General features: G+C 62.3%; 57 protein-coding genes (2 of these 57 cut by a window edge). 47 read left to right on the top strand and 10 right to left on the bottom strand.

Features of this window, described 5'->3' with window-relative positions; translation table 11 throughout:
• The 11 genes from GQ59_RS03910 to GQ59_RS03860 form a co-directional block, all read left to right on the top strand.
• Nucleotides 1-280 carry the final stretch of an ABC transporter ATP-binding protein gene (locus tag GQ59_RS03910; protein ID WP_037077603.1) on the top strand. Its footprint begins 422 nt before the window's first position, so 280 of the gene's 702 nt are visible here — the last part of the coding sequence; the start codon falls outside the window, past its left edge; its stop codon occupies nucleotides 278-280.
• Between the two features lie 4 nt (nucleotides 281-284).
• Nucleotides 285-1172: a branched-chain amino acid ABC transporter permease gene (locus GQ59_RS03905; protein WP_037077600.1), complete on the top strand. Its 888-nt coding sequence runs from the start codon at nucleotides 285-287 to the stop codon at nucleotides 1170-1172.
• 1 nt (nucleotide 1173) lies between these two features.
• Entirely contained in the window at nucleotides 1174-2172 is a 999-nt protein-coding gene (locus GQ59_RS03900; RefSeq protein WP_037077599.1) for a branched-chain amino acid ABC transporter permease, read from the top strand.
• Nucleotides 2173-2242: 70 nt separating this feature from the next.
• Nucleotides 2243-3838, top strand: coding sequence for a GMC family oxidoreductase (locus tag GQ59_RS03895; RefSeq protein ID WP_037077598.1), 1596 nt, complete (start codon nucleotides 2243-2245; stop codon nucleotides 3836-3838).
• A 13-nt stretch (nucleotides 3839-3851) separates the two neighbouring features.
• A complete protein-coding gene (locus GQ59_RS03890) occupies nucleotides 3852-4931 on the top strand; it encodes an enoyl-CoA hydratase/isomerase family protein (protein ID WP_037077593.1) in 1080 nt (359 codons plus the stop codon).
• A 23-nt stretch (nucleotides 4932-4954) separates the two neighbouring features.
• Nucleotides 4955-5848 carry a 3-hydroxyisobutyrate dehydrogenase gene (mmsB, locus tag GQ59_RS03885; RefSeq protein WP_037077589.1) on the top strand — a complete coding sequence of 298 codons (894 nt, stop codon included), beginning with the start codon at nucleotides 4955-4957 and terminating at the stop codon, nucleotides 5846-5848.
• A 98-nt stretch (nucleotides 5849-5946) separates the two neighbouring features.
• Nucleotides 5947-6150 (top strand): DUF1059 domain-containing protein, encoded by a 204-nt coding sequence (locus GQ59_RS03880; protein WP_037077586.1) that lies wholly within the window; start codon nucleotides 5947-5949, stop codon nucleotides 6148-6150.
• A gap of 209 nt (nucleotides 6151-6359) precedes the next feature.
• Nucleotides 6360-7358: a thiosulfate ABC transporter substrate-binding protein CysP gene (gene cysP, locus GQ59_RS03875; protein ID WP_037077582.1), complete on the top strand. Its 999-nt coding sequence runs from the start codon at nucleotides 6360-6362 to the stop codon at nucleotides 7356-7358.
• Between the two features lie 80 nt (nucleotides 7359-7438).
• Nucleotides 7439-8260: a sulfate ABC transporter permease subunit CysT gene (cysT, locus tag GQ59_RS03870; RefSeq protein ID WP_037077579.1), complete on the top strand. Its 822-nt coding sequence runs from the start codon at nucleotides 7439-7441 to the stop codon at nucleotides 8258-8260.
• Nucleotides 8261-8262: 2 nt separating this feature from the next.
• Nucleotides 8263-9150, top strand: a complete 888-nt coding sequence (gene cysW, locus GQ59_RS03865; RefSeq protein WP_037077575.1) for a sulfate ABC transporter permease subunit CysW — start codon at nucleotides 8263-8265, stop codon at nucleotides 9148-9150.
• Nucleotides 9147-10166 carry a sulfate/molybdate ABC transporter ATP-binding protein gene (locus GQ59_RS03860; protein ID WP_037077573.1) on the top strand — a complete coding sequence of 340 codons (1020 nt, stop codon included), beginning with the start codon at nucleotides 9147-9149 and terminating at the stop codon, nucleotides 10164-10166. The genes cysW and GQ59_RS03860 overlap by 4 nt, the downstream gene beginning before the upstream one ends.
• On the opposite strand, the gene GQ59_RS03855 is transcribed toward GQ59_RS03860, so the two are convergent.
• The 3 genes from GQ59_RS03855 to GQ59_RS03845 form a co-directional block, all read right to left on the bottom strand.
• A complete protein-coding gene (locus GQ59_RS03855; RefSeq protein WP_037077571.1) occupies nucleotides 10163-11269 on the bottom strand; it encodes a DNA alkylation repair protein in 1107 nt (368 codons plus the stop codon). The two genes, GQ59_RS03860 and GQ59_RS03855, sit on opposite strands and share 4 nt — an antisense overlap.
• Before the next feature lie 128 nt (nucleotides 11270-11397).
• Nucleotides 11398-12834, bottom strand: coding sequence for an NAD-dependent succinate-semialdehyde dehydrogenase (locus tag GQ59_RS03850; protein WP_037078174.1), 1437 nt, complete (start codon nucleotides 12832-12834; stop codon nucleotides 11398-11400).
• Between the two features lie 157 nt (nucleotides 12835-12991).
• Entirely contained in the window at nucleotides 12992-13573 is a 582-nt protein-coding gene (locus GQ59_RS03845; protein WP_051903760.1) for a cupin domain-containing protein, read from the bottom strand.
• A 219-nt stretch (nucleotides 13574-13792) separates the two neighbouring features.
• Here GQ59_RS03845 and GQ59_RS03840 point away from each other — a divergent pair, with 219 nt between their 5' ends.
• The gene (locus GQ59_RS03840) at nucleotides 13793-14266 is read left to right on the top strand and encodes a VOC family protein (RefSeq protein ID WP_037077567.1); all 474 of its coding nucleotides are present in this window, start codon (nucleotides 13793-13795) and stop codon (nucleotides 14264-14266) included.
• Between the two features lie 11 nt (nucleotides 14267-14277).
• Entirely contained in the window at nucleotides 14278-14772 is a 495-nt protein-coding gene (locus GQ59_RS03835) for an SRPBCC family protein (RefSeq protein WP_037077564.1), read from the top strand.
• Nucleotides 14773-14866: 94 nt separating this feature from the next.
• Here the strand turns inward: GQ59_RS03835 and GQ59_RS03830 are convergent, their stop codons facing one another.
• The gene (locus GQ59_RS03830; protein ID WP_037077561.1) at nucleotides 14867-16042 is read right to left on the bottom strand and encodes an acyl-CoA dehydrogenase; all 1176 of its coding nucleotides are present in this window, start codon (nucleotides 16040-16042) and stop codon (nucleotides 14867-14869) included.
• A gap of 114 nt (nucleotides 16043-16156) precedes the next feature.
• Here GQ59_RS03830 and GQ59_RS03825 point away from each other — a divergent pair, with 114 nt between their 5' ends.
• Nucleotides 16157-17074 carry a LysR family transcriptional regulator gene (locus GQ59_RS03825; protein ID WP_037077558.1) on the top strand — a complete coding sequence of 306 codons (918 nt, stop codon included), beginning with the start codon at nucleotides 16157-16159 and terminating at the stop codon, nucleotides 17072-17074.
• A gap of 97 nt (nucleotides 17075-17171) precedes the next feature.
• Here GQ59_RS03825 and GQ59_RS03820 read toward each other — a convergent pair whose 3' ends face one another.
• Nucleotides 17172-18599, bottom strand: a complete 1428-nt coding sequence (locus GQ59_RS03820) for an amidase (RefSeq protein WP_037077555.1) — start codon at nucleotides 18597-18599, stop codon at nucleotides 17172-17174.
• A 151-nt stretch (nucleotides 18600-18750) separates the two neighbouring features.
• Here GQ59_RS03820 and GQ59_RS03815 point away from each other — a divergent pair, with 151 nt between their 5' ends.
• The 22 genes from GQ59_RS03815 to GQ59_RS03705 all read left to right on the top strand — a co-directional run bounded on the left by GQ59_RS03815 (nucleotide 18751) and on the right by GQ59_RS03705 (nucleotide 41090).
• The gene (locus GQ59_RS03815) at nucleotides 18751-19848 is read left to right on the top strand and encodes a LacI family DNA-binding transcriptional regulator (protein WP_037077551.1); all 1098 of its coding nucleotides are present in this window, start codon (nucleotides 18751-18753) and stop codon (nucleotides 19846-19848) included.
• A complete protein-coding gene (locus GQ59_RS03810; protein ID WP_037077548.1) occupies nucleotides 19845-20879 on the top strand; it encodes an ABC transporter substrate-binding protein in 1035 nt (344 codons plus the stop codon). Before GQ59_RS03815 ends, GQ59_RS03810 begins: the two co-directional genes overlap by 4 nt.
• A 99-nt stretch (nucleotides 20880-20978) precedes the next feature.
• Entirely contained in the window at nucleotides 20979-21821 is an 843-nt protein-coding gene (locus GQ59_RS03805; RefSeq protein ID WP_037077540.1) for an ABC transporter permease, read from the top strand.
• Nucleotides 21818-22600: an ABC transporter permease gene (locus tag GQ59_RS03800; RefSeq protein WP_037077537.1), complete on the top strand. Its 783-nt coding sequence runs from the start codon at nucleotides 21818-21820 to the stop codon at nucleotides 22598-22600. Before GQ59_RS03805 ends, GQ59_RS03800 begins: the two co-directional genes overlap by 4 nt.
• Nucleotides 22593-23618, top strand: a complete 1026-nt coding sequence (locus tag GQ59_RS03795; RefSeq protein WP_037077536.1) for an ABC transporter ATP-binding protein — start codon at nucleotides 22593-22595, stop codon at nucleotides 23616-23618. Before GQ59_RS03800 ends, GQ59_RS03795 begins: the two co-directional genes overlap by 8 nt.
• 11 nt (nucleotides 23619-23629) lie before the next feature.
• Nucleotides 23630-24553: a nucleoside hydrolase gene (locus GQ59_RS03790; RefSeq protein ID WP_037077534.1), complete on the top strand. Its 924-nt coding sequence runs from the start codon at nucleotides 23630-23632 to the stop codon at nucleotides 24551-24553.
• A complete protein-coding gene (locus GQ59_RS03785) occupies nucleotides 24550-26337 on the top strand; it encodes an adenine deaminase (protein WP_051903759.1) in 1788 nt (595 codons plus the stop codon). The genes GQ59_RS03790 and GQ59_RS03785 overlap by 4 nt, the downstream gene beginning before the upstream one ends.
• A gap of 9 nt (nucleotides 26338-26346) precedes the next feature.
• Nucleotides 26347-27024, top strand: coding sequence for a phosphoribosyltransferase (locus GQ59_RS03780; protein WP_037077531.1), 678 nt, complete (start codon nucleotides 26347-26349; stop codon nucleotides 27022-27024).
• Between the two features lie 92 nt (nucleotides 27025-27116).
• A complete protein-coding gene (locus GQ59_RS03775; protein WP_037077528.1) occupies nucleotides 27117-28166 on the top strand; it encodes a dipeptidase in 1050 nt (349 codons plus the stop codon).
• Nucleotides 28167-28213: 47 nt separating this feature from the next.
• Nucleotides 28214-29821: an ABC transporter substrate-binding protein gene (locus GQ59_RS03770; protein WP_037077526.1), complete on the top strand. Its 1608-nt coding sequence runs from the start codon at nucleotides 28214-28216 to the stop codon at nucleotides 29819-29821.
• Between the two features lie 39 nt (nucleotides 29822-29860).
• Nucleotides 29861-30907, top strand: a complete 1047-nt coding sequence (locus GQ59_RS03765) for an ABC transporter permease (RefSeq protein ID WP_432762566.1) — start codon at nucleotides 29861-29863, stop codon at nucleotides 30905-30907.
• A complete protein-coding gene (locus GQ59_RS03760) occupies nucleotides 30904-31836 on the top strand; it encodes an ABC transporter permease (protein WP_037077521.1) in 933 nt (310 codons plus the stop codon). Before GQ59_RS03765 ends, GQ59_RS03760 begins: the two co-directional genes overlap by 4 nt.
• Complete coding sequence (locus tag GQ59_RS03755) at nucleotides 31833-32678, top strand: ABC transporter ATP-binding protein (RefSeq protein ID WP_037077518.1); 846 nt, start codon at nucleotides 31833-31835, stop codon at nucleotides 32676-32678. Before GQ59_RS03760 ends, GQ59_RS03755 begins: the two co-directional genes overlap by 4 nt.
• Nucleotides 32675-33424 carry an ABC transporter ATP-binding protein gene (locus GQ59_RS03750; RefSeq protein ID WP_037077514.1) on the top strand — a complete coding sequence of 250 codons (750 nt, stop codon included), beginning with the start codon at nucleotides 32675-32677 and terminating at the stop codon, nucleotides 33422-33424. The genes GQ59_RS03755 and GQ59_RS03750 overlap by 4 nt, the downstream gene beginning before the upstream one ends.
• Nucleotides 33425-33505: 81 nt before the next feature.
• Entirely contained in the window at nucleotides 33506-34435 is a 930-nt protein-coding gene (locus GQ59_RS03745) for a LysR family transcriptional regulator (protein WP_037077512.1), read from the top strand.
• Nucleotides 34436-34580: 145 nt separating this feature from the next.
• Nucleotides 34581-36110: an ABC transporter substrate-binding protein gene (locus tag GQ59_RS03740; protein ID WP_037077507.1), complete on the top strand. Its 1530-nt coding sequence runs from the start codon at nucleotides 34581-34583 to the stop codon at nucleotides 36108-36110.
• Between the two features lie 201 nt (nucleotides 36111-36311).
• Entirely contained in the window at nucleotides 36312-37262 is a 951-nt protein-coding gene (locus GQ59_RS03730) for an ABC transporter permease (RefSeq protein ID WP_037077502.1), read from the top strand.
• A 10-nt stretch (nucleotides 37263-37272) separates the two neighbouring features.
• A complete protein-coding gene (locus GQ59_RS03725; RefSeq protein ID WP_037077499.1) occupies nucleotides 37273-38091 on the top strand; it encodes an ABC transporter permease in 819 nt (272 codons plus the stop codon).
• 23 nt (nucleotides 38092-38114) lie between these two features.
• Complete coding sequence (locus GQ59_RS03720; RefSeq protein ID WP_037077497.1) at nucleotides 38115-39509, top strand: amidase; 1395 nt, start codon at nucleotides 38115-38117, stop codon at nucleotides 39507-39509.
• A gap of 219 nt (nucleotides 39510-39728) precedes the next feature.
• Nucleotides 39729-40088, top strand: coding sequence for an ElaB/YgaM/YqjD family protein (locus GQ59_RS03715; protein WP_037077494.1), 360 nt, complete (start codon nucleotides 39729-39731; stop codon nucleotides 40086-40088).
• The gene (locus GQ59_RS03710; protein WP_051903758.1) at nucleotides 40088-40543 is read left to right on the top strand and encodes a hypothetical protein; all 456 of its coding nucleotides are present in this window, start codon (nucleotides 40088-40090) and stop codon (nucleotides 40541-40543) included. Before GQ59_RS03715 ends, GQ59_RS03710 begins: the two co-directional genes overlap by 1 nt.
• 244 nt (nucleotides 40544-40787) lie before the next feature.
• Nucleotides 40788-41090: a response regulator gene (locus tag GQ59_RS03705; protein ID WP_152564201.1), complete on the top strand. Its 303-nt coding sequence runs from the start codon at nucleotides 40788-40790 to the stop codon at nucleotides 41088-41090.
• Between the two features lie 26 nt (nucleotides 41091-41116).
• On the opposite strand, the gene GQ59_RS03700 is transcribed toward GQ59_RS03705, so the two are convergent.
• Both GQ59_RS03700 and GQ59_RS03695 read right to left on the bottom strand, forming a co-directional pair.
• The gene (locus GQ59_RS03700) at nucleotides 41117-41683 is read right to left on the bottom strand and encodes an RNA polymerase sigma factor (RefSeq protein ID WP_037077490.1); all 567 of its coding nucleotides are present in this window, start codon (nucleotides 41681-41683) and stop codon (nucleotides 41117-41119) included.
• Entirely contained in the window at nucleotides 41680-41862 is a 183-nt protein-coding gene (locus tag GQ59_RS03695; RefSeq protein WP_037078171.1) for a NepR family anti-sigma factor, read from the bottom strand. The genes GQ59_RS03700 and GQ59_RS03695 overlap by 4 nt, the downstream gene beginning before the upstream one ends.
• A gap of 168 nt (nucleotides 41863-42030) precedes the next feature.
• Here GQ59_RS03695 and GQ59_RS03690 point away from each other — a divergent pair, with 168 nt between their 5' ends.
• From GQ59_RS03690 to GQ59_RS03680, 3 genes are all read left to right on the top strand, one after another.
• Entirely contained in the window at nucleotides 42031-42825 is a 795-nt protein-coding gene (locus tag GQ59_RS03690; RefSeq protein ID WP_037077488.1) for a response regulator, read from the top strand.
• Nucleotides 42826-42906: 81 nt separating this feature from the next.
• Nucleotides 42907-43071, top strand: a complete 165-nt coding sequence (locus GQ59_RS30915; protein WP_037077486.1) for a DUF1328 domain-containing protein — start codon at nucleotides 42907-42909, stop codon at nucleotides 43069-43071.
• Nucleotides 43072-43234: 163 nt separating this feature from the next.
• Nucleotides 43235-44176: a sensor histidine kinase gene (locus GQ59_RS03680; RefSeq protein WP_244447893.1), complete on the top strand. Its 942-nt coding sequence runs from the start codon at nucleotides 43235-43237 to the stop codon at nucleotides 44174-44176.
• Between the two features lie 371 nt (nucleotides 44177-44547).
• On the opposite strand, the gene GQ59_RS03675 is transcribed toward GQ59_RS03680, so the two are convergent.
• From GQ59_RS03675 to GQ59_RS03665, 3 genes are all read right to left on the bottom strand, one after another.
• On the bottom strand, nucleotides 44548-45474 hold the full coding sequence (locus GQ59_RS03675; RefSeq protein ID WP_037077485.1) for an ABC transporter permease: 927 nt from the start codon (nucleotides 45472-45474) through the stop codon (nucleotides 44548-44550).
• Nucleotides 45467-46477 (bottom strand): ABC transporter permease, encoded by a 1011-nt coding sequence (locus GQ59_RS03670; protein ID WP_037077483.1) that lies wholly within the window; start codon nucleotides 46475-46477, stop codon nucleotides 45467-45469. Before GQ59_RS03670 ends, GQ59_RS03675 begins: the two co-directional genes overlap by 8 nt.
• Nucleotides 46478-46554: 77 nt before the next feature.
• Nucleotides 46555-48264: a peptide ABC transporter substrate-binding protein gene (locus tag GQ59_RS03665; RefSeq protein ID WP_037077478.1), complete on the bottom strand. Its 1710-nt coding sequence runs from the start codon at nucleotides 48262-48264 to the stop codon at nucleotides 46555-46557.
• A gap of 326 nt (nucleotides 48265-48590) precedes the next feature.
• Here GQ59_RS03665 and GQ59_RS03660 point away from each other — a divergent pair, with 326 nt between their 5' ends.
• The 8 genes from GQ59_RS03660 to GQ59_RS03630 form a co-directional block, all read left to right on the top strand.
• On the top strand, nucleotides 48591-49754 hold the full coding sequence (locus GQ59_RS03660; RefSeq protein WP_037077476.1) for a M20 aminoacylase family protein: 1164 nt from the start codon (nucleotides 48591-48593) through the stop codon (nucleotides 49752-49754).
• 14 nt (nucleotides 49755-49768) lie between these two features.
• Nucleotides 49769-51616 (top strand): ABC transporter ATP-binding protein, encoded by a 1848-nt coding sequence (locus tag GQ59_RS03655; protein ID WP_037077473.1) that lies wholly within the window; start codon nucleotides 49769-49771, stop codon nucleotides 51614-51616.
• 97 nt (nucleotides 51617-51713) lie between these two features.
• Entirely contained in the window at nucleotides 51714-51932 is a 219-nt protein-coding gene (locus tag GQ59_RS03650; protein WP_037077470.1) for a hypothetical protein, read from the top strand.
• A gap of 13 nt (nucleotides 51933-51945) precedes the next feature.
• Entirely contained in the window at nucleotides 51946-52317 is a 372-nt protein-coding gene (locus GQ59_RS30910; RefSeq protein ID WP_201772408.1) for a Fic/DOC family protein, read from the top strand.
• Nucleotides 52284-52514 carry a Fic family protein gene (locus GQ59_RS33280; RefSeq protein WP_051903756.1) on the top strand — a complete coding sequence of 77 codons (231 nt, stop codon included), beginning with the start codon at nucleotides 52284-52286 and terminating at the stop codon, nucleotides 52512-52514. Before GQ59_RS30910 ends, GQ59_RS33280 begins: the two co-directional genes overlap by 34 nt.
• Nucleotides 52515-52640: 126 nt before the next feature.
• Nucleotides 52641-53594: a sugar-binding transcriptional regulator gene (locus tag GQ59_RS03640; protein WP_037077466.1), complete on the top strand. Its 954-nt coding sequence runs from the start codon at nucleotides 52641-52643 to the stop codon at nucleotides 53592-53594.
• A 146-nt stretch (nucleotides 53595-53740) separates the two neighbouring features.
• Entirely contained in the window at nucleotides 53741-55066 is a 1326-nt protein-coding gene (locus GQ59_RS03635; RefSeq protein ID WP_037077463.1) for an ABC transporter substrate-binding protein, read from the top strand.
• Nucleotides 55067-55277: 211 nt separating this feature from the next.
• Nucleotides 55278-55586: the 5' portion of a carbohydrate ABC transporter permease gene (locus GQ59_RS03630; protein ID WP_037077461.1), read on the top strand. It continues 564 nt past the right edge of the window; the window shows 309 of its 873 coding nt (coding positions 1-309); it begins with the start codon at nucleotides 55278-55280; its stop codon lies beyond the right edge, outside the window.

The following is a 55586-nucleotide window of genomic DNA, read 5'->3' as shown; positions in this document are numbered from 1 at the left end:
GCTGGCGATCGCCCGCATCCTGCGTACCGGCGTCAAGCTGCTGATCCTCGATGAGCCGACCGAAGGCCTGGCGCCGGTCATCGTGCAGCGGATCGGCGAGGTGCTGAAGACGCTGAAGGAGCGTGGCATGACGGTGCTCCTGGTGGAGCAGAATTTCCGCTTCGCGAGCCGGGTGGCCGACCGGTTCTACCTGATGGACCATGGGCGGATGGTCGCGAATTTCCCGGTCGGCGAGCTGCCGGGCAAGATGGACATGCTGCATAAAGTGCTGGGAGTGTGACGCTGTGACGATGATCTTCGGCATACCGCTGCAGGCCTTTCTCGGGCAGCTCCTGATCGGCCTGATCAACGGGTCCTTCTACGCACTCCTGAGCCTCGGCCTGGCGGTCATATTCGGCCTTCTGCGTGTCATCAACTTCGCCCATGGCGCGCAATACATGCTCGGCGCTTTTGCGGCGATGCTGATGCTGGAATATTTCGGCATCAACTACTGGGTCGCGCTGATCCTCGGGCCGATCGTCGTCGGCCTGTTCGGAGCCATCATCGAACGAACGATGCTGTCGCGGCTCTACGATCTCGATCCGCTCTACGGCCTGCTCTTCACGTTCGGCCTGGCGCTGACCATCGAGGGCACGTTCCGCTATCTCTACGGCGCGGCCGGCCAACCCTATGCGGTGCCGGCGCAGCTTGCCGGCGGTACCAATCTCGGTTTCATGTTCCTGCCGATCTATCGCGGCTGGGTGGTCGTCGTGTCTCTGGTCGCCTGCATCGGTACATGGCTGCTGATCGAGAAGACCAAGCTCGGCGCCTATCTTCGTGCCGCGACCGAAAATCCGGTGCTCGTGCAGGCTTTCGGCGTCAACGTGCCGGTGCTTCTGACGCTGACCTACGGGCTCGGTGCGGCGCTCGCCGCCTTTGCCGGCGTGCTGGCCGCGCCGATCTACCAGGTCTCGCCGCTGATGGGCACGAACATCATCATCGTCGTTTTCGCGGTGGTCGTGGTCGGCGGCATGGGCTCGATCATGGGCGCCATCATCACCGGCTACATGCTCGGTATTGCAGAGGGCCTCACCAAGGTGTTCTATCCGGAAGCGTCCAATATCGTGATCTTCGTGATCATGGCAATCGTGCTTCTACTCCGGCCAGCCGGCCTTTTCGGACGGGATGCGTGAGATGAGCGAGATGACCCAAACCGCCACCAAGCCGCATATCGAGCGCTCGGCCACCGCTTCCAGGACCTACACGATCTTCGTGATCATCGGCCTGGCGGCTCTGATCCTTGCGCCGATGTTCTTCTACCCGATCTTCCTGATGAAGCTCTTGTGCTTCGCGCTGTTTGCATGCGCCTTCAACCTTCTACTCGGCTATACCGGGCTGCTGTCCTTCGGCCACGCGACCTTCTTCGGCGGCGCGGCCTATTTTACCGCCCATGTGGTCAAGGAATGGGGCTTTCCGCCGGAACTCGGTATCCTGACCGGCGTCGTGGGCGCAGCATTGCTCGGCCTGATCATGGGGTTCTTCGCGATCCGCCGGCAGGGCATCTATTTTGCGATGATCACGCTCGCTCTGTCGCAGATGTTCTTCTTCTTCTGTCTGCAGGCGGAGTTCACCCAAGGCGAGGACGGCATCCAGTCGGTGCCGCGCGGCCATCTGTTCGGTTTCATCGATCTCAACAGCTCGACCAACATGTATTACTTCGTGCTGGGCGTATTCCTGATCGGCATGGTGATCATATGGCGGTTCATCAACTCGCCCTTCGGCATGATCCTCCGGTCGATCCGCGAGAACGAGCCCCGCGCGATCTCGCTCGGCTACTCCGTCGCCCGCTACAAGCTCGGGGCCTTCGTGATGTCGGCGGCGCTGGCAGGCCTTGCGGGCGGGTTGAAATCGCTGGTCTTCCAGTTCGCGACGCTGACGGATGTCGCCTGGCAGATGTCCGGCGAAGTGATCCTGATGACGCTTCTCGGCGGTATCGGCACGCTGATTGGGCCGATCTTCGGCGCCGGTCTGGTCGTCACGCTGCAAAACTATCTGGCAACCTCGCAATTCCCGGTGACGATCGTCACCGGCGTGATCTTCATGGTCTGCGTCCTCGTTTTCCGGCGCGGCATTATCGGGGAATTCTACGCCTCCCGGCTCGGCCGGAAGCTCGGGTTCGAGCATAGACGATAAGATAGAGGGAGGGCGCAGGGATGCGGCTTGCGGGCATGGCTCGCAGGGCGCTTCTTCCTGGAGCATAAGCATGGAAAATTACGACTACATTGTCATCGGGGCGGGCAGCGCGGGCTGCGTATTGGCCAATCGGCTCTCGAAGGACCCGGGCAACCGCGTACTGATCCTCGAAGCGGGCGGCAATGACAACTATCATTGGGTGCATATTCCCGTCGGTTATCTCTACTGCATCAACAATCCACGCACGGACTGGTGTTTTACGACCGAGAAGGAAGACGGGCTGAACGGCCGCTCGCTCTCCTATCCGCGCGGAAAGATCCTCGGCGGCTGCTCGTCGATCAACGGCATGATCTACATGCGCGGCCAGGCTTACGACTACGACATGTGGCGACAGATGGGGTGCACCGGCTGGGGCTGGGACGATGTCCTGCCTATCTTCAAGAAGAGCCAGGATTTCTACAAGGGCGCCGACGACATGCACGGCGCCGGCGGTGAATGGCGCATCGAAAAGCAGCGTCTCCGCTGGGCGGTGCTCGACAGTTTCCAGAAGGCGGCCGAAGAGGCGGGCATCCCGATCGTCGACGACTTCAATCGCGGCAGCAACGAGGGTTCGAGTTATTTCGACGTCAACCAGCGCTCCGGGATCCGCTGGAATACGTCCAAGGCCTTCCTGCGCCCGGCGATGAAGCAGCCGAACCTGACTGTACTCACCAAGGCGCACGTGCGCCGCCTGATCGTCGAAAACGGCGAGGTGAAGGGTGTCGAGTTCCAGCACGATGGGGTGGCGAAGAAGGCCTATGCGAGACGTGAAACCGTGCTCAGCGCCGGCGCGATCGGCACGCCGCATGTCCTCGAGCTCTCCGGCATCGGCCGCGGCGATGTCCTGCAAAACGCGGGTGTCGAAGTGGTCAAGGAGGTCAAGGCTGTCGGCGAGAACCTGCAGGACCACCTGCAACTCCGCCTCGTCTACAAGGTGACCGGCGTTCCGACCCTCAACGAAAAGGCGTCGAGCCTGATCGGCAAGGCCTCGATCGGGTTGGAATACGCCTTCCGGCGCTCGGGGCCGATGTCGATGGCGCCGAGCCAACTCGGCATCTTTACCAAATCCGGCCCCGACAAGGAGACGCCGGATCTCGAATACCATGTCCAGCCGGTGTCGCTCGACAAGTTCGGCGAACCGGTTCACTCGTTCCCGGCAATGACTGCGAGCGTTTGCAATCTTCGTCCCGAGAGCCGCGGGTCCGTTCATCTGAAAAGCCCGGATTTCGCCGCGGCCCCGGGCATCCATCCGAACTACCTGTCGACCGCCGCCGACCGCGACGTTGCCGTCAGGTCGATCCGGATCACCCGCGAGATCGTCAAGAAGCCGGCATTTGCGCGCTATCATCCGGAGGAATACAAGCCCGGCCCCTCCTACGAGACCGATGCGGATCTCGAAAAGGCGGCCGGCGATATCGGCACGACGATCTTCCATCCGGTCGGCACCGCGCGTATGGGATCCGATCCGGATAGCGTCGTCGATCCTCGCCTGAAAATGCGTGCAGTCGGAAGGCTGCGTATCGCCGATGCCTCGATCATGCCTAATATAGTCTCCGGCAACACCAATTCGCCGACGATCATGATCGCCGAAAAGGCGGCCGAGATGATCCTGGCGGACAATCGGTAGACCGGAGAAACGCATGTCCGACACATCTTCCCAGAGCGACGAAGTCCTCATCGACCGTATCGGTTCGGCAGCCGTCATCCGGCTCAACCGGCCGAGGGCGCTGAACAGCCTGAACTTCGCCATGATGCGGGCGATGAAGGCCGCGCTGGAGGAATTTGCTGGTGATCCGGAAGCGTCCTGCGTCGTCGTCAAGGGCGAGGGGGAGCGCGGCCTCTGCGCCGGAGGAGACATCCGGGTCATCTACGAAAGCGGCAAGTCGGACGATCCTGACGTCACGCGGTTCTGGCGGGAGGAGTTTCCCGTCAACTACATGATCTCTCGTTACGAGAAGCCGTATGTGGTGCTGATGGACGGCATCGTCATGGGCGGCGGCGTCGGGATCGCTTCGCACGGGAAACACCGGATCGTCACGGAACGCACCCGTCTTGCCATGCCCGAGACCGGTATCGGCTACGTGCCGGATGTCGGCGCCACGTGGCTGCTTCCCCACGCGCCCGGCGAGACCGGCACCTGGATGGGGCTGACAGGCGAAGTGATCGGCGCAGCGGACGCCATCTATACCAACCTTGCCGACGTGAACGTGCCCTCGGAACGGCTCGGCCCGCTTGTCGAGGCGCTGGGAGAACTGAAGGACGGCGCATCCGACGAGCAGGTGAGGGCAGTGATCGATCGTTTCGCCGTCACGCCGGGCGAAAGCCAGCTTGAGACCCATCGCGACCTGATCGACCGGGTTTTTCGCTTCGATACGGTCGAGGAGGTTGTCGAGGCCCTGAATAGAGAGGATGATGAATTCTCCATCAGGACGCGCGACGTCATCGCCAAGCGCTCGCCGACCAGCCTCAAACTCGCGCTACGACTCATCAGGCGCGGCCGCGAAAGTTCGAGCCTCGTCGAATGCCTGGAGCGGGAATTCACCGCCGGCGTCGAAATCCTGCGCAACCACGATTTCTACGAGGGCGTGCGCGCTGCGATCATCGACAAGGACCGCAATCCGAAGTGGTCTCCGGCGACGCTGGAGGAGGTCGAGCAGGCCGATCTGGACCGCTATTTTACAGCGCGCCATCCGGTGCTGTTTCCGGATCACAGGCTTTAGGACAAGAAAGACGGGAGGAAGGCATGACCAAGATCGCTTTCGTGGGCCTCGGCAATATGGGCGGGCCGATGGCTGCCAATCTCGTGAAAGCCGGTCATGAGGTGCGCGGCTTCGACCTGTCGGAAGCGTCGGTGAAGGCGGCCGTCGAGACGGGCGTGAAGGCTGCCAGCGCGCTGGCGGAGGCGGTGCGCGATGCGGAATGCGTCATCACCATGCTGCCGAAGGGGCAGCACGTCACGGCCGTGTGGACCGATCTCACCACGCTCATCCCCGAGGGCACTCTCGTCATCGACTGCTCGACCATCGACGTGGAAAGCGCCCGCAAGGCACATGAACTGGCGGATGTCATGAATTGCATCTCGCTCGATGCACCCGTCTCCGGCGGCACCGGCGGGGCGGCGGCCGGCACGCTCACCTTCATGGTCGGCGGTTCGGAAAAGGCGTTCGCCCTGGGCAAGCCGATCCTCGAGGCGATGGGCAAGAAGATCGTCCATTGCGGCGACGCCGGCGCCGGCCAGGCGGCAAAAATCTGCAACAACATGATATTGGGCATATCGATGATCGGCGTCTGCGAGGCCTTTGGCCTGGCGGAAAAGCTCGGCCTTTCGCATCAGGCGCTGTTCGACGTCGCTTCCACCTCGTCAGGCCAGTGCTGGTCGCTCACCACCTATTGCCCGGTGCCGGGTCCTGTGCCCGCCTCGCCGGCCAACAGCGACTACAGGCCAGGTTTTGCCGCAGCGCTGATGTTGAAGGACCTGACGCTGTCGCAGGAGGCCGCAAGACAGTCTGGCGCAGCCACGCCGCTCGGCGCCCACGCGGCCGAGCTTTATGCCCAGTTCGAGCGCGCGGGGCATGGCGCAGACGACTTTTCCGCCATCATCCGGATGCTGCGCGAGAAGGCCGGCAGGACGAGCTAGGCCGATTGATCAGGCCGACGGTGTTTGTTTCCTCTGCGCAAAGGGAGTAAATTCTCATCCTCTGGCCAGTCGGTTCAGGGCTTGTGATGGAGGCAGACATGGGACGCCAATACATCGATTGCCGCGAATTTCCGAGCGAGATGAAATGCACCGTTGCGATCGCGGCGGACAATGTGGATGAACTCGTCAACGCAGCCGTGCAGCATGCCATTTCCGTGCATGGTCACCAGGACACTCCTGAATTCCGCACGGAGATCAGGAAGGCCATCCACGAGATGGATGTCCCGCGCGCCGTCGCCTGACGATGCCACGACAGGGCTTTGCCGACGCTCCCGGTGCTGCCTCATTCCATGAAGCGGCACCGGTCTGGATGACGCGCGAAAAGCTCCGCCGTTTATGGCGGATAATGGACAAAAATTCTAACGTCGTAACAAAGGAAAGTCCGCGGTTCCTCGCCGTTTGCTGGGCGTACCGGTAGTTTCACCGGCACAATCCAACACCGGAGACTTGCATGAACCGCCTCCTGATCCTCGGCACCGCACTTGTTGCTCCCTTGGCCGCGCTTTTTGTTAGCCCCGCGCTGGCCCAGTCTCCGACGAAGCTGCTCAACGCCTCCTACGACGTTTCGCGCGAGCTGTTCGTCGCCGAGAACGAGGCCTTCATCAAGAGCCATCCTGGCGTCGCCATCGACCAGTCGCATGCAGGCACCTCGAAGCAGGCCCGTTCGATCGTCGAAGGTCTTGAAGCCGACGTCGTGACCTTCAACCAGTCGACGGACATCGATTTCCTCGCCAAACAAGGCTTCGTGACCAAGGACTGGACCAAGGCATTCCCGAATAATGCCTCGCCCTTCTACTCCTTCCCGTCGTTCCTGGTGCGTGCCGGCAATCCCAAGAACATCAAGGATTGGAGCGACCTTGCTCGCGCTGACGTGCACGCCGTTTTCCCGAACCCTAAGACCTCGGGCAACGCCCGCTACACCTATCTCGCCGCCTACGCCTGGGCCAAGGAAGCGTATAAGGGCGACGCGGAGAAGATCGAAGCCTATATCACCAAGATCTTCGACAACGTTCCGGTCTTCGATACCGGCGGCCGCGCCTCTACCACGACCTTCGTCGAGCGCGAAACCGGCGACGTGCTGATCACTTTCGAGGCCGAGACCCGCGGTATCGTCAAGCAGTACGGCGCCGACAAGGTCCAGAGCGTCATCCCGTCGGTCAGCCTGCTCGCCGAATTCCCGGTTGCAGTGGTCGACAAGGTTGCCAAGAAGCACGGCACGGAAGCGCTCGCAAAGTCCTATCTCGACTTCCTCTACACGGAGGAAGGCCAGCGGATTGCTGCCCAGTTCGGCCATCGTGTCGAGAACGAAAAGGTCGCAGGGGAATTCAAGGATCAGTTCCCGGCAATCCGCCTCGTCAAGGTCGATGACGTCTTCGGCGGCTGGGACAAGATCCAGAAGGAACACTTCGCCTCCGGTGGCACCCTCGACAAGCTGTACGGCAGCCGCTAAGCGCAGACTGGACTTCAACCAAGCCTCGCCCGGCGAACGAAAGTTCGCCGGGCTTTGCCGTGCAAAGAGGATACGATCGCTTGAGACGCAATGTCCTGCCCGGGTTACGCCTGTCGCTGGGGGTGACGCTGTTCTATGTCGGGCTGATCGTGGTCCTGCCGCTGGCAGCTCTGGTCTTCAAGGCCGCGAGCCTCGGTCCCGAAGATTACTGGCGGATCGTCTCCTCGTCCCGGGCGCTCGCGAGTTATCGCGTCACCGTGCTTTCGGCGCTCGGCGCCACCATCTTCAACCTGTTCTTCGGCCTGGCGCTCGCCTGGGTGCTGACGCGCTATCGGTTCCCGGGATGGCGGATCGTCGATGCCATGGTCGATCTGCCCTTCGCGCTGCCGACGGCGGTGGCCGGCATTGCCCTGACGGCGCTTTTCACCACCAATGGCTGGTTCGGTTCCATCCTCGCCGACTTCGGCATCAAGGTCGCCTATACGCCGCTCGGCATCATGATCGCGATGTGCTTCACCTCGCTGCCGTTCATCGTGCGCACCGTGCAGCCGGTGCTGGAGGATCTGGATCCGGCGCTGGAAGAGGCTGCGCAGTCGCTTGGCGGCTCGGACTGGGAGATTTTCCGCAAGGTCATCCTGCCGCTTCTGACCCCGGCGCTGCTTGCCGGCGTGTCGCTCTCCTTTGCCCGCTCGCTCGGTGAGTTCGGAGCGATCATCTTCATCGCCGGCAACCAGCCGATGTCGACGGAGATCACCGCACTTCTCGTCTTCATCCGGCTGGAGGAATACGACTACCAGGCCGCCGCCGCCATCGCCTCGGTGCTGCTGATCGCGGCTTTCGTCATGCTCGCGCTCACCAACTGGATGCAGTCGCGCGCGCTTCGCTACACGGTGAGGGGGTGACCATGGGCGCGACCCGTACAGGCAGAAAGCCGCCGCGCGTCGGCGACCAGCCGCTCTTCCGCCGGATGCTGATCGGCATCGTCCTGGTGATCGTCGCCCTGCTGATCGTCGCGCCGCTGGTGGTTATCGGCGTCGAGGCATTTTCGAAGGGGTGGGCTGTCTATCGCGACACGATCAGTCATCCGGATACGCTGCATGCGATCGGGCTCACGGTGTTTGCGGCAATCGTCGCCGTGCCGGTCAACACGGCTTTCGGTATCGCAGCCGCCTGGTCGATCACCAAATTCGATTTCTGGGGCCGGCGTTTCCTGCTGGTCGTCATCGAGATCCCGTTTTCGGTCTCGCCAATCGTCGCGGGCGTCGCCTATCTCTTCGTCTACGGCCTGCAGGGCGTCTTCGGTCCGATGCTGGACGAATACGGGATCAAGATCCTATTTGCGATCCCCGGCATCATCCTCGCCTCGATGTTCGTCACCGCCCCTTTCGTCGCCCGCGAGCTGATCCCGCTGATGCAGGCGCAGGGCCGCGATCTTGAGGAAGCAGCCACCTCGCTCGGCGCGTCCGGCTGGCGCACCTTCTTCTCTGTGACGTTGCCGAACATCAAATGGGCGCTGCTCTACGGCGTCGTGCTCTGCAATGCCCGCGTCATGGGCGAGTTCGGGGCGGTCTCGGTCGTCTCGGGCAATATCCGTGGTCAGACCAATACGCTGCCGCTGCATATCGAGCTGCTCTACCACGACTACCAGGCGGCAGGCGCCTTTGCCGCGGCCTCCATCCTGGCGCTCATCGCCGTCTTCACCATCATCGCCAAGGTGGCACTCGAGCGCCAGGGAGCCGGTCGCGTCCGTCGCCCGGCTCTGGTCGCCAGTCCCGCGGAGAAAACCCAATGAAAATCCGCCTCGAAAACGTCGTCAAAACCTTCGAGACCTTTCGCGCCGTGCGGGACGTCTCGCTCGAGATCGAAAGCGGCGAGCTCGTCGCGCTGCTCGGTCCGTCCGGTTCCGGCAAGACAACCATCCTGCGCATGGTCGCCGGCCTCGAATATGCCGATGGCGGCCACATCTATTTCGGCGACCAGGACGCCACCGACATTCCGGTGCGCGATCGTGGCGTCGGTTTCGTCTTCCAACATTACGCGCTGTTTCCGCATATGACGGTGGCGGAAAACATCGCCTTCGGCATGAAGGTCTCGAAGGTGAAGCGCGAAAAGGCGGCGATCGAGGCGCGCGTCGTGGAGCTGCTGAGATTGGTGCGCCTCGAAGGTCTCGGCGACCGGTTCCCGGCGCAGATTTCCGGCGGCCAGCGGCAGCGCGTGGCGCTGGCCCGGGCGCTGTCGGTCGATCCCAAGGTGCTGCTGCTTGACGAGCCATTTGGCGCGCTCGATGCCAATGTGCGCCATGACCTGCGCCGCTGGCTGCGCGAGATCCACCGCGAGCTTGGCATCACCACGATCTTCGTCACCCACGACCAGGAGGAGGCGCTGGATCTCGCGGACCGCGTCGTCATCCTGAAAGACGGCCATATCGTCCAGCAGGGCACGGCGGAAGACGTCTGCCGCAATCCGCAATCGGCCTTCGTGATGAAGTTCTTGGGCGACGCCAACGTGCTTGCCGCGGAAGTACGCGACGGCAAGGCTTATGCGAGCGGTGCTGCGATCGACGTTTCCGGCATGGCGGACGGCAAGGCGGAACTTTATGCGCGTCCGGCCGATCTCGACTGGTCCGCGCAGGGGCCGGGCATCCCGGCCAGCATCACCCGCGTTCTCGACCGTCCGGACGGCCGGCGGGTGCTGGCGACCACGGAGACCGGCGAACAGCTGGAATTCGACGTCGAGCCGGAGCGGCCGGTCAAGGCGGGCGAGGGTGGTTTTGTGACGCTGCGGCGGGCAAAAGTGTTCGCGCTCTAAGTCGTCAGCTCAAACGCGCTATCCGCCAGCACCTCGCCGTTGACCATCAGCTCGACGGGATGCCGGCCGGCATAGTGGATACGGGTGGTAAAGTCGCGGATGGCACGGCTGATCGTGAGTTCGCAGCTCTCGCCGGCACCAAGCGTGATCTCCTTCCACTTGAAGACCTTCTTCGACGTGCCGCCCGCCTTCTTCACGTAGTGGACCGCATAGTCGATGACGAGCTTCTGCGGCGCAGACGCGGTCGATACGAGCCTGGCCGATATCTTCACCGCGCCCCCGAGTTTCAACGACGAGGGTGTCACCGCGAAATTCTCGATCTTCACCTCTGCCATGTGACCGGCGCCGAAGACGTGGAGCGCCCGGGCGTCGCCCCTCTTGATCAGCGTGCGCAGCGCCTGTTTGATGATCCAGGCCGTGCGCGGGTCATCCTTCGGCCAGTCGGCGATCCTGTCGAACACCCAGGCGGGGTGGTCCTTGGTAATGTCGTTCAGATGGTTGGCCACCGACTTGCGCACGTAAAGGCTCGGGTCGCTTCTCAGGTTTTCGAGGATCGGCGCGACGGACGAGGGGTCGGCAATCAGGTCTTTCAGCTGGAACGACCAGGGCAGGCGCGGCCGGCAGCCTTCGCTCGACAGCCGGCGCACATGCTCGTTGTCGTCCCGCGACCAGCGTTCCATCACCTTCAGCGTCCGGGCGAGGTCCTTCAGCAGGAAATGCCGGACGGCGAATTCAGACGAGCCGAAACGGGTGAAGAAGGCGAGCGCATCCATCGACAGGTCGAAATGGTCCTGGCCGTGGAGCGCCACATATTCCGGCAGGACCATGGAGGCGAAACCGTGGTTGATGCGCGGCGCTAAGGCCCGGAGGATTTCGAGATTGGTCGCAAAACCGCCGGGCAGAACGTCGTGAAAGACGACCGCGATCTGCCGCAACCGCTGCATGATGCTGAGATCGTCGAGGCCGATGGAGGCGAGCATCAGGAAACGGGAGCCGTCGAAATCAGGATGCACGGCGATCGTCTCGCGGGCGAAATGCTCGAGGCGGTCGCGGTTGAAGATTTCCTTCAGGAGCGGTGCTGATTCGGTCTCAGTCTCGGCCATGGGCTTGTCCGGGTGTTCACTGTTTGTTTTGGTATTCGACTCGAATGAAACCGGCAAGGGCAAAAGAAAACGCCGGCCGATGCGTCAGCACCGACCGGCGTCGAGAACTCGGTTCGAAAACCCTCAGATCAGCTCATCTGGCTGACGAAACGGGTTTCGAGATAGGCTTCGGTGGCTTCCGAGCCGCCTTCCGTGCCGTAGCCAGAATCCTTGATGCCGCCGAACGGCACTTCCGGCAGGGCGAGGCCGTTGTGGTTGATGGTCAGCATGCCGGCTTCCACCTGGCGGCTGAGCGCATGGGCGGTCTTGACCGAGCCGGTGAAGGCGTAGGAGGCGAGGCCGAAGGGCAGGCGGTTGGCTTCCGCGATGGCATCGTCATAGTGCGAGAAGCGGTTGATGATGGCGACCGGGCCGAAAGGCTCGTCGTTCATGATCTTGGCCGAGGTGGGTACTTCGGAAAGCACCGTCGGCTCGAAGAAGTGGCCCTTGTTGCCGATGCGGTGGCCGCCGGTTTTCAACTCTCCGCCATGGGTGATGGCGTCCTGAATGAGCGCTTCCATGGCGGGGATGCGGCGCTCGTTGGCGAGCGGGCCCATGCCGACGCCGTCTTCCAGGCCGTTGCCGACCTTGATCGCCTGGGCCGCCTTGACGAAGCCGGCGGTGAACCTGTCGGCGATGCCGTCCTGAACGAGGAAGCGGGTCGGCGCGACGCAGACCTGGCCGGCGTTGCGGAATTTCGACATGGCGGTGACTTCGATCGCCTTTTCGAGATCTGCATCGTCGAAGATCATCACCGGTGCATGGCCGCCGAGTTCCATCGTGGCGCGCTTCATGTGCTTGCCGGCAAGGGCTGCCAGATGCTTGCCGATCGGGGTGGAGCCGGTAAACGAGATCTTGCGGATGACCGGATGCGGGATCAGGTATTCGGAAATCTCGGCCGGAATGCCGTAGACGAGGTTGATCACGCCTGCCGGCACGCCGGCATCGATGAAGGCGCGGATCAGTTCGGCAGGCGAAGCGGGAGTTTCCTCAGGCGCCTTGACGATGATCGAGCAACCGGTGGCAACGGCTGCGGAGAGCTTGCGGACCACTTGGTTGAGCGGGAAATTCCAGGGCGTAAACGCGGCGACCGGGCCGACCGGCACCTTGATCGCGAGTTGCGAAACGCCGGTGAAGCGGGCAGGGATGACCTGGCCATAGGTGCGGCGGGCTTCCTCGGCGAACCAGTCGATCGTATCGGCGGCGCCCATGACTTCCATCTTCGACTGGGCGAGCGGCTTGCCCTGTTCGCGGGTCATGTAATAGGCGATCTGGTCGACGCGCTGGCGCAGCAGGTCGGCGGCCTTGCGCATCACTTTCGAGCGGTCGAAGGGGGAGGTGTCGCGCCAGATCCTGAAGCCCTTTTCGGCGGCTTCCAGCGCCAGGTCCAGGTCCGCCTTGCGGGCATGGGCAATTTTCCCGATCACTTCTTCCGTCGCGGGATCGGAAACATCGATGGTTTCGCCGCCGATGGCATCGCGCCATTCGCCGTTGATGAAAAGCTTGACGTCGGGATAGCTGTGCATGGTGTCCACTTTCATTTCAAGGCTGGATACGCCGTTTTCAAGGCGTTGGGAGAGGGTGCGGGAATATCGGGTTCTGACCTAAAATAATTGACAGCAACAATCAACATTCATTGGCAATGTCCAAAAGGTGCTGAATGAAATCCGGGCTCTGCCCACCTTAAAGATAGGGTGGCGTGCAGGCACTTACCACCTCGCAGCGCTCGGTTCCGACATTGCGATATCGGTGCGGCTGGCGGCTGTCGAAGAGGAAGGCGTCGCCCTTTTTGAGAATGCGCGTCTGGCCGCCGACGGTCAGTTCCAATTCGCCGGCGACGACCACGCCACCTTCTTCCGCCTCATGCTGCAGCATGGTCTCGCCGGTATCGGCCCCGGGCTCGTAGAACTCGTGGAAAATCTGCACCGAGTGGGATTTGGCGTCGCCGACCTGCAGCAGCGTCAAAGCGCCGGTCGAAAGCGGCGTCAGTTCATCGGCACGGTAGAACACCTGGTCGACCGGCGGCAGCGTCAGCGCGAAAAAGTCGGTCAGCGGGTAGTTGATTGCTTCGAGAATCTTCTTCAACGAGGCGACCGAGGGGCTCACCTTGTTCTTCTCGATCAATGAGACGAGGGAATGGGTGACACCCGCCTTGACCGCCAGCGCCCGCTGCGAGAGGCCGTGCTGCTTGCGCACCAGACAAAGACGCTCGCCGACATTGAAACCGCCACCGGCCCCTTCCGCCGCATTCTCCATGGCGTGCATTCTTCAAAATGACCTTTGTTTCATTTCCTCGCCGCCGATCACGGCAGCGTTTCACTGATACACCGAAGGCGGGAATTTCTCCAATGACGAAAAACGGCGCGGCTGGTGAGGGAGATTTGAGTTTTTTCGGCTGGATGTAGGATTACCGAAAGCACGTGCGTCTTTAAGGTACGGTCGCGATCGGCGGCCGTGCAACCAGGATCGAAAGGGAGAAATGCAATGGCGAAGAACACGATCTGCCTATGGTTCGACAAGGACGCCGAGGAGGCTGCCCGCTTCTATGCCGAGATTTTTCCGGATAGCGAGGTCGGCGCCGTAATGCGCGCGCCCGGCGACTATCCGGATGGCAAGCAGGGAGACGTGCTGGTGGTGGAATTCACTGTTGCCGGAGTGGCATGCATCGGCCTGAACGGCGGCCCGATCTTCAAGCACAACGAAGCTTTTTCCTTCCAGATCTCGACCGAAGACCAGGAAGAGACCGATCGCTACTGGAACGCCATCGTCGGTAACGGCGGTCAGGAAAGCGAATGCGGCTGGTGCAAGGACAGATGGGGCGTCTCCTGGCAGATCACGCCACGCGTGCTCACGGAGGCCCTTGCTGTCGGCGGCGCCGAGGCAAAGCGCGCCTTCGAGGCGATGATGACAATGCGAAAGATCGACGTTGCGACAATCGAAGCTGCCCGGCGGGGCTAGGGGAGGCAACAATGGACAAAAAAGCGAGCAATGGCCGCACCGCGGTCGAACGGAGGTCCGAGCGTGAACTCGTCGTGACGCGCAGCTTCAACGCTCCGGTTCGCCTCGTGTTCGATGCATGGACCAAGCCCGAATTGTTCAAGCTGTGGTGGGCGCCCAAGTCCAGCGGCGTCCCGCTTCTCGCCTGCGAGATGGATGCTCGCGCCGGGGGAGGCTATAGTGTCACGTTCGGACAGGACGCCGCAAACTCCATGACCTTCTTCGGAAAATATCTCGAAGTGTCGCCGCCCTCGCGCCTCGTCTGGACCAATGACGAAAGCGAAAACGGCTCCGTCACTACGGTCAGCTTCGAGGAGGAGGACAGCGGTAAGACGCTGCTGGTCCTGCATGAACTTTATCCTTCCAGGGAAGCCGCCGACGAATCCTGCGCCGGCATGGAAGGTGCGATGCCCGAACAGTTCGGGCAGCTGGATGAACTTCTCGTCACCCTGGACGCGCGCGCGTGAACCCGCGACCGCCATTCGGCTGAAACGCCGATATGTAAAAGCCCGGCGCGCTGGAAGCGGCCGGGCTGATTTGTCGAAGCGGTAAAGTTTCCGCTCAGAAGAACGCCTGAATGCCGGTCTGCGCGCGGCCGAGGATCAGTGCGTGGACGTCGTGCGTGCCTTCGTAGGTGTTGACCGTTTCCAGGTTCTGCGAGTGGCGCATGACGTGATATTCGATCTGGATGCCGTTGCCGCCGTGCATGTCACGGGCCTGGCGGGCGATATCCAGCGCCTTGCCGCAATTGTTGCGCTTGACGATGGAGATCATTTCCGGGGCCATCTTGTGCTGGTCCATGAGCTGGCCGACGCGGAGCGAAGCCTGCAGGCCGAGGGTGATTTCGGTCTGCATGTCGGCGAGCTTCTTCTGGTAGAGCTGCATGCCGGCGAGCGGCTTGCCGAACTGCTTGCGGTCAAGACCGTACTGGCGGGCGCGGAACCAGCAGTCTTCCGCCGCACCCATCACGCCCCAGGAAATGCCGTAGCGGGCGCGGTTGAGGCAGCCGAAGGGACCCTTGAGGCCTGAGACGTTCGGCAGGATCGCATCCTCGCCGACTTCAACGCTGTCCATGACGATCTCGCCGGTGATCGAGGCGCGCAGAGACAGCTTGCCGCCGATCTTCGGGGCCGAGAGACCCTTCATGCCCTTTTCGAGCACGAAGCCGCGAATCTCGTTGTTATGGGCTTCAGACTTCGCCCAGACGACGAAGACATCGGCGATCGGCGCGTTGGAAATCCACATCTTCGAGCCGCGCAGGCGGTAACCGCCTTCGATCTTCTCGGCGCGGGTCTTCATGCCGCCCGGATCGGAGCCGGCATCCGGCTCGGTCAGGCCGAAACAGCCGATCAGCTCGCCGGAGACCAGGCCGGGCAGGTATTTCTTCTTCTGCTCGTCGGAGCCGTAGGCGAAGATCGGATAGATGACCAGCGAGGACTGGACGCTCATCATCGAGCGGTAACCGCTGTCGATACGTTCGATCTCGCGGGCGACGAGGCCGTAGGCGACGTAGGAAGCGTTGGCAGCGCCGTATTCTTCCGGCAGGGTCACACCGAGCAACCCGGTCTGGCCCATCAGCTTGAAGAGGCCCTTGTCGGTCGTCTCGTCGAGATAGGCTTCCTGGACGCGCGGCAGGAGTTCGGCCTTGGCGAAGGCGGCCGCCGCGTCACGGATCATCCGCTCCTCTTCGGTCAGCTGCTCTTCGAGAAGAAAGGGATCGTTCCAGGAAAAAGCCAAGGGTCTGCCTCCGGTTTGAAATCTGGCAAATTGAAGTTTAAAGAATTATCGCCAGCCTGGCGCCGGAGAGCAAGCACCGTTTACTCATCAAGCCATGATCTATAGTAATAGGCGATGGTCAGCCTCTCACGAAAATTGTTACCCTCCACCTCCGCGCTCGCGGCCTTCGATTCCGTCGCCCGGCTCGGCAGTTTCTCAGGCGCGGCGGAAGAGCTGTCGCTGACGCAAGGAGCGATCAGCCGGCAGGTTTCCGGCCTGGAGGAGCAGTTGGGGATCCAGCTGTTCGACCGCACCAGCCGCGGCGTCAGCCTCACTTCCGCAGGCGCCGACTATGCCAAGGCGGTGGCGAACGCACTGTCGCAGATCCGCTCCGCCTCGTTGCAGGCCATGACCAAACGACATAGTGACCAGCTGAACCTGGCAATCCTGCCGACTTTCGGCACCCGCTGGCTGATGCCGCGCATCCCGCAGTTCGTCGCCCGCCACCCGGAAATCACGTTGAATTTCGCCACCCGCATCGGCGTCTTCGATTTCGATCGTGACGGCATCGACATGGCGATCCATATCGGGCAACCCGACTGGCCTGGGGCCGAATGCACGTTCCTGATGGAGGAAATGGTGGCGCCGGTCTCGTCGCCGTCGTTCCTCGCTTCGCACCCGATCAAGAAGGCCGAGGATCTGATGCGCCTGCCGCTGCTGCACATGGCCTCGCGGCCGGGGGCTTGGAACCACTGGTTCGAAAGCCTTGGCATCTCCGGCACGCCGTCGCAGGGAATGCGCTTCGAACAGTTCGGCAACGTCGCCCAGGCCTGTATCGCGGGCCTCGGTGTTGCGCTGATGCCGCTTTTCCTGATCGACTCGGAACTGGCGAGCGGCCAGCTTGTCGAGGCGTTCCCGCATCAGGTGACGAGCCCCAGCGCCTATTATGCTGTGGCACCGCTCAGCAAGGCGGATTTCCGGCCGGTGGTGGCTTTTCGGGCGTGGCTGGTCGAGGAGATCGGGCGGTACCGGGAAGAAGTGGTGGGGTGGTAGGCGGTGCGTGGAGCCCTGCCCCCTTGTGGGGAGGGGCTTCGCTCCGCATCAAGAACCCTCCCCACAAGGGGGAGGGTTAAGACGGCCCCCGTCTCGTCTAAAGCCTCGGCCGCCTATCCAGCCAGTCGGTCGCCGCTTCATAGGCAAGCGCAATCTCCAGCACCGCTTTGTCGGCGCGCGGGCGGCTGATGATCTGGATGCCGGCGGGCAGGCCGTTTGCGCCAAAGCCGGCGGGCATGGCGGCGACCGGAAGGCCGGCCATCGAGGCCGGGACCACGACCTCCATCCAGCGGTGATAGGTGTCCATCGTCCGGGTGCCGATCTCCTTCGGCCAATGGGTTTCCGCATCGAAGGGGAAGACCTGGGCGGACGGCAGGATCAGGTAATCGTACCGGTCGAACACGGTCAGCAGGTATTGATACCAGGCACTGCGGCGTTTCGAGGCGAAATGCACCTCGCGCGCCGTCATGTCGAGCCCGCGCTCGATTTCCCAGATCATCTCGGGCTTCATCCTGGCGCGCTTTTCCGGATCGTCGTAGTTGTCGCGCATGCCGCTCGCGGTCAGCCAGCTGCGCAGCGTCGTCCAGGAGCGCCAGAGATCGTCCATGGCGAAGTCCGGAACGAACTCTTCCACCGCGCAGCCGATCTGTTCGAAGACCGGAAGCGTCGCCCGGCAGAGGTCAAGCACGCCGGGTTCGAAAGGCAGATAGCCGCCGAGATCGCCCAGCCAGGCGATGCGGGCGCCTGAAAAGTCGCGGCTGTCATTCGGCGTCAGGTCCTCGGTCGGCAGGGATAGCGGATCGCGCGGATCGTAACCGGCCTGGGTCGAAAGCAGGGCGGCGACATCGCGCACCGTGCGGCCCATGGGGCCCAGAACGGAGAGCTGGCCCATGAAGTTCTCCAGCTTCAGGGAGGTGGGGACGCGACCGAAACTCGGGCGGAAACCGACGACATTGTTGAAGGCTGCGGGATTGCGCAGCGAGCCCATCATGTCGCCGCCATCCGCGACCGGCAGGAGATGTGCCGAAAGGGCCGCCGCCGCGCCGCCGCTCGAGCCGCCGACCGTCTTGGTCAGGTCGTAGGGGTTCCTGGTGATACCGTGCACCGGATTGTAGCTCTGCGAGCCGAGCCCCTGTTCCGGCGTGTTGGTCTTGCCGATGATGATCGCGCCGGCCGCGCGAATGCGCTCGACCATCACCTCGTCCTTCTCAGGCACGAAATCGGCAAAGATCGGCGAGCCATAGGTGCAGCGGATGCCCTTCACTTCGCAGAGATCCTTGATGGCGATCGGCATGCCATGCATCCAGCCGCGCGATTTGCCTGAGGCAAGCTCTGCGTCGCGTTCCGTGGCCTCGGCCAGAAGCTCGTCCCGGCCGCGCAGGCTGACGATCGCGTTGATTGCGGGATTGAGCCTGTCGATCCGTTCGAGATAGGAGGTCATCACGCCGGCGCAGGAGGCCCGGCCATCATGGATTGCTTCCGAAAGTGCCGTCGCGGAAAGGCCGGTTGTCTCGTCGTCCTGCATCAGTGTCCCCCATCAATACCCAAGGATTTCCACAGGTCGGGGCTTGGGAAGTCAAGGCCGCATTGGGGATATCCGGACTGGCATTTACAAACGACTCGACAAAGCCTTTCGAGCAAAGTATTCGTGCTTAAACGTTTAATCAGAGCATCCTATGGCTTTACCCCGTCCCGGACCGAACATGAGCGCCATCGCTGCCGCCCTCGGCGTGTCGGCGGCGACCGTGTCGAATGCGCTTTCCGGCAAGGGGCGCGTGTCGCCGGAGCTTATCGAGAAGGTGCGGGCCAAGGCAAGCGAACTCGGTTACGTGCCGAGCCTGACCGCCCGGGCGCTGCGCACCGGCCGTACCGGGGTCCTCGGGCTCGTCCTCCCGGATATCGCCAACCCGCTCTTCCCGCAGATCGCCCAGGCGATCGAGAACGCCGCCTCGAATGCCGGCTACGGCGTGCTCATTGCCAACTCGCGTGGCGATATCGCGGCGCAGACCGAGGCGATCGGCCGGCTTCTGGAACGCGGCGTCGACGGCATGGTCATCGTTCCCCGGCGCGGCACGCGGATCGCCGATGTCGGCTGCCCCGTTGCCGTCATCGACACGCCTTCCACGCCAGGCAATACCGTTTCGGCCGACCATTGGGAGGGCGGCAGCCAGATGGGGCGCCATCTTGCGGAGCTTGGCCACCGCAAGGTCCTGCTGATCGGTACCAGCGCCTCCTCGAACGTGCAGAACGACCGTGTCGGCGGGCTGAAGGCCGGCCTCGGCGCGCAGGTCGAATGCGATACAATGTGGATCGAGAAAGTCGAGGCGGTTTCGGGCGAAGGCTGCCCGCTCGGTCTGGCGGACAAGGCCAGGGCGGGTTTTACGGCCTTTGCGGCCGTCTCCGATCTTTCGGCTCTTCGGGCGCTGACGGAGCTGCAGCGCGCCGGCATCGGCGTGCCGGAAACGGTCAGCGTCACCGGTTTCGACGACCTTATCTGGTCGGCGGTCGTCACGCCGGCCCTCACCACGGTACGGATGGACATGGCGACGATCGCCGATCTGGCGATTGCCGCGCTGATCCGTGCGATCGAGCCGGAGGGAGAGGCCGAGAACGGAGCCGAGGAGGTTTCGACCGGCAACGTCATCTCCGAGACGGACCGCGTCCCGATGCAGCTCATCATACGCCAGTCGACGGCCGCCCCGTACGCCGGCCGCACACCGAATTTGCATGCCTCAACCCCCAACACGCCGACAGCAGGAGAAATCACATCATGAACAAGGTCATTCTTGCGTCGGGCGCCGCCCTGATGCTCGCCATGAGTGCCGCGCAAACCCCGGCTCTCGCCCAGGAAAAAACGCTGACGATTTCCGTCTATGCGCTCGCCCAGGACGAATACAAGCAGATCGTCTACGAACCCTTCCAGAAGATCTGCGGCTGCAAGCTGGTTGTCGAGACCGGCAACAGCGTCGAGCGCCTCGCCAAGATGGAGGCCAACAAGGCCAACCCGGTCGTCGACATGGCCGTCATCTCGATGGCGGATGCGCTGGCTGCCTCGCGTGCCGGCCTGATCGACAAGGTCGACACATCGAAGCTTTCGAATTTCGGCAAGCTCTATGACATTGCCAAGGATCCGAACGGCGACGGCATGAGCGTCGGTTACACGTTCTATGCCACCTCGATCGCCTATCGTTCCGACAAGATGAAGATCGACAGCTGGGCCGATCTTCTGAAGCCGGAATATGCAAGCCATGTCGCATGGCCGAACGTCACCACCAACCAGGGCCCGCCGGCGCTCTATATGCTCGGCCTTGCGCTTGCCAAGGACACCCCGGACCTGAAGGCTCCGATCGAAGCGGTTGGCGCCAAGAAGGGCGAGATCGTCACCTTCTACGAAAAGTCGTCGCAGCTGGTGCAGCTGATGCAGCAGGAAGAAATCTGGGCAGCGCCGATCGGCCGCTTCACCTGGGCGCCTTTCACCAAGCTCGGCTTCCCGATCGCCTGGGCCATGCCGAAGGAAGGCCAGACGGGCGGCATGAACGTCATGACCGTCACCAAAGGCTCCAAGAACCGCGACCTCGCGCTGCAGTTCATGGATTTCTGGCTCTCGACCGAAGTCCAGACCAAGCTCGCCGAAAAGCTGATCGACAGCCCGTCCAACAAGGATGTCAAGCTTTCGGAGGCGATCGCCAACAACCTCACCTATGGCGAGGAAACGGCAAAGAGCCTGAAGCTGATCCCGTCCGCCGTCGCACTCGATAACCGTGCCGGCTGGATCAAGACCTGGAACGAGAAGGTCGGCCAGTAAGGTCAACGCAACCACGGAATAGCCTCCCAAGGCTGAGGGATGCGGGCAGCGCGCAAATGCCTGTCCGCATCCCGACTTATTGAACAGGATCGAACCACCATGTTCCAGAACAGGGCTGAAGCGCTGGCACTTGCGCTGCCGGCCGCGATCTTCGCGGCGGCGGTGTTTCTCGTGCCTGTCGTGATCCTGCTATCGGATGGATTTCGCGCGCCGACCGGGGGCTGGACGATTTCCGCCTATACGGACTTCTTCTCCAATTCGCTGAACCAGACAGTGTTCCTGCGCACGCTCAGGCTCAGCGCCCTCGTTACGGTCGCCTCTGCGGTGATCGGTTATGCGGCGGCGTTCGCGATCGTCAGCCTGGAACCCGGCGCCAAGGGCAAGGTCACAGGCCTCGTGGTGCTGCCGCTGATGATCTCGCCGGTCGCCCGCACCTATGCCTGGATCGTCATCCTCGGCCGCACCGGCATCGTCAACCAGGCTTTCCAGGCGCTCGGCATCACCGAGGCGCCGCTGCGCATCCTATTCTCGGAGACGGCTATTTTCATCGGCCTGCTGCAGCTCTTCCTGCCGTTGATGATCATCTCGCTGATTTCGGCGCTCGAAAACATGCCGAAGGACGCCATTCCGGCAGCCCGCGTCCTCGGAGCCAACTGGTTCCAGGTGTTCTGGAAGGTCGTGCTGCCGCTCACCAAGGAAGGCCTCGTGATCGGCGGGACGCTGGTCTTCACCGGCTCGCTGACCGCCTATATCACCCCCGCGATCCTCGGCGGTTCCAAGGTCCTGATGCTCGAAACGCTGCTCTACCAGCAGGTTGCGGTCTCCAACAATTTCGTCGCTGCAAGCGTCATCGCCTTCATCCTGATCGTCATGAGCTTTGCCGCCAACATTCTCCTCAAGCGGGTCGCCACGGCCCGCAACAAGCAGAGGAGCCAGGCATGACCGCGCGCAGCCTCTTCATCCCCATCACGCTTCTCTTGGTGATCGCCTTCCTGATCGGGCCGTTCCTGATCATCGTCGCCGCCTCCTTCTCGGCCGGCGAGACGCTTGCCTTCCCGCCGCAGGGATTTTCGCTGCGCTGGATCGCCAAGGTCTTCACGGTCGAGAGTTTCCGTGCCTCGTTCGGCATGTCGCTGTTTTTGGCGATCGGCGGTACGGCGGCGGCGCTTGTCCTCGGCATCCCGGCCTCCTATGCCCTGTCGCGCTACAAGCTGCCAGGCGCCGAGATCGTCCGCACCATCGTTTCGGCGCCGATCATCGTTCCGGGCATCATCGTCGGCCTGGCGCTGCTGCGCTACATTGTCGTCCCCTTCCAGGTCGGCATCACGCTGGCATTGTTCCTCGCCCACACTGCGCTGGTGCTTCCCTATGCGGTGCGCGTCGTCTCGGCCAGCCTCGACAATCTGCGCTCCGATATTGAAGAAGCGGCAGTGCTGCTCGGCTCCTCGCGGCTCGGCGCCTTCTTCCGGGTGGTGATGCCGAACATCCGCGGCGGCATCATGTCGGCCTTCATCCTCGGCTTCGTTACCAGTTTCAACCAGGTGCCGGTGTCGCTGTTCCTCTCGGGGCCTGGCGTGCGCACCCTGCCGGTCGACATGATCGCCTATATGGAAATCGTCTTCGATCCCTCCGTCGCAGCGCTTTCGTCGCTGCTCGCCTTCCTCTCCATCGGCATCGTTTTCATTGCCGAACGTTTCCTGGGGTTCTCCCGTTATGTCTGATGCGTCCTATCTCTCGCTCGAAAAGCTGACGCTCGCCTATGGCGATTCCGTCGCCGTCGCGAACCTCGATCTCGACATCCGCAAAGGCGAACTGATCGCGCTGCTCGGCCCTTCCGGCTGCGGCAAGACGACGACGATGCGGGCGATCGCCGGCCTGCTGGCGGTGAAAAGCGGCCATGTCCGCCTAGACGGTGCCGACATCACCCGCATGCCCGCCAACAAACGCGCTGTCGGCCTGATGTTCCAGTCCTATGCGCTGTTCCCGCATCTCTCCGTCTACGAGAACGTCGCCTTCGGGCTGAAGCTCAAGGGCATGCGTGGTACGGAGCTCGAGACGAAGGTCCAGTCCGGCCTGAAATCCGTCGGCCTTTCGACGTTCGCCAACCGCAAGCCGGCCGAGCTTTCCGGCGGCCAGCAGCAGCGCGTGGCGCTCGCGCGTTCGATGGTGATGGAGCCGAAGGTTCTGCTGCTCGACGAGCCGCTGTCCAATCTCGACGCCCGCCTTCGGCTGGAAATGCGCACCGAGCTGCAGCGCGTCCAGAAGGAGACCGGCGTGACAATGATCTTCGTCACTCACGACCAGGCCGAAGCTTTGGCGCTCGCCGACCGCATTGTGGTCATGAAGAGCGGTAAGATAGAGCAGATCGGTTCGCCGGAAGACATCTACAACCGCCCGACATCGTCCTTCGTTGCAGACTTCGTCGGGTTCGAAAACATTTTCCCGCTCGAAAACGGAAAGATGAAGACCAGCGCAGGTCTCATCGATCTCTCGGGCAAGGCCCCTTCAGCGGCGGGCCTTGCTTGGCGGCCGCGTATGGTGACCCTGGGGACAGGTCCTTTCCAGGGCACCGTGCGCGGTACTTCCTTCGCCGGCGACGCACGGGAATACCTGCTCGATACCGCGCTTGGCCCGATCAAGGCAGAGGTCGAGGCAAGCCAGCCGCCGCATGCGCTGGGTGCCGGCCTCACCTTCGACCTGCCGGCCGAAAAGGCCGCGCCGCTCTCGCGATTCGTGTAGGATTTGCTGACATGGGTATCTGGATCGACACGGACATGGGTTTCGACGACATCGCTGCGATCATGGTCGCAGCGCATGCGGGGCTCGGCGTCGACGGCGTTTCACTGGTCTTCGGCAACGCGCCTATCGAGCATGTCCGCCGCAATGCAGCCGGCGCGGCCTCCGCTTTCGTCTGGCCCTTCCCGGTCCATGCCGGACGCGCTGCACCGGTGCTGGCCAAAATGGAGACTGCGACAGGCATACTAGGCCAGACCGGTATCCCGACCGCGGGCCGGGCCTTGCCCGAAGCGCCGGATGCGTTTCATACCGATGCCTTCGAGGCGCTCTGTTCCTGGCTCGAAAAGGGCGAGGGCAAACGCCGCGTCATGGCGCTTGGCCCGCTCACCAATATCGCGGCATTGGCGCTCGCCCGGCCGGATCTTGCGGCCAAAATCACCGATCTCACCTGGATGGGCGGCGGGGTCACCAACGGCAATCATACCGCATCCGCGGAGTTCAACGCCTTTGCCGACCCGGAAGCGTTGGCGATCGTGCTCGCTCACAAGATCCCGTTGCGGATGATCGATCTCGATCTCTGCCGCAAGGTGCTCTGCGCACCGGACGATGTGGCGCCGATCCGGGCTGCTGGCGGGCGTAACGCGGACCTGGTTGCCGATCTTCTCGCCGGGTTCGTGGCGATCGCCACCAGCCGTGGTCGTCCGGCCATGGCGCTTTACGATGCGGTCGCGGCCGTCGCCTTCGCCTTTCCGGAACATGTCACCTGGCGCGAGGCGCGCATCGATGTCGAACTGTCCGGCACGCTGACGCGCGGCCGCACCGTGGTCGAGACGCGCACCGGCCGGGGCGAATTCAACGCGGCCTATGGCGTCGATATCGACGTCGAAAAGGCGAGAGCCATCATTCTTGAAACACTGCGGGCAGAGGCAAGCTGGTGAAGAGTATCATCTCGAGTGTACAGGAATTCACCGAACCGGGCCTGCGCGACCGTGCCGTTACCGCCGCGCGTGGCGATGCGCCGTTCGACATCCTGATATCGGGCGGGACGCTGGTCGACATGGTGACCGGTGAGCTGCGTGCGGCCGATATCGGCCTCGTCGGCCCTCTAATCGCCAGCGTCCATGAGACCGGCTCCCGCTCGGATGCCGCGGAGATCATCGACGCGACGGGCACGTTCATCTCGCCGGGTCTCATCGACACGCATATGCATATCGAAAGTTCGATGGTGACGCCGGCGACCTATGCGGGCGCCGTGCTGCCGCGCGGGGTGACGACGGTCGTCTGGGACCCGCATGAATTCGGCAATGTGCACGGGACAGAAGGTGTGGCCTGGGCACTGGAGGCGGCGAAGCCGCTGCCGTTGCGCGCCGTCGTTCTGGCGCCGTCCTGCGTGCCGTCGGCGCCCGGTCTCGAAATGGCCGGCGCCGATTTCAACGCGGCGACGATCGAGGAAATGCTGTTCTGGCCCAAGATCGGCGGGCTTGCCGAAGTCATGAACATGCGCGGCGTCATCGATCGCGATCCGCGCATGAGCGCCATCGTCCAGGCGGCGCTGGTGTCCGAAAAGCTGGTCTGCGGCCATGCCCGCAGTCTCGTAGGGCCTGACCTCGCAGCCTTCATGGCGTCGGGCATTACGTCAGACCACGAACTCGTCTCCGCTGCCGACCTGATGGCCAAGCTGCGTGCGGGCCTGACCATCGAGATGCGCGGATCCCACGATCATCTGTTGCCGGAATTCGTCGAGGCACTCAACACACTTGGCCGCCTGCCGCAGACGGTGACGCTCTGCACCGACGATGTTTTTCCGGACGATCTCGTTCAGGGCGGCGGCCTCGACGACGTGGTGCGCCGGCTGGTGCGCTATGGCATGAAACCGGAATGGGCGCTGCAGGCGGCGACACTCAACGCTTCGGCGCGCCTCGGTCGCACCGACCTCGGCCTGATCGCCGCAGGTCGCCGGGCCGATATCGTGCTCTTCGAGGATCTTGCGGATTTCCGCGCCCGCCACGTTTTTGCCAGCGGCACGCTGATCGCGCGTGACGGCGTGATGACGGTCGAACTCCATGCGACCGACCCCTGCGTTCTGCAGGATTCGGTCAAGCTCGAGCCGCTTCGGGCGGAAGATTTCAAACTGCCCGCCGAGGGCCGCAGAGTCAGGCTCGCGACGATCGATCGCCCGCGCTTCACGAACTGGGGGCAGACGGATGCGGATGTCGTCGATGGCTACGTGGTACCCCCGGAGGGCACGACGTTGATCGCCGTGACCCACCGCCACGGCCGCGCCGACAGCCGCACCCGTCTTGGGTTCCTGACCGGCTGGGGCACCTGGAAGGGTGCATTCGCCACCACGCTTGCGCATGACAGCCACAACCTCACCGTCTTCGGGTCCGATCCGGCCGACATGGCCGCTGCTGCCAATGCGGTGATCGAGGCCGGCGGCGGCATGGCGGTGGCAACCGGCGGCAAGGTCGAAGTGCTGTTGCCGCTGCCGCTTTCCGGCCTCGTCTCGGAGGCGCCGATGGCGGAGGTGGCCGAAGGTTTCAGACAAATCCGCGCCGCCATGGACCGCCTCGTCGACTGGCAGCCGCCCTATCTCGTGTTCAAGGCCTGTTTCGGCGCGACGCTTGCCTGCAATCCCGGCCCGCACCAGACGGATCGCGGCATTGCCGACGTCGCCACCGGCACGCTATTGGAATCGCCGATCCTCGAAATTCTCGAATAGGAAAAGCGAATGCAGCCGCATGATTTCTGGCAGGACGTCCATCCGGCAGGTTCGTTCGATCGGGCCGGGCCGTTTTCCGGCTTCTTCCCGGCAACGCTCGATGACGGCAGCCAGATCAGGCTGCCGATCCGGCCGCTCGCCGACGGAGAGCATGCGCTCGCCTCCCTCATCATCAACCAGGCGAGTTTCGACGTCCAAGATGCGCTTGCCGCCGATCTTGCACCGAAGATCGCCGCTTTTCGCCCGGAAGTCATCGTCGGCCTGCCGACTTTGGGTCTGACGCTTGCGGCTGCCGTCGCCCGCGCGCTCGGCCACCTGCGCTACGTGCCGCTCGGGACCTCGCGAAAATTCTGGTACGACGAAAACCTGTCGGTGCCGCTGTCCTCGATCACCACACCGGAACAGCAGAAACGGCTTTATGCCGATCCGCGCATGCTGCCGCTGATAAAGGGCAGGCGTGTCGCCCTCATCGACGACGTGATTTCCAGCGGCACCTCGATCGTCTCCGGCCTGACGCTGATGGCTTCGCTCGGAATCGAGCCGGTGGTCATCGGTGCGGCCATGCTGCAATCGGAGCGCTGGCACGACAAGCTCGATGCGTTCGGCAAGGAATGGCGGCCGCGTGTGGCAAGCGTTTTCAGGACCCCGATGCTGAAGAAGGCGGGCGAGGGGAGCTGGACGGCTTGACGCGTTTTCCGGCTTGCGAAAGAGGAGCGGCTGGCTAGGATCGCCGCATTGCTCACCTTGGAACTTTCACAAGACAATCGGGAATAGACTTCATGGAACTGGTGTTCGACGGCCATAACGACGTGCTCCTGCGGCTCTGGCGGAACATGAAGGCAGGCGGCGACCCGATTGCCGAATTTGCAACCGGCACCCCGAACGGCCATATCGACGGGCCGCGCGCCAAGGCCGGCGGTCTCGCAGGCGGCCTCTGCGCCATCTATATCCCGTCCGGCGAACTGGTTCTGAAGGAACCCGATCAGAAGGGTCACTACGTCACGCCGCTATCCGTCCCGCTCGATCATCTTCCGTCGCTGACGACCGCGCTCGAAATGGCGTCAATTGCGCTCCGCCTCGACCGCGCCGGCGCCTGGCGGCTCTGCCATTCGACCGCCGATATCCGCAAGGCGATGGACGAGGGCAGTTTTGCCGCCGTCATGCATATGGAAGGCTGCGAGGCGATCGATGCGGATCTCGACAATCTCGAAGTCTTCTACGCCGCCGGCCTGCGTTCGCTAGGCCCCGTCTGGAGCCGCCACAACATTTTCGGCCATGGCGTGCCCTTCGCCTATCCGATGTCGCCCGACACCGGCCCCGGCCTCACCGACCATGGCTTCGAACTGGTCAAGGCCTGCAACACGCTCGGCATATTGATCGATCTCGCCCACATTACCGAGAAGGGGTTCTGGGATGTCGCCAGGACTTCCGACCAGCCGCTGATCGCCAGCCATTCGAACGCGCATGCGCTGACGCCGGTCGCCCGCAACCTCACCGACAAACAGCTCGATGCGGTCAAGGAAAGCGGCGGCCTCGTCGGTCTCAACTACGCGGTGACCATGCTGCGCCCCGACGGGCGCGACAATGTCGCCACGCCGCTTTCGGACATGGTGCGCCATATCGACCACTTGGTGCAGCGCATGGGCATCGATCACGTGGCGCTCGGATCGGACTTCGACGGCGCCTCGATTCCCGAAGAAATACATGATGCTGCGGGCAATCAAAATCTGGTTGCGGCGCTCAAGGGAGCGGGCTACGCTGACGCAGAGCTGAAAAAGCTATGCCGGGAAAACTGGCTCAGAGTTTTGGGGAAGGCCTGGCACGAATAGGCTTCTTTCCAAAGGTCCAACGAACAAAAAACAGGGGAATGCAGACCATGATCAATACACTCAACAAGCGGCTGCGCGTGTTGTCCACGAGCGCGGCGCTGTCGCTGATGCTGCTCGCCGCACCGCAGGCTTTCGCGGTGACGCCGAAGGACACGCTCGTCATCGGGCTCGCCTTCGACGACATCATCACGCTCGATCCGGGCCAGGCGTTCGAATTCTCGGCCGGTGAGATCAACGGCAACAGCTACGACCGCCTCGTCCGCCTCGACATCAACGACACCTCGAAGGTCACGCCGGACCTCGCCGAGAGTTGGAGTGTTTCCGACGATGGCCTGACCTACACGTTCAAGATCAAGCAGGGGCTGAAATTCGCCTCCGGCAACCCGATCACCGCCGAGGACGTCGCCTATTCGTTTGAGCGGTCGGTCAAGATCGACGGTCCGCCGGCCTTCATCCTCAACCAGTTCGGCTTGAAGAAGGACAACGTCGCCCAGAAGGCGATCGCCAAGGATCCGAGCACCTTCGTGCTTACCGTCGACCAGTCCTATGCGCCGTCCTTCGTGCTGAACTGCCTGACCGCGACGGTTGCTGCGGTCGTCGACAAGAAGGTTGTCAGTCAGCACGTCACCAACGACGACTACGGCAATGCCTGGCTGAAGACGAATTTCGCCGGTTCCGGTCCCTACAAGATCCGCGAATGGCGCGCCAACGAAGTGGTCGTGCTGGAGCGTAACGACAATTACTGGGGCGAGAAGGCCAAGCTCAACCGGGTCGTCTATCGTCACATGAAGGAAAGCGCCGCGCAGCGTCTGGCGCTTGAAAACAACGACATCGACGTCGCCCGCAATCTGGAACCGAACGATATCGAGGCGGTCTCGAAAAAGGGGCAGACGATCACCAGCACGCCGAAGGGCTCGGTCTTCTATTTCAGCATGAACCAGAAGAACCCGAACCTGAAGAAGCCTGAAGTCGTCGAGGCGATGAAATATCTCGTCGATTACGATGCGATCGCATCGACCCTCATCAAGGGCGTGGGTCAAGTCCACCAGACCTTCCTGCCGAAGGGCATTCTCGGCTCGATCGACGACAAGCCCTACAAGCTCGATGTCGCCAAGGCCAAGGAACTGCTCGCCAAGGCAGGACTGAAGGATGGTTTCTCGGTGACCATGGACGTGCGCAACAACGAGCCGACCACCGGCATCGCGCAGTCCATCCAGCAGACCTTCGCCCAGGCCGGCATCAAGCTGGAAATCATTCCCGGCGATGGCAAGCAGACGCTGACCAAGTACCGCGCCCGCACCCACGACATGTATATCGGCTACTGGGGCGTCGACTACTGGGATCCGAATTCCAACGCGGAGACCTTCACCTCAAACCCGAACAATGCCGACGACGGCACCTCGAAGACGCTCGCATGGCGTAACGCCTGGGACATTCCGGAGCTGACGAAGGAAACCAAGTCGGGCTTCCTCGAACGGGATTCGGCAAAGCGGGCCTCGATCTACCAGAGCCTGCAGAAAAAGCTGCTCGCGAGCGGCCCGTTCGCGCTGATTTTCCAGCAGACGGAAGTCGCCGGCGTCGGTAAGGGTGTGAAGAACTTCAAGCTCGGCCCGACATTCGATACCAACTACGTGTTCTCGGTTTCCAAGGATTAAGCCTGAGAGGCCAGTTCCTTGACCTTACCCGAAACATCCGTGGCGACACGGCGCAATAGGCGCCGTGCTTCGTCTGCCTTGGCCTCCGTCCTGCGTTTCGCGGTGACGGTGGTCACCACCATATTCGGCCTCCTGGTCGTCACCTTTTTCATCGGCCGGGTCATCCCCATCGATCCGGTGCTGGCGATCGTCGGCGACAGGGCGCCGGCCCATCTCGTCGAACGGACCCGGATCGAGCTGGGGCTCAACCTGCCGCTCTATCAACAGTTCGTCATCTACACGAAACAGGCGCTTTCCGGCGATCTCGGCACCTCGGTGCTGACCAGCAATCCGGTGCTCGAAGATATCAAGCGGGTCTTTCCCGCTACCATGGAGCTCGCGACGATCGGTACGCTGATCGGTTCGGTCCTCGGTATTCCGCTCGGCGTCCTCGCGGCGGTCCGGCGCGGCAGCATCGCGGACCAGATCGTCCGTGTGATCGGCCTGATCGGATATTCGGTGCCGATATTCTGGCTCGGGCTGCTGTCACTTGTGCTCTTCTATGCGCAGCTCAGGTGGGTCGCCTTCCCGGGACGCGTCGACATCGTCTACGAATACAGTTTCACGCCGCAGACCGGCTTCTATCTTCTCGATGCCGCCATGCAGGGTCAGTGGGAGGTGATGTGGGACCTGTTCCGGCACATCGCGCTGCCCGGGGCGCTGCTCGGCTATTTCTCGCTCGCCTATATCAGCCGCATGACCCGTTCCTTCATGCTGAACGAGCTTTCCCAGGAGTATGTGGTGGCAGCACGCGCCAAAGGCTTGTCGGAAACGCGGATCATCTGGTTCCACGCGCTGCGCAACGCCGGCGTGCCGCTGGTGACGGTGATTGCGCTGTCCTATGCGAACCTGCTGGAAGGCTCGGTGCTGACCGAGACCATCTTCTCCTGGCCGGGGCTCGGCCTCTACATCACCAACTCGCTGCAGAATGCCGATATGAACGCGGTGCTCGGCGGCACGCTTGTGATTGGAGCGGTCTTCGTCGGCATCAACATCTTCTCCGATCTTCTCTATCGGACTTTGGACCCGAGGACGCGTAGCCGATGAGTGCGACCGAAACCTCCCTCAAACCCTATAGCCGCGAGTGGCTTCTCTCCGACCGGCCGACCTCGCGCCGCCAGGCGCGTTTCGGGCGGGCCTATATCGTCTGGCGCCGGTTTGCCGAAAACCGACTGGCGCTGATGGGGCTCGCGATCATCCTCGGGCTCATATTCGTCGCCGCATTCGCGGGCGTTCTGGCTCCCCACGATCCCGTCGTCGGCGACCTGCGCAATTCCCGCCTCTTGCCGCTCGGCTCGCCGGGCTATCTGCTTGGCACCGACGACCAGGGCCGCGATATCCTCTCGCGGCTGCTCTACGGTTCGCGGCTGACGCTGCTGGTGGTCGTGCTGGTGGCGATCATCGCAGCCCCGATCGGGCTCATCGTCGGCACGGTCTCCGGTTATGCCGGCGGCTGGATCGATGCGGTGCTGATGCGGATCACCGACATCTTCCTCGCTTTCCCGAAACTCGTCCTGGCGCTGGCGCTGGTCGCAGCCCTCGGGCCCGGCATCGAGAACGCGATCCTCGCCATCGCGGTGACCTCCTGGCCGCCCTATGCCCGTATCGCGAGGGCCGAAACGATGACCTTCCGCAATTCGGAATTCATCTCGGCGGTGAAGCTGATGGGCGCTTCGCCCTTCCGCATCGTGCTGCGCCACGTCATGCCACTCTGCATCTCGTCGCTGATCGTGCGCGTCACGCTCGACATGGCCGGGATCATCCTTACCGCCGCGGGCCTCGGCTTCCTCGGTCTCGGCGCTCAGCCGCCGCTTCCCGAATGGGGCGCGATGATCGCCTCGGGCCGCCGCTTCATCCTCGATCAATGGTGGGTCGCCGCCATGCCGGGTTTTGCGATCCTGATCGTCAGCCTCGGCTTCAACCTGCTGGGCGACGGCCTACGCGATGCGCTCGATCCGAAGGAGGCAGGCCAATGACGGTGCCGGTCAAGCCGCTTCTGACGGTGGAGGATCTGCGCGTCACCTTCCCGACCCGCACGGGCGACGTGCAGGCGGTGCGCGGTGTCTCCTTCGCGCTCGGCCGCGAACGGCTCGGCATCGTCGGCGAATCCGGCTCCGGCAAGTCGCAGACCGGGCGCGCGATCATGGGCCTGACCCCCGGCCACGCCAGGATCAGCGCACGGAAGCTGGCTTTCGGCGACCGGGATCTGCTCACCATGCCGGCCCGCGAGCGGCGCGACCTGCGCGGCAAGAAGGTGGCGATGATCCTGCAGGACCCGAAATATTCGCTGAACCCGGTGATGACCATCGGCCGGCAGATCGTCGAGACATTGAAGACGCACGAGAAGATCTCGACCTCGGCAGCCAAGGCCCGCGCGCTCGCCATGCTGGAGGCTGTGCAGATCAGCGATCCGGAGCGGGTCTTTTCGCTCTATCCGCACGAGGTTTCCGGCGGCATGGGGCAGCGGGCGATGATCGCCATGATGCTGGTCTGCGGTCCGGAACTGCTGATCGCCGACGAGCCGACATCGGCGCTCGACGTCACCGTGCAGCTCGAAGTGCTGGATATCCTCGACAAGCTGGTGGCCGACCGCGGCATGGGGCTGATCTTCATCTCCCACGATCTCAGGCTCGTCTCTTCCTTCTGCGACCGGGTCATCGTCATGTATGCCGGCCGGATCGTCGAGGAACTGCCGGCCGCCAATCTCGCCGATGCGCAGCATCCCTATACGCGCGGGCTCTTGAACTGCCTGCCGACCATCGGTTCCGACCGGCACCCGCTGCCCGTGCTCGACCGCAAGCCGGAGTGGGCGCTATGACATCGGCTCTCTCCATCCGCGACATGGTCGTCACATACGATGAGTTTGCGGCACTCGATCATGTGAACTTCGATATCGGCACGGGCGAATCCTTCGGCATCGTCGGCGAATCCGGTTCCGGCAAATCGACACTCCTGCGCGCTGTCTCGGGCCTCGCCTCCTTCGACCAAGGCACGCTCAGCGTCAACGGCCGCCCCTATTCCGGCCGCAAGCGCGACAAGGAGTTCTACCGCACCGTCCAGATGGTGTTCCAGGACCCCTATGGTTCACTGCATCCACGCCAGACGGTCGACCGGCTGCTGTTGGAACCGCTCGTCATCCACGGTTTCACCGATATCGAGACGCGCATCAACCGGGCGCTGGACGAGGTCGGTCTCGGGTCGGGTTTTCGGTTCCGCTATTCGCACCAGCTTTCGGGCGGCCAGCGGCAGCGCATCGCGATCGCCCGGGCGCTGATCCTGGAGCCGAAGATCTTGCTGCTCGACGAGCCGACCTCGGCGCTGGACGCCTCGATCCAGGCGGAAATCCTCAATCTGCTCGAACAGGCGCGCCGCGACCGCAACCTCACCTTCGTGATGGTCAGCCACGATCTTGGTGTCATCAGCCATATGTGCGAGCGGCTGGCTGTGATGAAAACCGGCAAGGTGGTTGAGACGGTGCCGCGGAAAGCACTGGAAAACCGCGAGTTTTCAGCCGATTATACCCGCCAGCTGCTCGTCGCCAGCGAAGGTTTTCGCCGCGGCTGACGAGCGTCTCGATTTTATCTATGTCCCTATCCCGGAACCGGTCCCCGTTTCCGGGCGACATGTTTCAGCCGGCAGGATCGCATGCAGCTTCGGGCGCTTATGTATTTCGACGAACTGGTCCGCACCAATTCGATGCGGGCAGCAGCCGAGAATCTCAACGTTGCTGCCACCGCCGTCTCGCGCCAGATCGAGAACCTCGAACATTATTTCGGGACGCCGCTCGTCGAGCGCAGCAATCGCGGCATTAAGCTGACCGCCGCCGGCGAGCTGCTGGCGGCGCGGGCAGGGCGGACGCTGCGCGAACTCGAACATGTCCACCAGCTGATCGACGACCTGCAGGGCCTGCAGCGCGGCAAGGTGGTGATCTATGCCAACGGCGCGACGGTCGCCAACCTGATCGCGCCGGTGCTTGCGGAATTCAGCCTGCGTTATCCCAAGCTGCGGTTCGAGGTGGCGATCACCAGTGCGCGCGAGGCTGTCGAGGCGCTCGCCGCCGCCGAAGCCGATCTGGTCGTGACCCTGTTTGCGCCGAAGATATCCGGGGTGAAGGTGCGGCTGCGCTCCGAAATCACCTATGATGTCATCATGGCCGCCGACCATCCGTCCGCCGGTGCGAGGGAACTCACCCTGCGCGACCTGATCCACATGCCGCTCGCTCTGCCCGACAAGAACTTTGGCGCCCGGCAGGCTTTCGAGGACCTGTTCGCCAAGGACGGGCTTGAGCTCGATCCGGTTTTCGTCACCGGTTCTCTGGAAATGCTGAAGGAACTGGTGTTGCGCCGCGCCGCGGTCACACTGCTGCCGGCGCTTGCGGTGCAGCGCGAAATCGATGCAGGCCAGCTTGCGGCGGTGCCGATCACCGCCGGCAAGGCGGTGCGCACGCCCATCGATCTCTGCGTCGCGCCGGACCGCCAGCTTTCGTTCGCGGCGGGCAAGCTCGTCGATTTCATCGAGCGCTTCATGCGCGGCGCCGATACGCGCAAATCGGCGCCCAAAAGGGCCAGCGCCTAATTGCATTTCGTGTAGCGTTTTCGGCTACACAGAGAACACAAAATTCTGCATTGTGTGTGCACCTGCGAAGTGACACACTTTTGGCAATCGACGATCCCGCAGGTGCCGATCAGGCGGGTCTCGTTCCAAAAAAAGGGGATGACGGATGGGCAGGATGACGCTTTTGGGCTCTGCTACCATATTGAAGAGTGCAGCTTTTGGCTTTGCGATGAGCGCGGGCCTGCTTTTAGGGCAAACCGGCGCGGAGGCGGCGGCAAAGACCGCGATCACAGTCGGCATGGCAATCGAGCCGGCCGGGCTCGATCCGACGGTCGCCGCACCGGTCGCAATCGGCCAGGTAACCTGGCAGAACATCTTCGAGGGCCTGACGACGATCGACAAGGACGGCAAGATCAAGCCGCAGCTTGCCGAAAGCTGGCAGATCTCGCCGGATGGTCTGATCTACACGTTCAAGCTCCGCCAGGGCGTCAAGTTCCACAACGGCGTCGCCTTCGACAGCGCGGTTGCCAAGTTCTCGATCGACCGTGCCCGTGGCGCTGATTCCGTCAATCCGCAGAAGCGTTATTTCGCCTCGATCGACACGGTCGAGACGCCGGATGCTTCGACGCTCGTCCTGAAGCTCAAGCAGCCGGCGGGCAGCCTGCTTTACTGGCTCGGCTGGCCGTCCTCGACCATCGTCGAACCGAAATCGGCCGCCGACAACAAGACGACCCCGATCGGCACCGGCCCATTCAAGTTCGTCAGCTGGTCTAAGGGCTCCAAGGTCGATCTCGCCAAGAACGCGGACTACTGGAACAAGGCCGTCTCGCTGAAGCTCGACACAGCCGCCTTCCGTTTCATCAGCGATCCGCAGGCCCAGGCCGCGGCGCTTAAGGCCGGCGATGTCGATGCCTTCCCGGAATTCGGTGCGCCGGAACTGATCAAGTCCTTCGAAGGCGACAAACGTTTGACGACCGTCATCGGCAATACCGAGCTCAAGGTCGTTGCCGGCATGAACAATACCCGCAAGCCGTTCAGCGACAAAAAGGTGCGTCAGGCGCTGATGATGGCGGTCGACCGCGCCACGGTGGTCGAAGGCGCCTGGTCCGGTTTCGGCACGCCGATCGGCAGCCACTACACGCCGAACGACCGCGGCTACAAGGACCTGACCGGCGTCTATCCCTATGATGCCGCCAAGGCCAAGGCGCTGCTGGCCGAGGCCGGCTTCCCGAACGGCTTCACCTTCACCATCAAGGCGCCGCAGATGGCCTATGCGCAGCGGACGTCGCAGGTGCTGCAGGCGATGTTTGCGGAAATCGGCGTGACGATGAACATCGAGACCACCGAGTTCCCGGCGAAATGGGTTGCCGACGTGCTGAAGGCTGCCGACTACGACATGACCATCGTCGCCCATGCGGAGCCGATGGACATCGACATCTATTCCCGCGATCCCTACTACTTCAATTACAAGAACCCGGCCTTCAACGACGTGCTGAAAAAGGTCGAGATGACCTCCGATGCCGCCGGACAGGAAAAGCTCTACGGCGAGGCGCAGACCATCCTTGCCAACGACGTACCGGCGCTCTTCCTGTTCGTCATGCCGAAGCTCGGCGTATGGGATGGTAAGGTGAAGGGTCTGTGGGAAAACGAGCCGATCCCGTCGAACGTTCTGACGGATGTTCATTGGGTAGAGTGAAGTTCAAGTTATGAATTTGATTGGGGTGCGCGCCGCAGACCGATCTCCCCCATTGAGGGGGAGATGCCCGGCAGGGCAGAGGGGGGCGACCTCTCGACACACTCGTCGTCCCATTTCCTTGTCGCATCGCCGCTCCCCTCCTCTTTCAACTTCGGTGACATCTCCCCCTCAAGGGGGGAGATCAGCGGGAGTGCGTCGCTCATGATCTCCCTCCTCATCCGTCGAACCTTGAGCCTCGCCGTCACGCTGCTCATCGTTTCGCTGCTGATCTTCACTGTCATGGACCTGCTGCCCGGCGATCCGGCGGCGATCATGCTCGGTACCTCGGCGAGCCCGGAAACGCTCGCGGCGCTGCAGAAGCAGCTCGGCCTCGACCAGCCGCTCCCCGTGCGTTACCTCGCCTGGCTCGCCGGGGTCTTCCGGGGCGATCTCGGGCAGTCCTATACCTATGGCGTGCCGGTTGCGGGGCTGATCGGCGAGCGGCTTGCGGTCACTCTGCCGCTGGCGCTGATCGCCATCGTGCTTTCGGTGGCGATCGCCATTCCTCTTGGTGTGCAGGCGGCGCGCAAGCATAACGGTGCCTTCGATTTCGTCGCCGGATTGTTCTCCTATATCAGCATCGCGGTGCCGGCCTTCTGGGTCGGGCTGCTGCTGATCATCCTGTTCTCCACCATGCTCGGCTGGATGCCGGCCGGCGGGTTTCCCGGCTGGGACGCAGGATTTCTTGCCTGCCTCAAGGCGCTGATCCTGCCGGCCGTGGCGCTCGCCCTGCCGCAGGCCGGCGTGCTGACGCGGGTGGCGCGGGCCGCGGTTCTGGAGGTGATGAACGAGGATTTCGTGCGCACCGCCCGAGCCAAGGGCCTGAGCGAGGGTATCGCCATCTGGCGGCACGCCGTCCCGAACGCGCTGGTGCCGGTGTTCACCATGCTCGGCCTGCAATTCACCTTCCTGATCGCTGGCGCGGTGCTGGTCGAGAACGTCTTCAACCTGCCGGGCCTCGGGCGGCTTGCCTATCAGGCGCTGTCCCAGCGCGACATCATCGTCATGCAGGATGTCGTGCTGTTCTTCTCGGCACTGGTGATCCTGATGAATTTCCTGGTCGATCTCGCCTACCTGGTCGTCGATCCGCGCCTCAGGGCCGGTGCACAATGAGGCGGGCACAATGAGGAAACTCCTTCGCCGCCCTGTCTTCCTTATCGGGCTCGTCATCACGCTCGCGCTGTTTGCCGTGGCGCTGCTGTCGCTCGTCTGGACGCCGTTCCCGCCGACGAAAATGAACATCGTCCACAAACTCAAGGCTCCACTCGATTTCGGCTTCCTCGGCACCGACCAGTTCGGCCGCGACGTAGCCTCGATGCTGATGGTCGGAGCCTGGAACTCGCTCTCGACCTCCATTCTCGCGGTGCTTCTCGGCGCAAGCGTCGGAACGGCCATCGGCGTCGTCGTCGCCATGCGGCGCGGCTGGCTGGAACTCGTCGTCATGCGCGGCTGCGACATCATCTTCGCGGTCCCACCGATCCTGTCGGCAATGATGCTCGGCGCCTTCATAGGATCGGGCCGGTTCACGGCGATCATTGCCATCGGCGTGTTCATGGTGCCGGTCTTCGCGCGGCTCGCGCTCGGCGCCGCCCTGCAGATCTGGACGCGGGACTATGTTACCGCCGCCGTCAGCATGGGCCGCCCGAAAGCCAAGATCACGCTCGTGCATGTGCTGCCGAACATCTCCAACCAGATCATCGTGCAGGTGACGATCCAGCTCGGCCTGGCGATCCTGACGGAAGCCGGCCTGTCCTTCCTCGGTCTCGGCATGCCACCGCCCACGCCCACCTGGGGGCGGATGCTGGCCGATGCGCAGACTTTCCTCGGCCAGGCGCCGTGGCTGGCGCTGATGCCGGGGCTTGCCATTGCGCTCGCCGTGCTCGGGCTCAACATGCTCGGCGACGGCCTGCGCGACCTCCTCGATCCCCGCGACAATTCCTGATTTCGAAAAACGAAGATATTGCGATGAATGACCTCTTGAAATTGACGATCCGTGAGTTGCTCGATCTCTATTCGGCCAGGAAGCTCTCGCCCTCGGAATACTGGCTGGCGGTCGAGGATCGCGTCGCCGCCTTCGAGCCGCATGTTCAAGCGCTCTATCTCTACGATCCGGACAGCGCCAGGGCGCAGGCTGCAGCCTCCACCCAGCGGTGGACGAAAGGGGCGACGCTTGGGCCGCTGGACGGCATCCCGGTGACGCTGAAGGAACTGATCGCCACCAAGGGCCAGCCGGTGCCGCTCGGGACCGCTGCGGTCGAACTGGTGCCGGCCACGGAAGACGCGCCCATCGCCGCGCGCATGAGAGAGGACGGCGCGGTGATCTTTGCCAAAACCACCTGCCCGGACTACGGCATGCTCTCCTCCGGCCTGTCGAGCTTCCATCACCTCAGCCGCAATCCCTGGGACCTTACCCAGAACCCGGGCGGATCGAGCGCCGGCGCGTCGACCGCCGGCGCTGCAGGTTTCGGCCCTCTGCATATCGGCACGGATATCGGGGGCTCAGTGCGCCTGCCGGCCGGCTGGACAGGGCTGTTCGGCTTCAAGCCGAGCCAGGGCCGCATTCCACTTGATCCCTATTATGTCGGCCGCTGCGCGGGACCGATGACCCGCACCGTCGAAGATGCCGCCTTCTCCATGGCGACGCTGTCGCGCCCCGACTGGCGCGACGGCACCTCGCTGCCGCCCAACGATTTCGACTGGATGGATTTCGACATCGACGTCAAAGGTTTGAAGATCGGCCTGATGCTCGACGCCGGCATCGGCCTTGCCGTCGAGGACGAGGTCCGCGATGCTGTCGTGGCCGCCGCCAAACGCTTCGAGGAGGCGGGGGCGGTCATCATCCCGGTCGAACCGGTCATGACCCGCACCATGCTCGACGGCCTGGACAGTTTCTGGCGCGCGCGGTTCTGGGGCGATATCGAGAAAATGCCGGAAGAGCGCCGGGCGCTGATCCTCCCCTATATCTACCAGTGGGCGGAAGGCGGCACCTACATTTCCGGCGTCGAGGCGGTGCGCGGCTTCAACCAGACGATCGAGATGCGCAAAGCCTGCGGAAAGCTGTTCACGACCGTGGATGCGGTGATCTCACCGACCAATCCGATCGTTTCCTATCCGGCGGAGTGGGCCTCGCCGACCAACGATCCCTCGAAACCTTTCGAGCATATCGGCTTCACGGTACCGTGGAACATGTCGGAGCAGCCGGCCTCGTCGATCAACTGCGGCTTTTCGAAATCCGGCATGCCGATCGGCCTGCAGATCGTCGGCCCGCGCTACGACGACCTGCTCGTGCTGAAACTCTCCAGGGCCTTCGAACAATGGATCGGGGGCGTTTCCGCCTGGCCCGAGCCGCCGGCCACCTGAGTTTTCCAGACGTTTGGCGATTTTCGCTTCGGTGCAACCGCGCCGGGGAACAATCGTGCCTTTGCAGCGTTCAACGGCGGCGACAAGAACCGTGAAGCGAGTGGTATGCGCCGCTCGCTTGGGGAACCGATCCCGCTCCACGTTTCCGACGCCGTTTGATTTCGCGCAAAGCCTTTCGCGGCGCGCATCCTCTAAGGTCCGCAAAACAGGAGATCCGATATGCCCGCAGCCAACCCCACGACCGACTTCGCCCGCAATGGCACCGGCACCGGCACCGGCCAGACTTCGTCAGCCAGCAAGGATGTCGAAGCCCAGATCCAGCAGCTTCGCGACGATATCGCAGCGCTTACCCGCAGCGTTGCTGCCGTGGGCAATGAGAAGGCCAGCGAATACAAGGGCAAGGCTCGTCGCGTCGCCAGCGACGCCGCCGACGCCTCTATGCAGATGGTGGAAGCTGCGCGCGACCAGGCGTTGTCGATGGAAAGGGACCTGGAGCGCCAGATTCGCGCCAACCCTATCCAGGCCGTCGCCATCGCCGCCGGCGTCGGCTTCCTGTTCGCGCTGCTGACGCGCCGCTGATGATGGCAGGACTCGGTCCCCTGCTGGCTTCACTCGCCGCGATGGATGTCGCGGCGTTCACGCGCAGGCTCAGAAGAAACGCGATCCTCTACGCACTGGTGCTGCTTTTCGTGCTGACCGCCTATGGACTGCTGGTGGCGGCGCTCGCGGTCTATCTCGCCGGCATATGGGGAACGTCGATGGCGTTGCTGGCAGTTGCCGGCGGTGCGCTTGTGCTGGCATTCGCCGTCTATCTGGGCGTCGTGATCGCCAACGGTGCCGAACAGCGCCGTAAGCGGGATGCCGCAGCTTCCAACAGTTCCAAGGCACTGATGATGACGGCGGCTCTGACGGCATTGCCGCTGCTCGTCAAATCCCGCCCGCTGCTGCTTGCCGCAGTGGTCGGCGGTCTCGGCTTCCTTGCGGTGAGGACCATGGGCACTTCGAACCGCCGATATTCCGAGCCGGCCGAATAAACTGATATTGCCGACACGATGGGATGAACGGACGCCTGCCTCGCGCAGGCGGCCGTATTTCCCGTTATGCAGAGCCTGCTGTCGACGAAAGAGCGACCCGCGAACAATTAGTAGGCTGGTTTCCCGCGCCCTGTGTCTTTTGTGAATGACCCCGCGATCTTTCGATGGTTTAGCCCGATTTCGTTGTTGAAATTTCAGGCGGACTTTTTTGTTGCGAATCCTCGTTGTCGATCGGGAATTTCTGGTGGCCATGGAAGTGGAGACCGTTCTCACCGAGGCGTTTGCCTCCGAGGTTAAGGTCGCCACGCCGCATACCTTTATCGTGGAACTCGAACGCGGCTGGTTCGATGTTATCGTCATCGATTCAGGGTTGATCAGCGGAGAGGCTGCGCTTCGGCTGAGAGCTTCGGGCTCGGGGCTGGTGTTCACCACGCTCAGTGTCGATGATATGGATGGTGTGACGGGCTGGGACGGAATAACCGTCGTCGCCAAACCGTTCAACGACCACCACCTCGTCGAAGCCGTCAAAAACGCCGCCCGGACATGAGCGGCGTTTTTTCGGATTTTTCGGGACTAGCTGCCAAAAGCGCGTGACGTGATCGCCGCATCGCCTGCGTCGGGGCCGTAGTCACCCTCGCCGGAGACGCCGAGCAGTTCCTGGAGGCGGGTACGGGCGCGGCTGACGCGGCTCTTGATCGTGCCAACGGCGCAGCCGCAGATGGCAGCTGCCTCCTCATAGGCAAAACCGGCGGCACCCACGAGGATGATCGCTTCGCGCTGATCGTCGGGCAGCTTGTCGAGGGCCTTACGGAAATCCTGAAGGTCGAGCCGGCCGTATTGTTCCGGATGGACCGAAAACCGCTCGCTGAACAGGCCATCGCTGTCCTGCACCTCGCGTCCGCGCTTTCGCATCTGGCTGTAGAATTCGTTGCGAAGGATGGTGAACAGCCAGGCCCGCATGTTGGTTCCGGCCGTGAAGCTGGTCTGGTTGGCCCAGGCTTTCATGATCGTATCCTGTACAAGGTCGTCCGCCTTGTCGTGACGGCCCGTCAGGGATACGGCGAATGCACGCAGGTTGGGCAGCGACGCGAGAAGGTCGCGCTTGAAGCCGCGATCGTCGATCTCGTCTTCCTTGCTCATTTTGCGTTCACCGGCTTGGCATTCTTCTCCGCCTGCTCAAGACGCTCAAGAAGATCGAGAAAACGATCCGGAATCCCTTCTTCCTGTACGGCGTCGTAGAAGTCCCGTAACTTACGGGATATTGATGCATTCGGCGGCACCGCTCCGGGTCGGACTTCTTGGGATTGGATTGCTGTCATCTCTTCTTTTTTTCTGTTGTCGTCACTCATCACGCGGGCAGCCTGTTGCGATATCGTCGGGCAAAGGAATTCCTGGCGGCAAAAAAAGTTCCACTCTTGCGGAACTTTTTTTCCAGGCCCACGTTCATAACAGGTCAATTGCCCGCTGGGCACCGAGGGAGATTTTGTATGTCACTCACCACACGCGTTGCGTCTCACCTTCCATATCTGCGTCGGTATGCTCGCGCCGTCACCGGATCACAGACTTCGGGAGACGCTTATGTTGCCGCGGTCCTGGAAGCGTTGATCGCAGACGTTTCGATATTCCCCGAAACGTCCAAGGACCGTGTCTCGCTCTATAAACTCTTTGTTACAATTTTTGGTTCCACGAACATTGAGATTCGCCCCATCGAATCGCCGTTCGCCTGGGAACAGCGCGCGGCCGCCAATCTCTCGATGCTTCCCTCTCAGTCGCGCCATGCCTTTCTGCTGGTCTCGGTCGAAGGTTTCAGCATCGAGGAAGCCGCCGAAGTCCTGGAAGTCAGCACCGCCGAGGTGAACCGCCTGCTTGAAGACGCGACCCGCGAAATCTCGCGGCAGGTGGCAACCGACATCATGATCATCGAGGACGAGCCGCTGATCGCGCTCGACATCGAGCAGATGGTGCAGGATCTCGGCCACCGCGTCACGGGCATCGCCCGCACCCACAAGGAAGCGGTATCGCTGTTTCAGTCCTCGCATCCGAAAATGGTACTGGCCGACATCCAGCTTGCCGACGGCAGCTCCGGGATCGACGCGGTCAACGAAATTCTGAGGTCTTCGAGTGTGCCGGTGATCTTCATCACCGCCTTTCCGGAACGGCTTCTGACCGGCGAGCGCCCGGAACCGGCCTTCCTGGTCACCAAGCCGTTCAATCCGGACATGGTGAAGGCCTTGATCAGCCAGGCGCTGTTCTTTAACGAAGCCGTCAAGGCCGCCGCTTGATCCCATCGGCGGCGGTCGGGCCGGCAGGCCGGAACAATATACAACTGGTGAGCGTTCTGGCGCATCCGAAGAGGAAAACCTATGTTGTATTATGCTCTTGTCTGCCTGCTCGTGGCGATTATCACCGGTGCGCTCGGCTTCAGCGGCATTGCGGGAACGGCAACGGGTCTCGCCCAGCTCCTGTTTTTCCTCTTTCTTGCACTGCTGCTGATATCGCTGGTCGTCGGGTTGTTCCGGCGCGTTTGACGTCCTATAAAAGGCCGGTAATCATGCTCATAAATGCGGGTATCCATGCGTTCAGCAGGCGCCCGGTTTTCCCAGCTAGCCCGCGGACGGAGTGAGGAATTTGGTGCATCCCCTGACATGGCAGCAGGCTGGTCAGAGTGATGACAAGTTACGTGAATTTTTCATGCCGGCACTCGTGGATCTCGGCGCCAGTATCATGATCCAGGACGCCGGCCGGAATTACCTCTTCGTCACGCATCTTCCGGAGATCTGGGCTGTCGAGCATGTCAAGACACCCACCGACGTCAGCCTGTTCGGCGAGGAGGTTGGAGCAAAGCTCGCGACCCTCAAGGACGGCATGGCGGAAGCCGGGCGTAAGGGCCATATCGAGATTACCATCGGCACCGAGCAGATTTACGAATTCCGGGTCCAGACGGTGGAATTCTCCAATGGCGGCCTGCATTTCGTCACCACGATCATCGACCGTTCCGAAGAGCGCCATCGCGAGCGGCTGCTGCGTGCGCTGCTGCGGGAAGTCAGCCACCGTTCCAAGAACCTGCTTGCCATCATCCAGAGCATCGCGCTGCAGACGGCCCGTTATTCGGGCTCGCTGGAACTGTTTCTGCACAAGTTCCGGGGGCGGCTCTATTCCCTTTCGCAGAGCCAGGACCTGATCACCGATTCCAGCTGGCGCGGCGCCTATTTCTTCGAACTGGTGCAGCAGCAGACGGAGAAATACCTGCCCGAGAACAAGCATCTGGTGCGCGTCCACGGCGACAACATTCTTCTGACGCCGAACGCTTCGCTGCATATCGGGCTGGCGCTGCATGAGCTGATCGTCAACGCGGTCAGCCACGGCTCGCTTTTGCGCAGCGGCAGGGTGATCAACGTCACCTGCACCCGCATGCATCTCAACGGCCATGACTCGCTCGAAATGATCTGGGACGAGGTGCTGGACGCCAACCGGAGTCCCGAAGACAACGAGGACTCGCTGAAGGCGCATTTCGGCAGCACCGTGCTGGAACGTGTCGTGCCGGCCTCTGTCAACGGCAAGGCACAATACGTCATCTCCAACGACCGCATTAGCTATCGGCTGGTATTTCCGCTGGAGAGCGGCGGGGACTGAAAGAGGGTCGGCAGCGATTGGTGGTTCGTGAGTGGTTTTCGCGGTCGGCCTTGACGTCTCGCGACGAAATTACTTGCCGAAATCTCGTCCTGTCGCCGCGACCATTACCCACAAAACTGAGCTGGCTCGGTTCCGATTGACGGAGCCGAGCCAGTTCGTCTCTTCGAGGGGGATTGAAGAGTATGTCCGAAGGCTTTGTAGGGCGGGGGACGGGGGGTCGCCTTCGAACACTGGTATAACGAGCGCCCTTAAAATAGGTTCCGGCGGTTCGAAACTTTTTTTAAAGTTTTTTTAGGGGCTGTTTTGAGCTGGCTCCGATGAAAAAATGGCGGCCTTGCAGCCGCCATTCGGATCGTGTCAGTGCCGCAAGATCAGTGCTTGAGCGCCCTCGGGTCAAGCGCGTCGCGGATCGCGTCGCCCATGTAGTTGACGCTGAGCACCGTGGCGGAGATTGCCAGTCCCGGCCACAAAACGCGCGAAGGCGTGAGTTGCAGGAAGTTTGCCCCGTCGAACAACAGTCGTCCCCAGGTGGGGAAATCCGAGGGAAAGCCGAGGCCGAGGAAGCTCAGTGCCGATTCCGTGATGATCGCCGATGCGATGCCCAAGGTCGCGGAAACCATGATGGAGCTCAGCACGTTCGGCAGGATGTGCTTGAGGATGATCCGATATTCCCGCATGCCGCTCGATTTCGCCGCCAGGATGAATTCCTGACTTTTGACGGCCAGCACGTCGCCGCGCACGATGCGGGCGGTGTGCATCCAGCTGGTGATCCCGATCACGAAGACGATCAGGATGAAGATGCCGGTTTCGGGTCCGAATGCAGCCCGAAGGGTATCGCGGAACAGCATCAGGATGACGAGCAGCAACGGCAGCAGCGGCAAGGCCAGGAACAGGTCGGTGATGCGCATCAGCGGCCCGTCGAGCCTGCGGATATAGCCGGAAACCACTCCGACCAGCGTTCCGAGGAAGAGCGCCAGCAGCATGGCCGTGATGCCGACCGCAAGCGAGATGCGGCCGCCGGCGAGCACCTGGGCAAGCATGTCCTTGCCCAGGTTGTCGGTACCGAACGGGTGAGCCAGGGACGGCCATTGGTTCTTGTCGCGGATGTTGATGGCGTTCGGGGCCACGCGGTGAATATACGGGCCGACGAAGACCGCCAGGACTATGAAGGTAAAGACGACAAGCCCGACGACGCCGCCTCTATGGGCACGGAACTGGCGCCAGATGTCTGCGAGGGCCGATCGGGTGGGAGTTGCCGCCTTGGCAGGCGGCGCGGTTGCGACGGTCGCATCAGTCATAACGGATCCTCGGGTCAAGAATGCCGTAAAGCACATCGGCGATAAGGTTGAAGAGCACGATCAGCACCGCGAAGATGAAGGTCAGGGTCTGGACGAGCGGGATGTCGGCCCCCTGGACGGCGATGATCAGAAGTTGGCCTAGGCCATTCACGCGAAAGATCTGCTCGGTGATGATGGCGCCCGAGAAGATCGTCGGCACGCCGAGCGCGATCACGGTGACGACCGGGATCAGGCTGTTGCGCAAAACGTGGATGAGCAGAACCGACTTTTCCTTCACGCCCTTGGCTCGCGCCGTGCGCACATAGTCCTGGTGCAGGTTGTCCAGCATCGAGGCCCGCACGAAGCGGGTGATCTGCGAAGCGTTGAAGAGCGACAGCACCGCCACCGGCAAGGCCATCTGCTTGATCTGCTGGACGAAGCTCGAGAAGTCGGTGACGACAAGGTTGGTGTCATAGACCGACGGGAACCATTGCAGATAGGAGGAGAAGATCACCACCAGCAGCACGCCGGTGAAGAAGGTCGGTACCGAATAACCGACCATCGACACGAACGTGCCGATCTGGTCGAAGATCGAATACTGTTTGTAGGCGGAGATGACGCCGATCGGAACGGCGATCAGCACTCCGAACACATAGGCAAGACCGACGACCCACAACGTCTGGGGCAGGCGCTGGACAATCAGGTCGACCACCGGGCTTCTGGTCGCCCAGGAAAGCACCCGCATGCGGTCGCCGTCGCCGAACTGCCAACCGGTCATACGTTCGAGGATGTTGAGCGGTTCGTTGATGAAGAATTGCTGCAGCCAATAGAGGTAGCGGAAGAAGAATGGCTGATCGAGGCCGAGCGATGCGCGGATCTGTTCGCGGACCTCCGGCGGGATCGTCAACGGCAGGTCGCCGGTGGGATCGTTGGGTGCAAGATCAAGCAGCGCGAAAATGACGAAGCTGATGATCAGCAGCGTCGGGATTGCGAAGAGCAATCGCCGCAAAGTGTATGTGAACATCCATAAGTCTCCAGACTAGCACGGAGAAGAAAATGCGGGCGCCGGGCCTGCCTCAAGGGCAGGCCCGGCGATCGGCATTACTTCGCGCGCGACCAGTCGGCGACGTTCCACAGTTCGCTATCCCACGCATTCATCTTCACGCCGGCAAGCTTGAGAGAATGCGAGGAGACGCTGCCGCGGTGGACGAGCGGGATATGCGCGCCTTCCTCAGTCAGCATGTCGTTGAGCTGCTTGGCAAGCGTGGCGCGCTTGTCGAGTTCGGCGGTCTTCGAAAGTTCGCCGACCAGCTTGTCATAGGCCGGGTTGCAGTAACGCGGGATGTTCTGACCCTGCCAGCCGTTTGCCGGGCTGGGAACCTTGTCGCACAGCCATTCCGCCAGATATTTTTCCGGGTCGGTGCCGTCGAAGTTGTTGGTGTACATTTCGACGTCGGCATAGAACTTCTGGAAGGTATCCGGGCTTGCCGGGTCGCCGCCGAAGAAGACAGAGGCGCTGGCATTGCGCAGTTCAGCGCCGACGCCGATCTGCGACCACATGTCCTTCACCAGTTCCTGGGTCGCCTGGCGAACCGAGTTGGTGGAGGTGGCGTAGAGGTAGGAGAGCTTGACGCCGTTCTTGGCGCGGATCCCATCCGGGCCCTTCTTCCAGCCGGCATCATCGAGCAGCTTGTTGGCGGCTGCTATATCCTGCTTCAGGCACCAGCTGTCGTTCTTGGTGGAAGCGACAGCGGCCGGAGCGGGCACGATGTTGCAGGTCGCCTTGCCGGCAGCGCCGTAACCGGCTTCGACGATGATGCTGCGGTCGATGGCGAGCGACAGGGCGCGGCGGACGGCCGGGTCGGAGAGCGACGGATGTGGTCCGGCTTCCTTGGTGGAGCGCTTGGCGCCCAGCGACGGATCGGCATTGTAGTGGTTGAGGTTGATACGCTCGACCTGGGTACCGAAGGCCGTTTCCAGCTTGCCCTTGCCGGCTGCGACCATCTTGGCGAGGATTTCCGGCTCAACCTGCATGTTCCAGGCATAGTCGTATTCGCCGGTTTCGAGAACGGCGCGCGCAGCGGACGCGGCGTCACCACCGCCCTTGAGGGTGACGGACGCGAAGGCGGGCTTGGCCGCATCGCGGTAGTTCGCGTTGGCGGTCAGCGTGATGACGTCGTTGGGCTTGAATTCCTTGACGACGAACGGGCCGGTGCCGATCGGGCCGAAATTGGCCGAGGTGCAGCCCGGAGCCTTGGCGCCGACGCAGTTTTCGAACTGCTTCTTCTGGATGACCGGCGACTGGGCGCCGACGAAGGCGCTGTAGGGATAGGGTTTCGGTTCGGTGAAGGTGATCTTGACAGTCTGCGGATCGGGAGCCTCGACGCTCTTGACGCCCTCGTACTGCGCGGCCTGGGCGCAACCGCCGTCCGGCGCGATGCAGTACTTCCAGGTGAAGATGACGTCGTCAGCCGTGAAAGGCGTGCCGTCCGACCATTTGACCCCCGGCTTGATCTTCCAGGTCATGCTCATCAGGTCCTTGGCGACGCCACCGTTCTCGACGGTCGGAATCTCGGTGACCAGCGTGGGCACCAGTTCGCCCTTCTCGTCGTAGCGGGCGAGCGGCTCTATGACCATCGAGGAAGCGTAGACTTCCTTGGTGCCGCCGGAGAGGTAGGGGTTCATGGTGGAGACGGCCTGCCAGAACAGGATCTTCAGGTCCCCGTCCGTGCCGCGGGCCGCGTAGGCTGCCGAGCCTGCGAAGGCCAGGGCGGCAACGGTGCCGGCCAGAAGAAGTTTAAGGTTTTTCATGCTGCTATTCCCCTTGTCGTTCTCTTATGAGTTGTGGTTGGGCATGCCGGTCAAGCCGGCTTTTTTATGCCTCGGGACTGCGAAGTCGCCTTCCTCAACTTATTGACTTCGCAGCGTATTTCTTGTCCGTCCCTCCTCCGAAACTACCTTAAGAACAAGTTACATCCTGCCGCTTTTGGCGAGCATGATCAAATTTTGAGCCATCTAAGCATAGGCCTATTTTCCGTTCAAGCCGGAAAATTGAAGCTTGCAAAATCGTGTCTTCGCGTCGCAATATCCGCTCCGACCAGAGTGGGAAACAGCAGAAAAACAATGAGGTCCGTATAATGCCGGTCATCAATCGCGTCGCCGAAATGCAGGATCAGGTCGCCGAATGGCGGCGCCATCTTCACGAGAATCCGGAGCTGCTTTACGACGTCCACGAGACCTCGAAATTCGTCGCCGAAAAGCTGAAGGCATTCGGTTGCGACGTCGTCGAGACCGGTATCGGCAGGACCGGCGTCGTCGGCATCATCAAGGGCAGCCAGGGCGACGGGCCGGTGATCGGTTTCCGCGCCGACATGGACGCCCTGCCGATCCTCGAAACCTCCGGCAAGCCCTGGGCTTCCAAGACGCCGGGCAAGGCGCATTCCTGCGGCCATGACGGCCACACCGCGATGCTGCTCGGTGCAGCCCAATACCTTTCCGAGACCCGCAATTTCAAAGGCTCGGTCGCGGTGATCTTCCAGCCGGCGGAAGAGGGCGGCGCGGGCGCGCTGGCGATGATCAACGACGGCATGATGGAGAAATTCGGCATCAAGGAAGTCTACGGCATGCATAACGAGCCGCGCCTTCCGGTCGGCAGTTTCGCCACCCGCAAGGGCGGCATCATGGCGGCCGCCGACTCGTTCGAGATCACCATCCACGGCCGCGGCAGCCATGCCGCCCAGCCGCACAATTCGATCGACCCGATCCTGGTTTCCTCGCATATCGTGCTGGCGCTGCAGTCGATCGTGTCGCGCGAGACCGACCCCCTGAAGTCGCTCGTCGTCACCGTCGCCTCGATCCATGGCGGCGAGGCGAGCAACGTCATTCCGGCCTTCGTGAAGATGACCGGTACGGTGCGCACGCTGCTGCCGGAAACCCGCGATTTTGCCGAGAAACGCCTGAGCGAAGTGGCTCAATCGACCGCGATCGCCCATGGTGCGACGGCGGATATCATGTATCGCCGCGGTTATCCGGTCACCTTCAACCACGACAACGAGACGGATTTTGCCATCGAGATCGCGGCCAAGGTTGCCGGTCCCAAAGCGGTGCAGACCGGCATGGCGCCGCACATGGGCGCCGAAGATTTTTCGTACATGCTGGAGAAGCGCCCGGGCGCCTTCATCTTCATCGGCAATGGCGATACCGCGAGCCTCCACAACGCGGCTTACGATTTCAACGACGAGGCTATTCCCTTTGGCGTCAGCTACTGGGTGACCCTCGCCGAAACCGCGCTCGCCGCCTGAACCAGGAGATCTCCATGCTGCTTTCGGGAACTTCCATGGAACAGGGCGGCGGTTCGGTGACCCCCGTCCTGTCGGTCCGCAATCTTTCGACCTCGTTCCGCGTGAACGACGAATGGCGCACTGTGGTGCGCAACATCTCCTTCGACGTGGCGCCGCGCGAGACGGTGGCGATCGTCGGCGAATCGGGCTCGGGCAAGAGCGTCACCTCCCTGTCGATCATGCGGCTGCTGCCGAAGAACACGAGCAAGATCGAAGGCCAGGTCTTCCTCAACGGCCGCGAACTGCTGTCGCTGCCGGAAGAGCAGATGCGCCGGGTGCGCGGCAAAGACATCTCGATGATCTTCCAGGAGCCGATGACCTCGCTCAACCCGATCTTCCCGATCGGCAAGCAGATCGCCGAGGCACTGACCGTCCATACCGACATCAGCAATGCCGATGCGAAGGCCGAGGTCATCCGGCTGCTCGAAAAGGTGCGCATCCCGAACGCCTCGTCGCGTTTCGACGAATACCCTCACCAGTTTTCCGGCGGCATGCGCCAGCGCGTGATGATCGCCATGGCGCTCGCCGCCCGCCCGAAGCTGCTGATCGCCGACGAGCCGACAACCGCGCTGGACGTGACGATCCAGGGCCAGATCCTCGACCTCATCAAGGTGCTGCAGGAAGAGGAGGGCATGTCGGTCCTGTTCATCACGCACGACATGGGCGTGGTGGCCGAAGTCGCCGACCGCACGATCGTCATGTATCGCGGCGATGCTGTCGAGACGGGCGAGACCAGCGACATTTTCCACCGTGGCCAGCACCCCTATACCCGCGCGCTTCTCTCCGCCGTGCCGCGGCTCGGTTCGATGGGCGAGCGCAAGCTTCCGCTGCGTTTCCCGATCGTCGATATCAAGACCGGCGAACAGCAGCCGCTCGCCGACGTGACCGACACCGTCGGCAAGGGCAAGACGCCGATATTGGACGTCAAGGACCTGACGACCCGTTTCGACATCCATTCCGGCCTGTTCGGCCGCAAGTCCGGCGCCGTGCACGCCGTCGAAAAGGTCTCCTTCAACCTGTTCCCGGGCGAGACGCTGTCGCTCGTCGGCGAATCGGGCTGCGGCAAGTCGACCACCGGCCGATCGGTCACCCGCCTGATCACGCCGACCAGCGGCGAGGTCACTCTCGATGGTTATGAGGTCATGAAACTCGACCAGCCGACGCTGCGCCAGATGCGCCGGTCGATCCAGATGGTCTTCCAGGATCCGTTCGCCTCATTGAACCCGCGCATGAGCGTGGGTTCGGCTGTCATGGAACCCTATGTCGAGCACAGCCTCGGCACCAAACAGCAGGCCCGCGACAAGGCGGCGAGCCTGATGGAGAAGGTCGGCCTTTCCGCTGACATGATGACGCGTTTCCCGCATGAGTTTTCCGGCGGCCAGCGCCAGCGCGTCGCGATCGCCCGCGCCCTGATGCTTGACCCGAAGATCATCGTGGCCGACGAAGCGGTCTCGGCGCTCGACGTGTCGATCAAGGCGCAGGTCTGCAACCTGCTCCTCGACCTGCAGCAAAGCCTCAATCTCGCCTTCCTGTTCATCTCCCACGACATGGCGGTCGTCGAACGGGTCAGCCATCGGGTAGCTGTGATGTATCTCGGTGAAATCGTCGAGATCGGCCCGCGTGCGGCGGTGTTCGAGAACCCGCAGCATCCCTATACGAAGAAGCTGATGTCGGCGGTGCCGGTGCCGGATCCGTCCCGCCGGCGGATCAAGCGCAACATGTCGACCGACGAGATCAAGAGCCCGATCCGCCCGGTCAACTATGTGCCGCCAAAGCGCGAATATCGTGAGGTTTCCGCGGGGCATGTCGTGCAGGTGGCGTGAGGCTTTTCCACGCTGCCGAAATTTGCTGGCTACCCGGATTTCTGGTATTTTGAAATATTAGCAATCCGGGTATTCGGCTTTGGGGAAACTTTCTCGTATGAGTGACAAGGACACGATCCGGCAGCGCACGCTGGAGGCGGCGCATCTCCAGATGATCGAGGGGAATCCCTTCGACGCTGAAGACTACGCCATGTTCGAGATGTTCGAGCGGGAAGGTTTTTCGCCGGAGCAGCAGCGGGCCTATATTCTCGAACAGTCAAAAAAACGGATGCAGGCAAAAGAAGAGGTTTTTACCCCCGTTCTTCGTCGAAGGTAGGCCAGCGTTCTCTATGAGCGACGACCCCTACGTTTACGCCGGTACTGGCGTTTTAAGAAACAAGCTGGATATTCAGGACGCGAACGAGTTGGATCGAGTCGAACGTCAATTGGCGTGGTCGCGGATTCAGGAAGGCATCCCGCAAGGCGATTTCGATCTCAAACACCTGAAGGCGATCCACCGCCATCTCTTCCAGGACCTCTATGAATGGGCGGGGCAGGTGCGCCTTGTCGAGATTTCCAAGGGCGAGAGCCAATTCCAGTTCCGGCAATATATCGAAACCGGCATGGCAGATGTTCATCGTCGCATCGTGAATCCGATTTCCTGCGAGATCTGCAGCGATCGGTATTTGTGGCAGAGGCTGCCCGTATTATCGGCGACGTGAATTACGTCCATCCTTTTCGCGAAGGAAACGGCCGCACCCAGCTGCAATATTTGAAACAGCTTTCGGAGCGGGCGGGCCATCCGCTCGACCTGACGAAGATCGATGCCGCCGGATGGCTGGAGGCGTCCAAAGAAGCTCACCGTGCCCGATACGATCTCATGGGACGATTGATAAACGATGCGCTGCGCCTGAGGTGAGGGGACGGTCGTCACGAGGTTCCCGCACGGCTATGTCATAAAGGTTGCATCGCTCTTCCCCGCCCTTCCAACCGTTTGACAGACTATCCGAAACCATGGCAGCAACAGGCGGAGGAGAATTCTGCCATGGCAAAACGGTCTGATACGCAAGGGCGGCTCGATGATGCGGCGCGGGCCGGCTGGCTCTATTATGTCGCCGGGCGCACCCAGGACGAGATCGCCGCGGCCATGAGCATTTCGCGGCAGTCGGCACAGCGGCTGGTGTCGCTCGCGGTTGCCGAACGGCTGATCAAGGTGCGCCTCGACCACCCGATCGCCGCCTGCCTGGAACTCGCCGAGGCGTTGCGCAAGAAATACGACCTCAAGCATGTCGAGGTGGTGCCGAGCGATCCGTTGGGGGGCTCCAGCACTGTCGGGATCGCCGAAGCCGGCGCCGCCGAGATCGAACGCTGGCTGAAGCGCCCGGACCCGATCGTCATCGCGGTCGGCACGGGCCGGACGCTGAAGGCTGCCGTCGACCAGCTGCCGCCGATGGAGTGCCCGCAGCACCGGATCGTGTCGCTCACCGGCAATATCGGACCGGATGGATCGGCCGCCTTCTACAACGTCATCTTTTCCATGGCGGACGCCATCAAGGCGCGTCATTTTCCGATGCCGCTGCCGGTTCTCTGTTCCTCGGCCGAGGAGCGCGAGACCCTGCACGACCAGGCGCTGGTGCGCTCGACGCTCGAACTCGGGGCGCAGGCAGACGTTACCTTCGTCGGTATCGGCGAACTTGGGCCCGACGGGCCACTCTGCGTCGACGGCTTCCTCGGCAAGGAGGAAATGGAAAAGCTCGTCCGGGAAGGCGCGGCCGGCGAGATCTGCGGCTGGGTCTATGACAATCAGGGCCGGCTTCTCGCCAATTCCATCAACGATCGCGTCGCCAGCGTGCCGATCCCCTCGCGGCAGACCTCCTCCGTCATCGGTCTGGCGCAGGGACGCAGGAAGTTCCAGGCGATTTCCGCGGCGCTCAAGGGCCAAATCATCAACGGCGTGATCACCGACGAGGCGACCGCGGAGCAATTGCTCGCCTGCTGAGCAAAAATTACTAATAGCAAAATCAATCGGATAACCGATGTCTGCTGCAATGCAGCGACGATTGGTGATTGACTTCTTTCGTCATTATGTGGGTAATTGCCCATGAGCAAAGCGAATGCTCGTTACTCATCTTCTGGGAGGAAGATATGACATTGAAGACGATTTTGCTGGGCGCTTGCTCGGCGCTGGCGCTTGCCGGCTTTTTCTCCACCGCGGCTTCGGCTGAAACTCTCACCATCGCGACGGTCAACAACGGCGACATGGTCCGCATGCAGGGCCTGACTTCCGAGTTCACCAAGGCGAACCCGGATATCCAGATCAACTGGGTCACGCTCGAAGAAAACGTGCTGCGCGAGCGTGTCACCACCGACATCGCCACCAAGGGCGGCCAATACGACATCCTGACGATCGGCAATTACGAAGTTCCGATCTGGGCCAAGCAGGGCTGGCTCCTCGAGCTGAACAAGCTCGGCGACAAATACGACGCCAACGACATCCTGCCGGCGATCAAGGGCGGTCTGACGGTCAACGGCAAGCTCTATGCCGCACCGTTCTACGGCGAGTCGGCGATGATCATGTATCGCAAGGACCTGTTCGAGAAGGCCGGCCTGAAGATGCCTGAAAACCCGACCTGGGAATTCATCGGCGATGCGGCCCGCAAGATCACCGACCGCAAGGCGGACGTCAACGGCATCTGCCTGCGCGGCAAGGCCGGCTGGGGCGAGAACATGGCCTTCATCACGGCGCTGACCAACTCGTTTGGCGGCCGCTGGTTCGACGAAAAATGGACCCCGCAGTTCGACCAGCCGGAATGGAAGGCTGCGCTGCAGTTCTACGTGGACCTGATGAAGGATGCCGGCCCGGCCGGTGCCTCCTCGAACGGCTTCAACGAAAACCTGACGCTGTTCCAGCAGGGCAAGTGCGGCATGTGGATGGACGCCACCGTGGCTGCCTCCTTCGTTTCCAACCCAAAGGATTCCAAGGTTGCCGACAAGGTGGGTTACGCGCTCTTCCCGGTAAAGGGCGAGATGAAGAACCATGGCAACTGGCTGTGGTCGTGGAACCTCGCGGTCCCGAACTCTTCGAAGAAGGCTGACTCGGCGCAGAAGTTCATCTCCTGGGCAACCAGCAAGGAATATACCCAGCTCGTCGCCTCCAAGGAAGGCTGGGCCAACGTTCCTCCGGGCACCCGCACCTCGCTCTACAACAACGAGGAATACAAGAAGGCTGCCGCCTTCGCGGTTCCGACGCTTGCCGCGATGAACGCTGCCGACATCACCAAGCCGACCGTCAAGCCGGTGCCCTATACCGGCGGCCAGTTCGTGGCGATCCCTGAATTCCAGGCGATCGGCACCAATGTCGGCCAGCTGTTCTCGGCGGTCGTCGCCGGCCAGTCCACGGTCGCCGATGCGCTTGCCCAGGCCCAGACGGCTACGACGCGCGAAATGAAGCGCGCCGGCTATCCGAAGTAACCTCCAGAGCCTTGGCTGTCCGGTCATTCCTGCGCCGGACAGCCGGATCTTGCCGATGTCACCCGCTCGGAGCGGACGATGATCAGGCAAGGCAATCGGACAAAGACAACCAGATAACAACAAAAAGCTGCATCCCGCGACCGTCTCCTTCCCCAAAAGAAAAAGGCGCGGGATAACTGGAACGACCACGTTCCACGGGAGGGCGTCTGATATGGCAACGCAAAACACCAAGACGTTGGCGCGCCTGATGATGGCGCCCTCCGTTCTGCTTCTTCTGGTTTGGATGATCGTACCGCTGGCAATGACGCTGTGGTTCTCGTTCCAGAACTACAATCTGCTCGATCCGTCCAATGTCAGCTTCACGGGTCTCTTCAACTACCAGTTCTTTTATACGGACCCCGCCTTCTTCCAGTCGATCTGGAACACGCTGGTCATCGTCGGCGGGGTGCTCTTGATCACCGTCATCGGCGGCATCGCGATCGCGCTGCTTCTCGACCAGCCCATCTTCGGGCAGGGCATC

This window comes from Neorhizobium vignae (assembly GCF_000732195.1).
Lineage (GTDB): Bacteria > Pseudomonadota > Alphaproteobacteria > Rhizobiales > Rhizobiaceae > Neorhizobium > Neorhizobium vignae.
Note: the sequence above shows the minus strand (reverse complement) of the source record. Positions and strands in the feature narration are given on the sequence as shown.

Excerpts from the sequence above, each read along its gene's own strand:
- GQ59_RS03900 (WP_037077599.1), top strand. The coding sequence starts at position 1,174 with ATGAGCGAGATGACCCAAACCGCCACCAAGCCGCATATCGAGCGCTCG.
- GQ59_RS03895 (WP_037077598.1), top strand. The coding sequence starts at position 2,243 with ATGGAAAATTACGACTACATTGTCATCGGGGCGGGCAGCGCGGGCTGC.
- GQ59_RS03890 (WP_037077593.1), top strand. The coding sequence starts at position 3,852 with ATGTCCGACACATCTTCCCAGAGCGACGAAGTCCTCATCGACCGTATC.
- mmsB (WP_037077589.1), top strand. The coding sequence starts at position 4,955 with ATGACCAAGATCGCTTTCGTGGGCCTCGGCAATATGGGCGGGCCGATG.
- GQ59_RS03880 (WP_037077586.1), top strand. The coding sequence starts at position 5,947 with ATGGGACGCCAATACATCGATTGCCGCGAATTTCCGAGCGAGATGAAA.
- cysP (WP_037077582.1), top strand. The coding sequence starts at position 6,360 with ATGAACCGCCTCCTGATCCTCGGCACCGCACTTGTTGCTCCCTTGGCC.
- cysW (WP_037077575.1), top strand. The coding sequence starts at position 8,263 with ATGGGCGCGACCCGTACAGGCAGAAAGCCGCCGCGCGTCGGCGACCAG.
- GQ59_RS03860 (WP_037077573.1), top strand. The coding sequence starts at position 9,147 with ATGAAAATCCGCCTCGAAAACGTCGTCAAAACCTTCGAGACCTTTCGC.
- GQ59_RS03855 (WP_037077571.1), bottom strand. The coding sequence starts at position 11,269 with ATGGCCGAGACTGAGACCGAATCAGCACCGCTCCTGAAGGAAATCTTC.
- GQ59_RS03850 (WP_037078174.1), bottom strand. The coding sequence starts at position 12,834 with ATGCACAGCTATCCCGACGTCAAGCTTTTCATCAACGGCGAATGGCGC.
- GQ59_RS03845 (WP_051903760.1), bottom strand. The coding sequence starts at position 13,573 with ATGCACGCCATGGAGAATGCGGCGGAAGGGGCCGGTGGCGGTTTCAAT.
- GQ59_RS03840 (WP_037077567.1), top strand. The coding sequence starts at position 13,793 with ATGGCGAAGAACACGATCTGCCTATGGTTCGACAAGGACGCCGAGGAG.
- GQ59_RS03835 (WP_037077564.1), top strand. The coding sequence starts at position 14,278 with ATGGACAAAAAAGCGAGCAATGGCCGCACCGCGGTCGAACGGAGGTCC.
- GQ59_RS03825 (WP_037077558.1), top strand. The coding sequence starts at position 16,157 with ATGGTCAGCCTCTCACGAAAATTGTTACCCTCCACCTCCGCGCTCGCG.
- GQ59_RS03820 (WP_037077555.1), bottom strand. The coding sequence starts at position 18,599 with ATGCAGGACGACGAGACAACCGGCCTTTCCGCGACGGCACTTTCGGAA.
- GQ59_RS03815 (WP_037077551.1), top strand. The coding sequence starts at position 18,751 with ATGGCTTTACCCCGTCCCGGACCGAACATGAGCGCCATCGCTGCCGCC.
- GQ59_RS03810 (WP_037077548.1), top strand. The coding sequence starts at position 19,845 with ATGAACAAGGTCATTCTTGCGTCGGGCGCCGCCCTGATGCTCGCCATG.
- GQ59_RS03805 (WP_037077540.1), top strand. The coding sequence starts at position 20,979 with ATGTTCCAGAACAGGGCTGAAGCGCTGGCACTTGCGCTGCCGGCCGCG.
- GQ59_RS03800 (WP_037077537.1), top strand. The coding sequence starts at position 21,818 with ATGACCGCGCGCAGCCTCTTCATCCCCATCACGCTTCTCTTGGTGATC.
- GQ59_RS03795 (WP_037077536.1), top strand. The coding sequence starts at position 22,593 with ATGTCTGATGCGTCCTATCTCTCGCTCGAAAAGCTGACGCTCGCCTAT.
- GQ59_RS03790 (WP_037077534.1), top strand. The coding sequence starts at position 23,630 with ATGGGTATCTGGATCGACACGGACATGGGTTTCGACGACATCGCTGCG.
- GQ59_RS03780 (WP_037077531.1), top strand. The coding sequence starts at position 26,347 with ATGCAGCCGCATGATTTCTGGCAGGACGTCCATCCGGCAGGTTCGTTC.
- GQ59_RS03775 (WP_037077528.1), top strand. The coding sequence starts at position 27,117 with ATGGAACTGGTGTTCGACGGCCATAACGACGTGCTCCTGCGGCTCTGG.
- GQ59_RS03770 (WP_037077526.1), top strand. The coding sequence starts at position 28,214 with ATGATCAATACACTCAACAAGCGGCTGCGCGTGTTGTCCACGAGCGCG.
- GQ59_RS03760 (WP_037077521.1), top strand. The coding sequence starts at position 30,904 with ATGAGTGCGACCGAAACCTCCCTCAAACCCTATAGCCGCGAGTGGCTT.
- GQ59_RS03755 (WP_037077518.1), top strand. The coding sequence starts at position 31,833 with ATGACGGTGCCGGTCAAGCCGCTTCTGACGGTGGAGGATCTGCGCGTC.
- GQ59_RS03750 (WP_037077514.1), top strand. The coding sequence starts at position 32,675 with ATGACATCGGCTCTCTCCATCCGCGACATGGTCGTCACATACGATGAG.
- GQ59_RS03745 (WP_037077512.1), top strand. The coding sequence starts at position 33,506 with ATGCAGCTTCGGGCGCTTATGTATTTCGACGAACTGGTCCGCACCAAT.
- GQ59_RS03740 (WP_037077507.1), top strand. The coding sequence starts at position 34,581 with ATGGGCAGGATGACGCTTTTGGGCTCTGCTACCATATTGAAGAGTGCA.
- GQ59_RS03730 (WP_037077502.1), top strand. The coding sequence starts at position 36,312 with ATGATCTCCCTCCTCATCCGTCGAACCTTGAGCCTCGCCGTCACGCTG.
- GQ59_RS03725 (WP_037077499.1), top strand. The coding sequence starts at position 37,273 with ATGAGGAAACTCCTTCGCCGCCCTGTCTTCCTTATCGGGCTCGTCATC.
- GQ59_RS03720 (WP_037077497.1), top strand. The coding sequence starts at position 38,115 with ATGAATGACCTCTTGAAATTGACGATCCGTGAGTTGCTCGATCTCTAT.
- GQ59_RS03715 (WP_037077494.1), top strand. The coding sequence starts at position 39,729 with ATGCCCGCAGCCAACCCCACGACCGACTTCGCCCGCAATGGCACCGGC.
- GQ59_RS03710 (WP_051903758.1), top strand. The coding sequence starts at position 40,088 with ATGATGGCAGGACTCGGTCCCCTGCTGGCTTCACTCGCCGCGATGGAT.
- GQ59_RS03700 (WP_037077490.1), bottom strand. The coding sequence starts at position 41,683 with ATGAGCAAGGAAGACGAGATCGACGATCGCGGCTTCAAGCGCGACCTT.
- GQ59_RS03695 (WP_037078171.1), bottom strand. The coding sequence starts at position 41,862 with ATGACAGCAATCCAATCCCAAGAAGTCCGACCCGGAGCGGTGCCGCCG.
- GQ59_RS03690 (WP_037077488.1), top strand. The coding sequence starts at position 42,031 with ATGTCACTCACCACACGCGTTGCGTCTCACCTTCCATATCTGCGTCGG.
- GQ59_RS30915 (WP_037077486.1), top strand. The coding sequence starts at position 42,907 with ATGTTGTATTATGCTCTTGTCTGCCTGCTCGTGGCGATTATCACCGGT.
- GQ59_RS03680 (WP_244447893.1), top strand. The coding sequence starts at position 43,235 with ATGCCGGCACTCGTGGATCTCGGCGCCAGTATCATGATCCAGGACGCC.
- GQ59_RS03675 (WP_037077485.1), bottom strand. The coding sequence starts at position 45,474 with ATGACTGATGCGACCGTCGCAACCGCGCCGCCTGCCAAGGCGGCAACT.
- GQ59_RS03670 (WP_037077483.1), bottom strand. The coding sequence starts at position 46,477 with ATGTTCACATACACTTTGCGGCGATTGCTCTTCGCAATCCCGACGCTG.
- GQ59_RS03665 (WP_037077478.1), bottom strand. The coding sequence starts at position 48,264 with ATGAAAAACCTTAAACTTCTTCTGGCCGGCACCGTTGCCGCCCTGGCC.
- GQ59_RS03660 (WP_037077476.1), top strand. The coding sequence starts at position 48,591 with ATGCCGGTCATCAATCGCGTCGCCGAAATGCAGGATCAGGTCGCCGAA.
- GQ59_RS03655 (WP_037077473.1), top strand. The coding sequence starts at position 49,769 with ATGCTGCTTTCGGGAACTTCCATGGAACAGGGCGGCGGTTCGGTGACC.
- GQ59_RS03650 (WP_037077470.1), top strand. The coding sequence starts at position 51,714 with ATGAGTGACAAGGACACGATCCGGCAGCGCACGCTGGAGGCGGCGCAT.
- GQ59_RS30910 (WP_201772408.1), top strand. The coding sequence starts at position 51,946 with ATGAGCGACGACCCCTACGTTTACGCCGGTACTGGCGTTTTAAGAAAC.
- GQ59_RS03640 (WP_037077466.1), top strand. The coding sequence starts at position 52,641 with ATGGCAAAACGGTCTGATACGCAAGGGCGGCTCGATGATGCGGCGCGG.
- GQ59_RS03635 (WP_037077463.1), top strand. The coding sequence starts at position 53,741 with ATGACATTGAAGACGATTTTGCTGGGCGCTTGCTCGGCGCTGGCGCTT.